Source organism: Akkermansia sp. UNK.MGS-1 (assembly GCF_000980515.1).
Lineage (GTDB): Bacteria > Verrucomicrobiota > Verrucomicrobiia > Verrucomicrobiales > Akkermansiaceae > Akkermansia > Akkermansia muciniphila.
Genome location: NZ_LBCB01000009.1, coordinates 30,760 through 87,313 on the forward strand (window position 1 = coordinate 30,760; position 56,554 = coordinate 87,313).

The 56,554-nt window shown below is 56.1% G+C and carries 52 protein-coding genes, 1 tRNA gene and 2 pseudogenes; 27 read left to right on the forward strand and 28 right to left on the reverse strand.

Going from position 1 to position 56,554, the window contains the following annotated elements; all coding sequences use genetic code 11:
- From WW58_RS05265 to WW58_RS05290, 7 genes and pseudogenes are all read left to right on the forward strand, one after another.
- Nucleotides 1-322, forward strand: a pseudogene (locus WW58_RS05265) (peptide ABC transporter substrate-binding protein); the annotation flags it as partial.
- A 5-nt stretch (nucleotides 323-327) separates the two neighbouring features.
- Nucleotides 328-1,242 (forward strand): ABC transporter permease, encoded by a 915-nt coding sequence (locus WW58_RS05270; protein WP_046435943.1) that lies wholly within the window; start codon nucleotides 328-330, stop codon nucleotides 1,240-1,242.
- Nucleotides 1,239-2,195 carry an ABC transporter permease gene (locus tag WW58_RS05275; RefSeq protein ID WP_046435945.1) on the forward strand — a complete coding sequence of 319 codons (957 nt, stop codon included), beginning with the start codon at nucleotides 1,239-1,241 and terminating at the stop codon, nucleotides 2,193-2,195. The genes WW58_RS05270 and WW58_RS05275 overlap by 4 nt, the downstream gene beginning before the upstream one ends.
- Nucleotides 2,196-2,210: 15 nt before the next feature.
- Nucleotides 2,211-2,576 carry a DMT family protein gene (locus tag WW58_RS05280; protein ID WP_425122549.1) on the forward strand — a complete coding sequence of 122 codons (366 nt, stop codon included), beginning with the start codon at nucleotides 2,211-2,213 and terminating at the stop codon, nucleotides 2,574-2,576.
- Between the two features lie 59 nt (nucleotides 2,577-2,635).
- Nucleotides 2,636-2,866: a hypothetical protein gene (locus WW58_RS13040; RefSeq protein ID WP_146018365.1), complete on the forward strand. Its 231-nt coding sequence runs from the start codon at nucleotides 2,636-2,638 to the stop codon at nucleotides 2,864-2,866.
- Nucleotides 2,867-3,115: 249 nt separating this feature from the next.
- Nucleotides 3,116-4,297, forward strand: coding sequence for a tyrosine--tRNA ligase (gene tyrS / locus WW58_RS05285; RefSeq protein WP_046435949.1), 1,182 nt, complete (start codon nucleotides 3,116-3,118; stop codon nucleotides 4,295-4,297).
- 36 nt (nucleotides 4,298-4,333) lie between these two features.
- On the forward strand, nucleotides 4,334-5,314 hold the full coding sequence (locus WW58_RS05290) for a bile acid:sodium symporter family protein (RefSeq protein ID WP_046435951.1): 981 nt from the start codon (nucleotides 4,334-4,336) through the stop codon (nucleotides 5,312-5,314).
- A 24-nt stretch (nucleotides 5,315-5,338) separates the two neighbouring features.
- On the opposite strand, the gene WW58_RS05295 is transcribed toward WW58_RS05290, so the two are convergent.
- Complete coding sequence (locus WW58_RS05295) at nucleotides 5,339-5,695, reverse strand: hypothetical protein (protein ID WP_046435953.1); 357 nt, start codon at nucleotides 5,693-5,695, stop codon at nucleotides 5,339-5,341.
- A 187-nt stretch (nucleotides 5,696-5,882) separates the two neighbouring features.
- Between WW58_RS05295 and WW58_RS05300 the strand changes: the two genes are divergently transcribed.
- A complete protein-coding gene (locus WW58_RS05300; RefSeq protein WP_146023947.1) occupies nucleotides 5,883-7,094 on the forward strand; it encodes a hypothetical protein in 1,212 nt (403 codons plus the stop codon).
- Between the two features lie 53 nt (nucleotides 7,095-7,147).
- Here the strand turns inward: WW58_RS05300 and WW58_RS05305 are convergent, their stop codons facing one another.
- The 4 genes from WW58_RS05305 to WW58_RS05320 are packed head-to-tail and all read right to left on the reverse strand — an operon-like array spanning nucleotide 7,148 to nucleotide 13,212.
- Nucleotides 7,148-9,346 carry a hypothetical protein gene (locus WW58_RS05305; protein WP_046435957.1) on the reverse strand — a complete coding sequence of 733 codons (2,199 nt, stop codon included), beginning with the start codon at nucleotides 9,344-9,346 and terminating at the stop codon, nucleotides 7,148-7,150.
- Nucleotides 9,343-11,325, reverse strand: coding sequence for a vWA domain-containing protein (locus WW58_RS05310; RefSeq protein ID WP_046435959.1), 1,983 nt, complete (start codon nucleotides 11,323-11,325; stop codon nucleotides 9,343-9,345). The genes WW58_RS05305 and WW58_RS05310 overlap by 4 nt, the downstream gene beginning before the upstream one ends.
- A 38-nt stretch (nucleotides 11,326-11,363) precedes the next feature.
- Entirely contained in the window at nucleotides 11,364-12,308 is a 945-nt protein-coding gene (locus WW58_RS05315) for a M28 family peptidase (protein ID WP_022198678.1), read from the reverse strand.
- Nucleotides 12,309-12,327: 19 nt separating this feature from the next.
- Complete coding sequence (locus WW58_RS05320) at nucleotides 12,328-13,212, reverse strand: ParB/RepB/Spo0J family partition protein (protein WP_022198677.1); 885 nt, start codon at nucleotides 13,210-13,212, stop codon at nucleotides 12,328-12,330.
- A 339-nt stretch (nucleotides 13,213-13,551) separates the two neighbouring features.
- Here WW58_RS05320 and WW58_RS05330 point away from each other — a divergent pair, with 339 nt between their 5' ends.
- Both WW58_RS05330 and WW58_RS05335 read left to right on the forward strand, forming a co-directional pair.
- Nucleotides 13,552-13,878, forward strand: a complete 327-nt coding sequence (locus WW58_RS05330; protein WP_046435964.1) for a hypothetical protein — start codon at nucleotides 13,552-13,554, stop codon at nucleotides 13,876-13,878.
- A gap of 118 nt (nucleotides 13,879-13,996) precedes the next feature.
- On the forward strand, nucleotides 13,997-14,380 hold the full coding sequence (locus WW58_RS05335; RefSeq protein ID WP_022198675.1) for a hypothetical protein: 384 nt from the start codon (nucleotides 13,997-13,999) through the stop codon (nucleotides 14,378-14,380).
- Between the two features lie 138 nt (nucleotides 14,381-14,518).
- On the opposite strand, the gene WW58_RS13045 is transcribed toward WW58_RS05335, so the two are convergent.
- The 4 genes from WW58_RS13045 to WW58_RS05360 all read right to left on the reverse strand — a co-directional run bounded on the left by WW58_RS13045 (nucleotide 14,519) and on the right by WW58_RS05360 (nucleotide 18,252).
- The gene (locus tag WW58_RS13045; RefSeq protein ID WP_233465502.1) at nucleotides 14,519-15,100 is read right to left on the reverse strand and encodes a putative peptidoglycan-binding domain-containing protein; all 582 of its coding nucleotides are present in this window, start codon (nucleotides 15,098-15,100) and stop codon (nucleotides 14,519-14,521) included.
- Between the two features lie 334 nt (nucleotides 15,101-15,434).
- A tRNA-Thr gene (locus tag WW58_RS05350) sits at nucleotides 15,435-15,509 on the reverse strand.
- 103 nt (nucleotides 15,510-15,612) lie between these two features.
- Nucleotides 15,613-17,754, reverse strand: a complete 2,142-nt coding sequence (locus WW58_RS05355) for a DNA gyrase/topoisomerase IV subunit A (protein WP_232051436.1) — start codon at nucleotides 17,752-17,754, stop codon at nucleotides 15,613-15,615.
- Nucleotides 17,755-17,871: 117 nt separating this feature from the next.
- A complete protein-coding gene (locus WW58_RS05360; RefSeq protein ID WP_022198672.1) occupies nucleotides 17,872-18,252 on the reverse strand; it encodes a hypothetical protein in 381 nt (126 codons plus the stop codon).
- Nucleotides 18,253-18,623: 371 nt separating this feature from the next.
- On the opposite strand from WW58_RS05360, the gene WW58_RS13050 reads away from it, so the two are divergent.
- Nucleotides 18,624-20,933, forward strand: a complete 2,310-nt coding sequence (locus tag WW58_RS13050; RefSeq protein ID WP_146023948.1) for a hypothetical protein — start codon at nucleotides 18,624-18,626, stop codon at nucleotides 20,931-20,933.
- Nucleotides 20,934-21,079: 146 nt separating this feature from the next.
- Here the strand turns inward: WW58_RS13050 and WW58_RS05370 are convergent, their stop codons facing one another.
- Entirely contained in the window at nucleotides 21,080-21,829 is a 750-nt protein-coding gene (locus tag WW58_RS05370; RefSeq protein ID WP_012419184.1) for a GDSL-type esterase/lipase family protein, read from the reverse strand.
- A gap of 255 nt (nucleotides 21,830-22,084) precedes the next feature.
- Between WW58_RS05370 and WW58_RS05375 the strand changes: the two genes are divergently transcribed.
- Nucleotides 22,085-23,380 (forward strand): sialate O-acetylesterase, encoded by a 1,296-nt coding sequence (locus WW58_RS05375; protein ID WP_143247044.1) that lies wholly within the window; start codon nucleotides 22,085-22,087, stop codon nucleotides 23,378-23,380.
- Between the two features lie 325 nt (nucleotides 23,381-23,705).
- Here WW58_RS05375 and WW58_RS05380 read toward each other — a convergent pair whose 3' ends face one another.
- The 5 genes from WW58_RS05380 to WW58_RS05400 all read right to left on the reverse strand — a co-directional run bounded on the left by WW58_RS05380 (nucleotide 23,706) and on the right by WW58_RS05400 (nucleotide 29,923).
- Nucleotides 23,706-24,956: a ferrous iron transporter B gene (locus WW58_RS05380; RefSeq protein ID WP_102758779.1), complete on the reverse strand. Its 1,251-nt coding sequence runs from the start codon at nucleotides 24,954-24,956 to the stop codon at nucleotides 23,706-23,708.
- Between the two features lie 153 nt (nucleotides 24,957-25,109).
- Nucleotides 25,110-25,598 (reverse strand): hypothetical protein, encoded by a 489-nt coding sequence (locus WW58_RS05385; protein WP_046435972.1) that lies wholly within the window; start codon nucleotides 25,596-25,598, stop codon nucleotides 25,110-25,112.
- Between the two features lie 19 nt (nucleotides 25,599-25,617).
- Nucleotides 25,618-27,198, reverse strand: coding sequence for a sulfatase family protein (locus WW58_RS05390; protein ID WP_046435974.1), 1,581 nt, complete (start codon nucleotides 27,196-27,198; stop codon nucleotides 25,618-25,620).
- 59 nt (nucleotides 27,199-27,257) lie between these two features.
- Nucleotides 27,258-28,568, reverse strand: a complete 1,311-nt coding sequence (locus tag WW58_RS05395) for an AI-2E family transporter (protein ID WP_046435976.1) — start codon at nucleotides 28,566-28,568, stop codon at nucleotides 27,258-27,260.
- A 35-nt stretch (nucleotides 28,569-28,603) separates the two neighbouring features.
- Nucleotides 28,604-29,923 carry a PDZ domain-containing protein gene (locus WW58_RS05400; protein WP_022198663.1) on the reverse strand — a complete coding sequence of 440 codons (1,320 nt, stop codon included), beginning with the start codon at nucleotides 29,921-29,923 and terminating at the stop codon, nucleotides 28,604-28,606.
- Nucleotides 29,924-30,254: 331 nt separating this feature from the next.
- Between WW58_RS05400 and WW58_RS05405 the strand changes: the two genes are divergently transcribed.
- The 9 genes from WW58_RS05405 (at nucleotide 30,255) to tsaA (ending at nucleotide 38,284) form a co-directional block, all read left to right on the forward strand.
- On the forward strand, nucleotides 30,255-30,650 hold the full coding sequence (locus WW58_RS05405; RefSeq protein WP_046435979.1) for a Minf_1886 family protein: 396 nt from the start codon (nucleotides 30,255-30,257) through the stop codon (nucleotides 30,648-30,650).
- Nucleotides 30,651-30,666: 16 nt separating this feature from the next.
- Nucleotides 30,667-31,722, forward strand: a complete 1,056-nt coding sequence (locus WW58_RS05410) for an agmatine deiminase family protein (RefSeq protein WP_046436151.1) — start codon at nucleotides 30,667-30,669, stop codon at nucleotides 31,720-31,722.
- Nucleotides 31,723-31,760: 38 nt separating this feature from the next.
- Nucleotides 31,761-33,311, forward strand: coding sequence for an NAD(P)/FAD-dependent oxidoreductase (locus WW58_RS05415; RefSeq protein ID WP_046436153.1), 1,551 nt, complete (start codon nucleotides 31,761-31,763; stop codon nucleotides 33,309-33,311).
- A gap of 240 nt (nucleotides 33,312-33,551) precedes the next feature.
- On the forward strand, nucleotides 33,552-34,166 hold the full coding sequence (locus WW58_RS05420; protein WP_046435981.1) for a hypothetical protein: 615 nt from the start codon (nucleotides 33,552-33,554) through the stop codon (nucleotides 34,164-34,166).
- A 162-nt stretch (nucleotides 34,167-34,328) separates the two neighbouring features.
- Nucleotides 34,329-34,739, forward strand: coding sequence for an AIR carboxylase family protein (locus WW58_RS05425; protein ID WP_012419174.1), 411 nt, complete (start codon nucleotides 34,329-34,331; stop codon nucleotides 34,737-34,739).
- A gap of 26 nt (nucleotides 34,740-34,765) precedes the next feature.
- Nucleotides 34,766-35,299, forward strand: coding sequence for a bifunctional pyr operon transcriptional regulator/uracil phosphoribosyltransferase PyrR (pyrR, locus tag WW58_RS05430; RefSeq protein WP_012419173.1), 534 nt, complete (start codon nucleotides 34,766-34,768; stop codon nucleotides 35,297-35,299).
- 28 nt (nucleotides 35,300-35,327) lie between these two features.
- A complete protein-coding gene (locus WW58_RS05435) occupies nucleotides 35,328-36,257 on the forward strand; it encodes an aspartate carbamoyltransferase catalytic subunit (RefSeq protein ID WP_012419172.1) in 930 nt (309 codons plus the stop codon).
- Nucleotides 36,258-36,263: 6 nt separating this feature from the next.
- The gene (locus WW58_RS05440; RefSeq protein ID WP_046436155.1) at nucleotides 36,264-37,538 is read left to right on the forward strand and encodes a dihydroorotase; all 1,275 of its coding nucleotides are present in this window, start codon (nucleotides 36,264-36,266) and stop codon (nucleotides 37,536-37,538) included.
- 56 nt (nucleotides 37,539-37,594) lie between these two features.
- Complete coding sequence (gene tsaA / locus WW58_RS05445) at nucleotides 37,595-38,284, forward strand: tRNA (N6-threonylcarbamoyladenosine(37)-N6)-methyltransferase TrmO (RefSeq protein WP_102758780.1); 690 nt, start codon at nucleotides 37,595-37,597, stop codon at nucleotides 38,282-38,284.
- 77 nt (nucleotides 38,285-38,361) lie between these two features.
- Here the strand turns inward: tsaA and WW58_RS05450 are convergent, their stop codons facing one another.
- A complete protein-coding gene (locus tag WW58_RS05450) occupies nucleotides 38,362-38,925 on the reverse strand; it encodes a hypothetical protein (protein ID WP_046435985.1) in 564 nt (187 codons plus the stop codon).
- Nucleotides 38,926-39,138: 213 nt separating this feature from the next.
- Here WW58_RS05450 and WW58_RS05455 point away from each other — a divergent pair.
- Nucleotides 39,139-40,061, forward strand: a pseudogene (locus WW58_RS05455) (IS1595 family transposase).
- Nucleotides 40,062-40,339: 278 nt separating this feature from the next.
- Here WW58_RS05455 and WW58_RS13055 read toward each other — a convergent pair.
- From WW58_RS13055 to WW58_RS13770, 3 genes are all read right to left on the reverse strand, one after another.
- On the reverse strand, nucleotides 40,340-40,723 hold the full coding sequence (locus WW58_RS13055) for a hypothetical protein (RefSeq protein ID WP_128153385.1): 384 nt from the start codon (nucleotides 40,721-40,723) through the stop codon (nucleotides 40,340-40,342).
- Nucleotides 40,720-41,028, reverse strand: a complete 309-nt coding sequence (locus WW58_RS05465; protein ID WP_046435989.1) for a hypothetical protein — start codon at nucleotides 41,026-41,028, stop codon at nucleotides 40,720-40,722. Before WW58_RS05465 ends, WW58_RS13055 begins: the two co-directional genes overlap by 4 nt.
- Before the next feature lie 80 nt (nucleotides 41,029-41,108).
- Nucleotides 41,109-41,342: a helix-turn-helix domain-containing protein gene (locus WW58_RS13770; RefSeq protein WP_046435991.1), complete on the reverse strand. Its 234-nt coding sequence runs from the start codon at nucleotides 41,340-41,342 to the stop codon at nucleotides 41,109-41,111.
- Between the two features lie 126 nt (nucleotides 41,343-41,468).
- On the opposite strand from WW58_RS13770, the gene WW58_RS05475 reads away from it, so the two are divergent.
- From WW58_RS05475 to WW58_RS05500, 5 genes are all read left to right on the forward strand, one after another.
- Nucleotides 41,469-41,912 (forward strand): hypothetical protein, encoded by a 444-nt coding sequence (locus WW58_RS05475; protein WP_128153384.1) that lies wholly within the window; start codon nucleotides 41,469-41,471, stop codon nucleotides 41,910-41,912.
- A gap of 446 nt (nucleotides 41,913-42,358) precedes the next feature.
- Nucleotides 42,359-42,754: a MarR family winged helix-turn-helix transcriptional regulator gene (locus WW58_RS05480; RefSeq protein ID WP_022198657.1), complete on the forward strand. Its 396-nt coding sequence runs from the start codon at nucleotides 42,359-42,361 to the stop codon at nucleotides 42,752-42,754.
- A 79-nt stretch (nucleotides 42,755-42,833) separates the two neighbouring features.
- Nucleotides 42,834-44,174 carry an efflux RND transporter periplasmic adaptor subunit gene (locus WW58_RS13060; RefSeq protein ID WP_215833583.1) on the forward strand — a complete coding sequence of 447 codons (1,341 nt, stop codon included), beginning with the start codon at nucleotides 42,834-42,836 and terminating at the stop codon, nucleotides 44,172-44,174.
- Between the two features lie 3 nt (nucleotides 44,175-44,177).
- Entirely contained in the window at nucleotides 44,178-47,354 is a 3,177-nt protein-coding gene (locus tag WW58_RS05490; RefSeq protein ID WP_046435995.1) for an efflux RND transporter permease subunit, read from the forward strand.
- 124 nt (nucleotides 47,355-47,478) lie between these two features.
- Nucleotides 47,479-48,615 (forward strand): serine hydrolase domain-containing protein, encoded by a 1,137-nt coding sequence (locus WW58_RS05500; RefSeq protein ID WP_215833582.1) that lies wholly within the window; start codon nucleotides 47,479-47,481, stop codon nucleotides 48,613-48,615.
- A gap of 207 nt (nucleotides 48,616-48,822) precedes the next feature.
- On the opposite strand, the gene WW58_RS05505 is transcribed toward WW58_RS05500, so the two are convergent.
- The 9 genes from WW58_RS05505 to WW58_RS05540 all read right to left on the reverse strand — a co-directional run.
- On the reverse strand, nucleotides 48,823-50,196 hold the full coding sequence (locus WW58_RS05505; RefSeq protein WP_215833581.1) for an efflux transporter outer membrane subunit: 1,374 nt from the start codon (nucleotides 50,194-50,196) through the stop codon (nucleotides 48,823-48,825).
- A 21-nt stretch (nucleotides 50,197-50,217) separates the two neighbouring features.
- Entirely contained in the window at nucleotides 50,218-51,582 is a 1,365-nt protein-coding gene (locus tag WW58_RS05510) for an ABC transporter permease (protein ID WP_012419164.1), read from the reverse strand.
- Complete coding sequence (locus WW58_RS05515; RefSeq protein WP_046436001.1) at nucleotides 51,579-52,283, reverse strand: ABC transporter ATP-binding protein; 705 nt, start codon at nucleotides 52,281-52,283, stop codon at nucleotides 51,579-51,581. Before WW58_RS05515 ends, WW58_RS05510 begins: the two co-directional genes overlap by 4 nt.
- A 67-nt stretch (nucleotides 52,284-52,350) precedes the next feature.
- On the reverse strand, nucleotides 52,351-53,748 hold the full coding sequence (locus WW58_RS05520; protein ID WP_102733918.1) for an efflux RND transporter periplasmic adaptor subunit: 1,398 nt from the start codon (nucleotides 53,746-53,748) through the stop codon (nucleotides 52,351-52,353).
- A 503-nt stretch (nucleotides 53,749-54,251) separates the two neighbouring features.
- Complete coding sequence (locus WW58_RS13065) at nucleotides 54,252-54,395, reverse strand: hypothetical protein (RefSeq protein ID WP_012419161.1); 144 nt, start codon at nucleotides 54,393-54,395, stop codon at nucleotides 54,252-54,254.
- A gap of 99 nt (nucleotides 54,396-54,494) precedes the next feature.
- Nucleotides 54,495-54,851 carry an NUDIX domain-containing protein gene (locus WW58_RS05525; RefSeq protein ID WP_102758782.1) on the reverse strand — a complete coding sequence of 119 codons (357 nt, stop codon included), beginning with the start codon at nucleotides 54,849-54,851 and terminating at the stop codon, nucleotides 54,495-54,497.
- Nucleotides 54,848-55,357 carry a metallophosphoesterase family protein gene (locus WW58_RS13070; protein ID WP_012419159.1) on the reverse strand — a complete coding sequence of 170 codons (510 nt, stop codon included), beginning with the start codon at nucleotides 55,355-55,357 and terminating at the stop codon, nucleotides 54,848-54,850. Before WW58_RS13070 ends, WW58_RS05525 begins: the two co-directional genes overlap by 4 nt.
- 6 nt (nucleotides 55,358-55,363) lie before the next feature.
- Nucleotides 55,364-56,332, reverse strand: coding sequence for an RsmB/NOP family class I SAM-dependent RNA methyltransferase (locus WW58_RS05535; RefSeq protein WP_146023949.1), 969 nt, complete (start codon nucleotides 56,330-56,332; stop codon nucleotides 55,364-55,366).
- A gap of 4 nt (nucleotides 56,333-56,336) precedes the next feature.
- On the reverse strand, nucleotides 56,337-56,554 hold a 218-nt coding region (locus WW58_RS05540; protein WP_046436003.1), incomplete at its 5' end, for an ROK family protein.

The following is a 56,554-nucleotide window of genomic DNA, read 5'->3' on the forward strand; positions in this document are numbered from 1 at the left end:
TTATCTGGATCCTTCCAGTTTTCTGGATTTGTGGGGTTCCGCCTCCGGGAACAATAATACGGGCTGGTTTCATCCGGAGTATGAACGCCTGCTGGCGGAGAGCCGCGCCACGGGAGACCAGGAGAAGCGCATGGCCCTGCTGGCCCGTGCGGAAGCGCTGATGCTTTCCGAATCCCCGGTGATTCCCCTGTATTGGGCCAAACGGTCCTATTTGAAGAGGCCGGAAGTGCGGGGATGGCATCCCCTGCTTCTGGACAACCATTTGTTTGAGGATATCAGCCTGGACGACGCCCGGGAACATGGGAAGGAGGCCGCGCCTTGACCAGGATGATTCTGAAACGCCTGGGGCAGGGGCTTCTGGTCCTGCTGGTGCTGGAAACTGTGACGTTTTTCCTGATACGCCTGTTGCCGGGGCACCCCTTCATGGGAGAAAAGAAACTTCCGGAGCATGTCCTCCAGCAGCTCCAGGCCAGTTACGGGCTGGATCAGGCTCCCCTGATCCAGTACGGGCGTTACTGGTGGAACATGCTGGTTCATGGCGACCTGGGACCGTCTTTGGTGAAGGAAGGCGTCAGCGTGGCGGATATGATCGGCCAGTCATTCCCTGTTTCCCTCCAACTTGGAGTCATAGGCATGGCTATTTCCATTCTGGCGGGGGTTCCCGCCGGAATTGTGGCGGCACTGTACAAGAACCGGTGGATGGACTGGTGGGTGATGCTGGTTTCCATGGCCGGCATCTGCATTCCCGCCTTTGTCGTGGCTCCGGTGCTGGGCGTAGCTCTGGGCATGCATGTGCCCGGCTTGAGCGTGGCCGGATGGGATTCTCCCGGTTGCGTGGTGCTTCCGGCGCTGACGCTGGGGCTGGTGAATGCCGCGTATCTGGCGCGCCTGACGCGCGGCGGCATGCTTGAAGTGCTGGGGCAGGATTTCATCCGGACGGCTCGAGCCAAGGGGGCAGGGCCTTTCCGTACGGTTTGGAAGCACGCTTTGCGAGGCGGCCTGATTCCGGCCCTTTCCTATCTGGGGCCTGCTTTTGCCGCCATGATTACCGGTTCTTTTGTGGTGGAGACCTGTTTCCATGTTCCCGGCATGGGCCAACATTTCGTGAACGCAACCACGGACCGGGATTATTTCCTCATCCAGGGGCTTGTCCTGTTTTACGGCATTCTGATCGTCGCAGCCAACCTGGGTGTAGACCTGGTGCAAATGGCCGTCAACCCGAGATTGAGAAAGGAATCATGAGAAAAAGAGGATGGAACAGGACGGAGGAACAGGGTTCCTCCCTGTGGAAGGACGCTTTTCTGCGTCTTTCCCGCAACCGGGCAGCCATGTTTTCCCTGCTGGCGCTGGCGCTGATTGCGGCGGCCTGTTTTCTGGGGCCCCTGCTGCCGTGGCTGCCTCATCCTAATGTGCAGGATTTGTCCCGGATTGCGGAAAGCCCTTCCTGGGACCATTGGTTCGGCACGGACCAGCTTGGGAGGGACCTGCTGGCGCGTGTCCTGTACGGCGGCCGCATTTCCCTGCTGGTGGGCGTGGTCGCCACGGGCGTTTCCCTGGTGATTGGCGTGGCGTACGGACTGGTTTCCGGTTATGCCGGAGGCAGGCTGGATGCCCTGATGATGCGCCTGGTGGATGTGCTTTTTGCCCTGCCGTTCATTGTGCTGGTGATTATTTTTTCCCTGTCCGTGGAGGAGCCGGCCCGGAGGCTGACGCAGTGGGTTTCCGGCATGACGGGCTGGTCTGTGGAAATGGTGAGCCCCATGACCGGGCTGATTCCCCTGTTCATCGCCATCGGCGCTTTGGGCTGGCTGACGCTGGCGCGCATTGTCCGGACGCAGACGATGGAGCTGAAAGGGCAGGAGTTTGTGGAAGCCGCCCGCTCCCTGGGCATCGGTCACATGAAGATTCTGTTCCGCCATATTGCTCCGAATTTGTTCGGGGCCGTCATCGTGTACACGACTCTGGCCGTTCCCGGCATCATGTTGCTGGAAGCCGTCCTGTCCTTTCTGGGGCTGGGCGTGAAGGCTCCCAATTCTTCATGGGGAACGCTGATCAAGGAAGGGGCGGACCGCATGGAGGTAAGTCCGGAATTGCTTTTGTTCCCGGCGCTCCTGTTTTCGGCTACCCTGCTGGCGCTGAATTTCCTGGGGGACGGACTGCGGGACGCCCTGGATCCCAAGTCCTCCAAGGACTGATGTTTTTAAGTAAAAATCATGAAGATTGCGTTAACGATTTCCATGCTGGTGGTCTCCAACGTTTTTATGACGTGGGCGTGGTACGGCCATCTGAAGAAGGGTTCCGGGGCGGATGGCAAGCCCCTGCTGATGATTATCCTGATGAGCTGGGGATTGGCGTTTTTTGAATATTGCTTCATGATTCCCGCCAACCGCCTGGGCAGTGCGGGCGGGCTTAACGTGGCCCAGCTCAAGATTATTCAGGAGGTGATTACCCTGTGCGTGTTTATTCCTTTCGCCCTGTTCTACATCGGAGAAAAATGGAAGTGGGATTACCTGTGGGCGTTTTTATGTGTATTGGGAGCCGTTTTCTTCGTCAACAGGGAGCGTTTGTTCGGGTGACAGACTTTTTCCGTTCGCATTCCTCCCTCCGGACTGTCTTACCCTGAAGAAAGATGAAGATGAACATAATTCCTGTTTTTGCCGCAGCAGCCTCAATCGTTCTGGCCGCAGGCTGCCATCATCGCCACCATGATCGTGATTATTACCGTTCCGGGCCGCCGCGCCATGATCATTATCATCATGACCGTGACGGCTGGGAGCAAAGGCGGACAAAGCCGGTCCCCAAGCCGCGCCCGCATTACATAACCGCCAATCATGCTTCCTATCCCCGCCTGTACCAGCTCCTGTAGATTCGCGGGGACATTTCTCTGCATCCGGAAGGGAGCAGGGCAGGTCCGTGACATGGAACAGGAGGAAGGGCCATGCGGGGAAAATGCCAGCACCGGCGTGCCGTTTATTCCGCTTTTCGGAATGGATTCCGTGCCTGTTCCCTCACGTCGGGACCGGTGGCGGGGGACTCTTGGCCGCGTTCGATGAGCCGCGCACAGGATATAGGCTTGAAAAGGCGCGGTGCCCCCGGCACTCTATGCGCCAGATCAATGACTATAGATGAGCAATTAGACATATTGATGGGCGGTACCGCCGTCGTGATCAGCCGCGAAGAGCTGAAGGAGCGTCTCAAGCTGGGCCGCCCCCTGCGCGTGAAGCTGGGCGTGGACCCTACTGCGCCGGACATCCACCTGGGCCATACCGTGGCTATTGAGAAATTGCGCCAGTTCCAGGAACTTGGCCACCAGGCTGTTTTGCTCATCGGGGATTTCACCGCCACGATTGGCGACCCTTCCGGCCGTTCCGTGACCCGCCCCCCCCTTTCCCGTGAACAGGTGCTGGAGAATGCGGAGACATATACCAAGCAGGCATTCAAGATTTTGGACCGAGACAAGACGGAGATCGTGTATAATGGGGACTGGTTCCGCAAGATGACGTATGAGGAGGTGCTGAAGCTTAATTCCCGCGTGACCATGCAGCAGATGCTGGCCCGGGAGGATTTCAAGGCCCGTGTGGAGGGAGGTAAAGAGGTGCGCCTACATGAGATGCAGTATCCGATTATGCAGGGCTGGGATTCCGTGGAAATCCGTGCGGACGTGGAGCTGGGCGGGACGGACCAGCTTTTCAACATCCTGGTGGGCCGCGACCTTCAGAAGGAGGAAGGCATGCTGCCGCAGATCGCCATGACGATGCCTCTTCTGGAAGGTCTGGACGGCGTGCGGAAGATGTCCAAGTCCTACGGGAATTACGTGGGCGTGGATGAGGCTCCGGAGATGATGTTCGGCAAGATGATGAGCGCCAGCGACGAACTGATGGACCGCTATTACCTGGTGCTGCTGGGTGAGAAGCGGGACATGGGATTGCATCCGATGGAAGCCAAAAAGCTCCTGGCCTGGAAAATCACGGCCCGCTATCATGATTCCGCCGCTGCGGATGCCGCGCGTTCTGACTGGGAAACCCGTTTTTCCAAGAGGGATTTGGCCGCCGCGGATTTGCCGGAAGTGGAGATTGCCTCCCTGCCTGCCGGCATGAATGCCCTGGCTCTGGTTTCCTTCCTGTTTGAGAATGTTTTCCAGGTGAAAAAATCCAATGGCGTTCTCCGCAAGGAGCATTTCACGCCCGGCGCCATCCAGTTGAATGATGTGAAAATGACAGACCCCTCCGCCGTTTTGGAACTGGCTCCGGGCAACGTCCTGCGCCTGAGCAAGAAGCATGCTGTGCGTTTCAAATAGAACGCCGGAGGCGGTATTTACCTTTTTTCCTTTTCCATGCCGGGATTCCTTGCCAAATTGGATCGCTTCACCATCGGCCTCATCGTCAGTGTGGGCGCGGGAATTCTGGTTCCCTGTTCCGGAGTATGGGATACAGTGTTCAGCCGCCTGAGCGATGCAGCCATCGTTCTGCTTTTTTTCCTGTACGGGGCCAAGCTTTCCCGCCGTTCCGTATGGGAAGGGGTGATGCACTGGCGCCTTCAGGGGCTGGTGGCTGCGAGCACCTTTGTTATTTTCCCCCTGCTGGGCATGGTCAGCATGCCCTTGTGGAATAGTGTGCTGGGGCCGGATTTGTGCATGGGAATGCTGTATGTGTGCATGCTGCCTTCCACCGTGCAGTCCAGCATAGCGTTCACTTCCATGGCGGGCGGCAATGTGGCCGCTGCCATTTGCTCTGCTTCCGTTTCCAGCCTGCTGGGGGTGTTCCTCACCCCCTTGCTGGTGGGGCTGGTGTGGTCCCGCGGAGGGGAAGGGGGCGTGGATTTTTCCACTTTCCTGAACATCTGCTATATTATTCTGGTGCCTTTTGTGGCCGGCCAGTTCGCCCAGCGCTGGATTGGCAAATGGGTAGTCACGCACCGGAACCTCACTTCCTGGACAGACCACAGCACCATCTGGCTGGTTATTTACACGGCATTCAGCCATGCGATGATTAACGGCGTATGGAAAAATCTGCCCTGGCTTTCCCTGGTGGAGGTGCTGGCTTTTTGCGGCCTTCTGCTGGCCGCGGCCCTGTGGCTGACGGCTTTCCTTTCACGCAGGCTCCGTTTTTCCCGAGAGGACCGTATTGCGATTATTTTCTGCGGCTCCAAAAAGAGCCTGGCTACCGGCATTCCGATGATGAACGTGATTTTTGCCGGAGCCCCCATCGGGCTGCTGGTGATTCCCATCATGGTGTTCCACCAGCTCCAGTTGATGGTTTGCTCCTTCCTGGCCCGAAAGTGGGCGAAGGACGTGGGAAAGGGAGAACAACTTTAAGAGGGCCTCTGTTTGCCCGCCCTCTCAATGTCCGGTCAGGCGCAGGACGCCGTCGTATTGCATGTCCCGGCCCGGAACAATGATGTGGCTGCCGCGGGAGGGAATTTTTGCAGTAACGGGTTTGTTGCGGAACTGGGTCAAAAACCGCTGGAAGGATTCCATATCTTCCGGGATGATTGTTACTTCCGTATAGGCGGGGTTGGTGGGCGCATGCGTGATTTCCACCCGGAAGGAGCCTGCGATGTTGCCGTCCGGCGCATAGAATTCCAGTGATTCTTCCGTAGAGGCGGGATGCATGAAGAACAGGAAAAACATGATGCCCAGGGCCGCCAGGGTGACGACAGTCAACGGAATATTTTTTCTGAGGGGACTGATATGCATACTTTCTTTTCCTTCCTTCCCTAAGATTATGGGTTTTGCCGGAGCGTGTCAACCCCTCCGGGGGACAGGCTGCGGAGGATTCCTTTCCCATATTCTTTTCAAGGAACAGGTTCCGGAAGAGAGGGGGATGGAAAAAGGGTTGCGTCTGCGGGACAATGTGATAGCTTGTGCGGGCAAAGGGAACCCTATGACCGTACCTGTAAAGATACTGTCCGTATTGGCGGGGCTGAGCCTGGCTGGAAGCGCCCGGGCGCGTATTTGGACGAATGACCGGGGCGCTACCGTCGTAGCCGTGCTGGTGGCCGTCCGTGATGCGGAGGTGGATTTGAAGCTTCAGGACGGGCGCGTGGTGGTTGTTCCCCGGAATATTTTTTCCGGAGCCGATCAGGAATATATTCTGGAATGGGCAAAGTCTGACGGGACGCTTCCGGATACGGATGCAGGGGCGGAGAACCCTCCTGCGCAGGGAGATTCCGGCAGCCGATACGTTCCTCTGGAGCCGAATTGGGATGTTCCCTGGCCGGAGAGGGTGGCCGTTCCCGGTTTCCTGCTGGTGAAAACCGTACAGGAGACGGAGGAATTGAGCGTGTATGAAACGGATCATTTCATTATAGAGTCTCCCGGAAAGCTGCCGGAAGCGGAGCGTATGGCCCTGGCCCGGCGCTTTGAAACCGTTCTGTCTGCCCTGGCGTCTGTTCCGTTGAATCTGGCGGTGGCCCGCCGGCCTTCCCGCAAGTATCTGGTGAGGGTATGTTTCCAGGAAGAGGATTTCAACAGGGCTCCGGGCCTGCGGAACGGGCATCTCAAGTTTTCCCCTACCAGTTTCACGGCTCTGCTGTTGCGGAATAAGAAGGGAAAGCTGCTGAAGCCGGAACTGGATCCGCGCTTTGCCGTCACGCACTGGGCGGCGCAGTCCATGGATTGGGAGCACTGGCTGGTGGACGGCTTTTCCGCGTACATGGCTTTTCTTCCCATGGAGAAGGAAGCGCCTGTATTCCGGAAGATTCCGGAAAGGCTGGCCGCAATGGTTCCGCGCGCCGTCCGCACGGGCAGAGAAACTCTGCCGGCCCTGGCGGACATGCTGTCCAGGGATTCAGCACATTCCGCCGCGGAGCATGGCGTTTCCTCCAGGGGAGGAACGCTTCAGTATTGGGCCGATTTGTTGTGGATGGTTTACTGGAGCCACCTGGAAGGGAACGGAAAGGCGGAGCGCCTCAGAAGCTATTTGAGGGTTCGTGATGCGGAGGGCGGCGGGAAGGCGCGTGCTGTTTTGCTGGATGGGAAGACTCCGGAGGATGTACAGGGGGAAATGGCCGCGGCCTGGAAAAAAATGGGATTGAGGCTGAGATTTTCTCAGCCGGCTTCTGCTGCCGCGGACGGGAAGTCCGCGGAAAAATAACGGGAAGGGAGGGAAGAAAAACTCCTGCCGGGGAGGTGTGGGAAACCTGCGTCTCAAATGGTGCCGTTGAGTTTTCTCCCTATCCAGAACAGGGTAAGCAGAAGGATGAGGATGGAGAGCGTATACGGGCTGCACCAGAGCAGGATGCGCGTTTCCATGGGCGGCGGCACCGGGAGATCCCTGATTTCCTTAATGAGCCGCTGTATTTCCTCAGCTTTTACCATGCGCCCGCGTGTGATGGAGGCCATTTCCTCCATGAGCGCGGTATTGACGGGGCTGCCGATTTTTTCCAGCGTTTCACTCATGGTGATGATGGGAAGCGTAACGGATTTATCCGGTTCCGCAGAGGATGAAGCTGTGAGCTTCCAGGTGCCGGGACGGTTGATTTTGACGGAGGCGGTAAAGGAGCCCCATGTATGGTTCATCGTGTCCATTTGCACGCGGCTGGAGCTTCCTTCCGGAGTTGTAATGTCCAGAAAAACCTCTCCATTCTGGAGAGGGGCCCCCAGTTTGTCGGAGACCATGGCGGTGACGGTCAGCGTGTCTCCCGGCCGGGGCCGTTCCGGGGTGGGAATCAGACGGATTCTTTCTCCTGCGGCCATGTTGCGCTGGTAACTCATCCAGCGGGCCACCTGGCTCCAGAAACGGTAATGGTATTTATCTTCTACTCCGCGCCTCCATCGCCAGGCGGAATCCGTTCCCATGAAGAGGACTTTCCCGTTGCCGCAGGACTGGGTGACAATAAGGGGAATGCGGCCATAGGCATTCTTATCCGCCGCATGCACGGCCAGGACAGTGCTTCCCGCTTTGGTCCGTTCCACGGGGGCGTACCAGTTGAAGCCCGGCAGATTGCGCCATACTTCTTCGTTTTCGCCCTCCGTATCCGCCAGCATGGTAAGCAGGGAGCCGCGGCCTTCCGGCGTCAGGATAAGGGGTGATGGGGAAGGTTGGGTTGTCCCCTCCGGTTTGGTGTTGAGAAATGTAACGGGCATCAGGTCCCCCAGTTCCGATTTCAGGAGTTCCATTTGCCTGCCCTGGTAGCCGGGGAGGAAGACGATGCCGCTGGCCTGGTTTTTTACCATGCCTTTGAGCAGGGAGGCCTGTTCTTCCGTCAGCCCTTTGGAGCCCAGCCCCACATCGCCGATGAAGATGACGTCATACCGGGCCAGGTCTTCCATTCTGTCCGGGAATTTGACCAGGTATCCGGGGCCTTCCCCCATTTCTTCCAGTTCCGGATGAAAGAGCAGGGTGTGCACGTTCACGCCGGGATCCCGGTACAGGGCGTTCCGGATGAAGCGGTATTCCCAGCGCGGCAGTGTATCGATGACCAGTGCTTTGATGGATTCCCTCCTGCCGGAGATGCTGAAGGAAGAGGCGTTATTATTGTGCATCCGTTCCTGGGGCTGGGCGGGGAGTTTGAGTTCCAGCGTTTCCGCCCCTTCTTTTTCTATTTTCCACAGAACGGCGTCGGATACCTCTCCCTGGGCCGGAATGGTGACCGTGCGGGTGACGGTTTTCCCTGTGTCCCTGGAAATCATGGTGAGCGTGGCGCGCGTTTCCTTGCCCAGCGTGCTTTTAATGGTAAAGGGTATTTGCACCGTTTCCCCGATGATGCCGTAAGTGGGGGCTTTCACGTCCTGAAGGGCCAGGTCCGGGAGGGGATACGGGCTGCCTGCGGAAATGATGAACAGGGGGATTCCCCTGGTGCGCATGCGCTGGGCCTGCGTCAGCACGGAGGATGAGGCGTTGTGGCTGCCGTCCGTGAACATGATGACCGCCCGGAGGTTGTCGGAGGATTGCATGGCATCCTCCAGCGGTTTGGCCAGGTCTGTGCCGGCCATGGCATAATCCGGAGAGTCCGGCGCAGGTGGCGCGCCGAAGGAGGCGTATTCCACTACATGCGTGTCTTTGAGGGATTCCGTACTGTTGCCCTTGAGCAGTTCCTGCACGTAGGCCGTGCGTGTGACGACATGCTGGGGGGAGATTTCCACATCCTGCGTTTCCATGGAGCCGGAGCGGTCCTCCAGAATGGAAACCTTGGGTTTTTCCTGCGGGGAGGAGGTGATGAGCCATTCCGGCTGGAAGAGCAGGAAGCAGATGAAGCCAAGGATTGCCAGGCGAAGAATTTCCAGTTTGAATGTCAGCGGCCGGCGGTTGCGCTTGCAGGCGATATAGCTCATCCAGATGCCGGCCGCCATAACCAGGACGGTCAGGATGACGCTTGACGCAGTAGGTTGAAGGCTCAGGTTCATGGACGGGTGGTGGGGGAGGGGAGTTTGGCCGTCTGGCCGGGCAGGCACAGGAGGGCTTCCATCAGCAGGCAGTCGAGGGCGAAGAACAGGAAGAGCTTCCATGCTTCCTGCACCAGGGTGGGGGCTTCCTCTGCACTCTGCATGGAACTGATGGAAGCTTCCGGCAGAAGGAGGTGGAGTTTTTCATCCGTAATCTGGTCAGGCATGTCTTCCGGCCAGGGACGGTTCACGGCGTAGGTCTGTCCTCCCAGTCGGTACACGCCCGCCGTATCAGCCGGAGAACCGGAGGGGTGGCTTCCCTGGGCATTATCCAGGCGCACGGGGGTATCCGTGGCGGATTGCGGCAGGGAGGCGTCATTCACCCGTAGGGAAATGGAGGTGGAAAAGCGTTCCGCCCCCCGGTCCGCCATACGCTGGAGCAGGGGGAGCAGCAGGTGGCCGTCCGCCAGGTTGGACCAGGAATATCTGGGCAGCGTTCCCAGGAACAGAGCGGACCCCGTTCCGGCCCTGACCTGGGCCAGGGCACAGGAACCGTCATCCCAGGAGGCCAGAGTGCGGTATTTGCCCAGCAGGGGTTTCCTGCGCACGGCGCGGAGACGGTTGGCGGGGATGGGTGTCTGATCGGAACCGTCGCGGAGGAATCCCCTTTGCCGGTCCCACGTTTCCAGACGGTAGTATTGTTCGGACGGAGCCGTCTCCGTTGCGCCCCAGGAAACGCCCAGGAAGGAATGCCGTGTTCCGTGTTCCGTGTCGTCAGGCAGGAAAAGGGCTATTCCTCCTTCTTCAATGTATGTCTGGAGTTTTTTCCCCATTTCCGCGCGCGGTGGCGGCCCGTACCAAACGACCATGGACTGGGAGGCCAGATTAGCCTGAGCTTCCCGCGTATTGCCGGGCATCGTGGCTTTCCTGCTGGCCAGGCCGGGAGGGGCGGACATCAGGGAAAGGGTTTTCCCCACTTCTCCCGAAGGACCGAAAATCAGGATGTTGGCGAGAGGCCTGGGGGCGAAGGTGAAGAAGGAAATGTCATCCCTGATGAAGTCGTCATGAGGAAGCGCAACGAAGCCGAAGCCGGATTCCTTGCCCTGCGGCAGGGGGATTTCTTTCCGGATGGAGGTGTTTTCCCCTGCCAGTTGCAGCGTGGCAGCGGTGGAGGCGTTATCCACGGAAAGCTGCACCGGCACGTCCTCCGGCTGGTTGGGATTGAACCCCTGCCGCAGCACTTCCATATCCAGCACCAGTTTCCCGTTATTTACCTGAGCCTGCCGGACTCTGATGCCGCGGTTGCTTTCCGGCCTGTCGCGGAGGGCCATGATGCGGATGGAAGGGGGCAGGGGAAGGGCGGCCAGCCTCTGGCGCACACCGGGCCAGAGAGGGGAGTCTGGCTTCCAGGAAGAGGCCTGCATGTCCGAGGCAATCCAGATTTCCGTCTTTCCTGCGCCGGATTCTTCCAGGTACGGGATGGCTTTTTGCAGAAGTGCCGGAATATCTGCGCCTCCATCCGTTGTCTTGCTTACAGTCAGGTCCGCCAGGGCTTCCGGAGCGGGAATCTGGGTAACGGTTCCAGTGGCGGAATCAAGCAGGGAAAGGCGGCAGTGGCCGAGCTGCGCGAAAGTGGATTCCACCAGAGGGGGGATGGCATCCCGAAGGGAGCTGGTTTTGTCCGGATGGGCATCCATGGAGGCGGAACGATCCAGAACCAGCAGGACTTCATTCAATCCGGAGCTTCCCCAGCCGAAGAAGCTTCCGAGCAGGGGCCGCGCAAAGGCCGTTACCAGTGCCGCCACGGCCATCACGCGCAGCGCCAGAATCAGATAGTGCAGCAGTTTTTTCGTTCCACGTGTTTCCCTGGCCGCACGGAGAAGGAATTCCATGGCCGCCCAGGGGACGGAACGGTGCCGCCACCGGTTGACCAGGTGGATGATGATGGGAACGGAGGCTGCAAAGAGAGCCCACAGCAGCCAGGGAGAGTTGAAGGACATGGCGGGACAGGGATAATTGGAGGGTCAGAGCTGCCTGGTCAGGTGGAGGGCGGTCCGGGCAGCAGTTGCCGGAGGATATGAAGGGTCATTTCTCCGGTTTGCTGGAAGGATTTTTCGCCCAGAATGCCGATGTTATCCTTGGAGGTGTGCCACCAGTTGCCGTCCTGGAAGTCGTCAATCAGGTTCAGCGTGTCCACGCCGCGCTCCATGAAAGGAACGTGGTCATCCAGGATGGCATAGCCGGATACTCCCCATTCTTCCGGGGAATAACCCAGTTCACGGATAGCGCGGGAATAAACCCGGTACATGGATTGGGGCGTCATGGCCGGGATGCGTATCTTTTTACCCTGCCGCCCCACCATGTCCAGATTGATTATCCATTTGGGGAGCGGTTGTTGCATGGAGGATGCGTAATGCCTGGAGCCGTACAGGCCGTCGTCGCTGTCCATATGTTCCGCAAAACTTTCTTCCCCGTCAAAAAACACAAGCTCCAAATTTCTGGCGCGTGCGGGGTCTCCGGACAGAATGCGGGCTGTCTCCAGAATGGCCGCAGCTCCCGATGCTCCGTCATTGGCTCCGGTGAATCCGTCAATGCCCCGCTTGGTGTCAATATGGCAGGTCAGCAGGCCTCGAACCGGATCCAGGAAATTTGGAGCCTTGCCAAAACGAGCCCTCAGGTTGACGAAACGGACGGGGCCCTGGGGCGTTTCCTTTTCAAAATCCTGTTCCCGGCAGGTCCAGCCGTATTTGGTCAGTTCCTCCTTCAGGTAGTCCATCTGCCTGCGGTAACCGGGAGTGCCTGAAGCGCGGTTCCCCATTTCCGTTATCCGCGCGGCGTGGAACAGAGCGTTTCCTCCATTGAAACAGTCCGTCTGCCGGATTTGCGCGGGAACGGTTTCCACACCGGGCAGGGGCGTTTCCACGGGGTTTTCGCACTGCATCAGCAGGGCCGTGAACAGGAGAAGTCCGATGCGGGGCGTCATGGAAAAGGGGGGAGGAAGTTTACTTGGAATCGGGCCATTCATCCTGGCCCAGAAGCTCAAGGATGCGGATGAATTCCGCTTTGCTGGAGAAGGTGATTTCGATGGAGCCCCGGCTTCCCTGGCCGGAGATGTTCACCGGAGTTCCGAATTGTTTGGCGAGGATGCCGGAAATTTTCTTGTACTGAGGGGAGGACGGCTTTTTAGCGGGAGCCGGATCCGGCGGGTTGAGCATCTTCTGAATGGCCTTTTCCGTCTGGCGGACGGTGTAGCCCTTGTTGACGATGTCGCGCCCGAGCTGGATTTGCTGGTCCTTGTTTTTGAGGGAGAGAAGTACCTTGGCATGCCCTACGCTGATAAAGGTATTGCCCAGCATGTCCTGAACCGGCTGCGGCAGGTCGAGCAGCCGCATGCTGTTGGCTACGGCGGCGCGGGATTTGCCTACGCGCTTGGCGATGTCTCCCTGTTTCATGCGGAACTCCGTTTTCAGGCGCATATAGCCGGCGGCTTCTTCCAGCGGGCTGAGGTTTTCCCGCTGGAGGTTTTCAATCAGGGCCAATTCCAGCACGTCCTTGTCGGAAGCTTCCCGGATGATGGCGGGCACGGTGGACAGCCCCAGGATGCCGGAGGCTCTCCAGCGCCTTTCCCCGGCAATCAGTTCATATTTGCCGTTTTGCGTTTCACGGACGATTAAAGGCTGGATGATGCCGTGTTCCTTGATGGAATCTACAAGTTCCGCCAGTTGTTCCGGCGTGAAAATGGCGCGCGGCTGCAGGGAGCTGGGAATAATGGCGGCATGGGATAGCTGATGCACAACGTCTCCCGCCTGGGGAGCCGCCAAGGATTCACGAGACAAATTTTGATTGATAAGGGCGTCAAAGCCTTTCCCCAGAGCCGGTTTTGCCATAGCAGGGAAGAGACTAGCATGAACCGGTTCCGTTTTCAACAGGGTATTTGTTATCCGCGGCGGAAATTCCGGCGTTTGTCTCTGGCGGAATATTCCTTGTTCCCGGACGTATCAGGCGTGTTGCTCCCGCCCCAAGGGCAGGGCAAGGATGTCTGTGTCCGGGAGCGGTCTGATGTCACCGCCGGTTCCATGCCGGCAAAGGCCGTTTCCGGGCAATGAACAAAAAAAGAACAAAATGAATAGCAATAAACAGTCCTGCCGCAGCGCCAGTTTTCCCCGCGGAACCGTTGCGGCACAACATGCGCGAGAATTCCTGAAACCACTCACCCCCTCTCTCAAATGGACTTCAATTTGACAGAAGAACAAAAGAAAGCGGCTCTGGAGGCAGGAAAACAGGGCATGAAAAACGCTTATGAAAAAAGCGGAACACGACCCGGATTGACCTGGTGGGAACGTCTCTTGTGGGTGGTTCTGGCCGGAGCGGCTTATGCGGCGTCCTCCCTCCTCTCCGGCTGCGGGCATACCGTAGACGTGACTGCAGAGCGGGCGGAGATATGCAGGGACGATTCCTGCCTGGTGCTGGAACCGGGGCATTTGTCCTACTCCCAGAAACAGCCGAAAACGGAGATGCCTCCGGTTATCCGGAAAATCCGGCAGGGTAAATGACTGGGCGCCGTCCGATCTTTTGCCCCGGCGGTTTCAGGAAAAACGGCTCTTCAGGAGCCGTTCCGATGGGGATTGTCCGGTGAGCCAGCGGTTGGGGCGGCATAAGAAAAAACTGGGTATGAACGCTTTATCTGCCGCCTTTTCCTATTATCTGGCTGCAGGCCGGAGGGTGGAAGAAATGGAGGAAGACGGCCGCCTCCAGGATGTCTATATCCGTACTCCGGAGCTTGTCCTGATGGCGCGCAGGGTGGATTCCGCCGCACCTTTCGGAAAGGTTGTCGATGTCCGCTTCCGTTTTGAGCCGGGACGGTGTGATGCCTGGCATCTCCATTTTCTGGCGGGAGATGTACGGGAATTGCTGGCTTATAAACGGGAGATTCTTTCCCTGCCCTGGATTCTGACCCAGCATGGCAAGCGGGGGGACGGGAGATTGGTAAAATTACCTGCTTCCCGGTTTTGCCGTCTGCTGGGAGCATTTGTGGGGGACGAAGCGTTTTCCTGATCCTGTTAATGAAAGAGCTTCCGTGCGGATGTTTGCACGGAGGCTCTTTCATGGCATCCGGCGCATGGAAACAGGTTGCTGCAACGATGGTTAAATTTTCCTGTACTCCTTTTCCGGGAGTTTTTTGCAGGAACTTCCCTAAATCAGGGATTGTGCGAACCGGTATGCCTCATTGCTGCGGTTCAGCCATCCTTTGCCGAACACGGGGAACTGTTTGCAAGAATGGTAAAATGATTTGCGCCGTTCGTTCAGAGTGGAGAGAAATTCGGACTCTCCCGTTTGGGCGAGAACGGTTTGCAACATCTGCCGGGTTTGTTTTCCCGGGATGCCGTCCACCACAAGCCCGGCGCCGTGAATGTTCAGCGCGCGCTGCAAAATCTTCCCGGTATTCCTGCTCCCGGAATTGAAAAAATGGTCGCGCAGGATGAATTCAACGCCAGGATAAGCGTCGGAACCCAGCCAGGAACGCACGGCGGCGGTATTATCCAGGACATACTGGAGACAACCTTCCCAGGCCTCTTCACGTCTTCCGGCATCCAGCAGGGCCTTCAATCTGTTAAACACGGTCGGTTCAATACCGTCGCAAATGCCGCAAATCTCCCACTTGCCGCCCTTGTCGGCGGCAGGAAGGCGAGAAACGCGCAGGGAATCCGGCCCGGTAACGCGGCTGTCTTCAAACCGGAGGATAGCCGCGGCCATCTTTTTTTCTGTAGTATCCATTGGCTTGAATCATGGTTCCCTTGGTCGAAATGGCAATGGAGGCGTATTCAAGGGGGGAAACGGCTTGCTGAGGCGGCGTTATCGCCAACGGAACCTTCTTCCCGCTCCGGGAATGGCCCTTCGCTGCCGGAAGTTGACGGGGATGCCTGTGGGTGGAATGGCCTCTTGCCAGATGTTGCGTCCCGCTTTGCTTCCTGCGGCTGCCGCATTCCGCCGGAGATATGAATGGATGATGAATGTTCAAAAGCGGCACGCCGGAAATTCATGGGAACGAGTAATGGCGCACGCCTCATAAAAGCAACCCGCTCAAGGATTGACCTTGAGCGGGTTATGATGGAGCCGCTTGTCAGATTTGAACTGACGACCGTCCGCTTACAAGGCGGGTGCTCTACCACTGAGCTAAAGCGGCATGGTAATGAGGTGGTCCATATCTACAGAAGATGGCCCGTTGTGGCAAGCCGAAAATGGATAGTCAGGCATGGATATTTCCATTTTAAGAGATTGAAAACGTTTCAGGAGTCAAACAGGGAGCCCTGTTCCAGCGGCGGATCGGCAGGCGGTTCCTCCAAATGTGGGGCTGTTTCAGGATGCAGCGTTTCCGCGGAGGGGGCGGGTGAGCCTTCCGTCCGTTCCGCTGTTGCGGAAGGAGCGGTTGTTGGCCCTTCCGTTTCCTCATTTCCGGACTTGGCCGGAGGCATGATGCGGGAGACGCGTTCCACAGGATGCCTGGTAATGATATTTCCTTGGGCACCGCGGTTTTTGATTCTCAGGTCCGCGAAGTGGAAGGGCCTGATCAGGTTACGGAGTTTCAGAACGGCTTTCAGATAAACGTTTACGCTTATCTGGGAACTGTTTTCCTCCGTTTCATGCACGGAGAAGTGGAAGATGCGCGTTCCCTTTGCGCCTCGGGTAAGCGGATATTCCTTGTCCCTGGTGAACCCTCCTATGCGGAAACGCTTGGCGTACACGGGGCCGTCTTTTCCGTCCCGGTAAATCAGGTTGAACACGGGGTCGTCCCCTTTTTTGATGACGGAAATATAAAGGGGGTTTTTACCAGCGAAAAATTTGTCCTGAATCCGCACGATTTTGAGCACGCCTGCATTGTCAATGATCAACACGTCATCCAGCGTGGAGCATTTGCAGACAGGGTTTCCCTTCTTGACGCCGTAACCGGCAAAGCCTTCGTCATCAATATACAATGTTTCATTGGCAACAGCCACCTGCGCGCGGTTTACGGAGCCGAAGGAGGAAATTTCCGTTTTCCGCGGATAGGCGGCGCCGTATTTTTTACGCAGGGCTTCAAACCAGCGGATAGTGAATTTGGTAAGCTGGTTGAGGTTCTTCTGCGTTTGTTCGATGTCCTCTTCAAGCTGGCGGATGTGCTGGTCCGCCTTGAAAGCGTCAAATTTGGAAATCCGCTTGATTTTGATTTCCGTCAGCCTTACCAGGTCGTCCCTGGTAATGGGGGCGCGCAGCCGGGATGCAAACGGCTGCAATTCCCGGTCAATGGTGCCGAGCACTTCTTCCCACGTTTCGGAATCTTCTATGGAGAGGTAGATGCGGTTTTCAATGAATATTTTTTCCAGGCTTGCCTGGTGCCACGCCTCGTTCAGTTCCTTGAGTCGGATTTCCTGCTCCTGGCGCAGGATTTCCTTGGTGGAGTCCGTATTGTAGCGCAGGATGTCGCTGACACACATGAACCTGGGTTTTTCCTCCACAATGACGCAGGCATTCGGGGAGATGCTGACTTCACAAGCGGAGAAGGCGAACAGGGCTTTCCTCGTCTGCTCCGGATCCGCTCCGGCCGGGAGATGGACCAGGATGTCCACATGCTGGGCCGTATTGTCCTCAATGCGGGCGATTTTAATTTTTCCCTTTTCCGCAGCGGAGACAATGGAATCAATTAAGATTTCCGTGGTGACGCCGAACGGGATTTCCGTGATGCGGAGAAGTTTCTTCGATTCCGTGAGGATGCGCGCCCTGATGCGGACGCGGCCCGTTCCTCGTTCTCCGTCACGGTAGTTGGTGGCATCCATCACGCCTCCGGTCGGAAAGTCCGGCAGAAGCTGGAAGGGCTGGCCGCGTAAGTAGGCGATGGAGGCTTCAATCAACTCATTGAAGTTGTGGGGAAGAATTTTACTGGAAAGCCCCACGGCGATGCCTTCCGCTCCCTGAGCGAGAAGAAGGGGGAATTTGACGGGAAGGCTGACCGGTTCCTTGTTCCTGCCGTCATAGGAGAGCTGCCATTCCGTGACTTTGGGGCTGAATACTACGTCACGCGCAAAGGAGGTGAAGCGGGCTTCAATATAGCGGGAAGCCGCTGCGGGGTCGCCTGTCAGAATATTGCCCCAGTTCCCCTGCGTGTCGATAAGCAGCCCTTTTTGTCCCAGCCCCACCAGCGCGTCTGCAATGGAACGGTCGCCGTGCGGATGGAATTTCATCGTGTCTCCCACGATATTAGCCACTTTATTATAACGCCCGTCGTCCAGGCGGTCCATGGCGTGCAGAATACGGCGCTGCACAGGTTTAAACCCGTCATTGATCTTGGGTACGGCCCGTTCCAGAATGACATACGAGGCGTAATCCAGAAAGTAGTCGGCATACATGCCTTCCACAGACTGACTCGCGGGAGCAATGTGGGCGGGTTGAGTCACGACGGCGGATATTAAAGGAATTGTTCCGGGGGGGCAAGCGCGATCTCCGTAAAGAAAATAACCGGCTTCCCTTGTCAGGGGAAGCCGGTTTTCCGGAAAAGGAAGGAATAAAAGCAATCAGGCCTGCTTGGCAGTCAGCCTGTTCTTGAGTTCCTCCGCTTCAGTGCGCAGGGTGTCGAGTTTGGCTGTCTGGGCTTCAAGGTCGGCGATTTCTTCCAGAACGGCCGCCAGGCGGCGCAGGTCGGCGGGTTGGGCGGCTGCGAGAGGCTGTGTTTTGGGAGCAGTTGTATTTTTGGTGCCGGGCTTGCGGCCGCGCTTGGCCTTGGATGCCTTCATCCAGCTTGAGATGGTCACCGTGCTGATGCCGAAGCGTTCGGCGGCTTCTTTCTGGGCACCCCTTTTGTTTTGGGTTTTCCGTTCAGCAATGAAATCAAGAACGGATTGTTTTTCTTCAGGCGTGTAGCGCCTCTTATTTTTGGTACTGTCGTTGGAGTTCATGATGTTGACGAGTGGTTATTTATTTAACTAATCATCCTTGGTCTGGCAAGAAAAAAGTATATGTGTTATAACATTTTTTAAGAGGATTCTTAAATGACTGGTACGTATTCTTGAAGTTCTATTACGGGCGCTTTACTTTATTCATGATTGTTGTTGTTAACATATTGTGTTTTTTATGATTTTGCGGGAGAATACGCGGGATATTTAAACGCTTTTCCATGTTATATCTCGGGTGAAGCCTTTTTTCGCAATCTGCCTGTTGAACCACGCACGGCGGCTGTTCCCCGCCCGTTTTCCAGACGGTATTTTGAGGTTGCAGGGGACCGCGGAATCGTATAAAATCACTCCAATTTCCCAGCCATTTTATCACGATGACCGATCAGACAGGAACCCCTTCTTCGCCGGAACCTCCCAAATTGCGACGCCGTTTGGTAACGGCAGCCCCTGCGGCCGCACCCAAGGTAAAGTTTGTTTCTCCCGCCGCGGAAGGCGTGGAGGTTGTCAAGCCGCGTTTTCTCACTCCTGAGTTGCAGGCCAAGCTGGCTCAGGAGCAGGAGGAAGCCGCCCGCCGCGCAGCGGAACAGGCGGAGGCGGACAGGATTGCTGCGGAAAAGGCGGCTGCCGAGCAGGAAGCTGCCCGTATTGCTGCCGAAAAGGAGGCGGCGAGAATAGCTGCCGAGCAGGAAGCCGCAAGAATCAAGGCGGAGCAGGAGGCTGCCGAAGCCGCGCGCATTGCCGCAGAAAAGGAGGCCGCCCGTGTAGCTGCCGAAGAGGAAAGAGCACGCCTTGCGGCGGAGCTGGAGAAAAAGGAAGCCGCTTCCGCTCCGCAGCCCGAGCCCTCCGTGGATGCCCAGATTCAGGATGCCCTTGCCAAGGTAGCGGAGGCCCAGAAAGCCCTGGCGGAGGCTCAGGCCGCTGCACTGGCCCAGGCCGCAGGGGTAGCGCCTGCGGCTGTGCAGACCCCGGAACCGTCTGTTCCGGAGCCTGCTCCTGCGGTGGGGGCTCCCAAATTGAAAGTTTTCAAGACGGACGCGGCTCCCGCTGCGGCGGAGAAATCCCCGGCCGCCGCTCCGGAAAGCGCCGTTCCCAAGCTGAAAGTATTAAAATCCCCCGTGGGGGCAGCACCAGCTTCTCCCATGGCTCCCGCTGCGGTTCCCCAGCCTGTGGCTGCCGCGGGAGCTTCCCCTGCCTCTGGCGCTCCTCCGGCGGGCGACGGCGGTATTCAGCCTCCCGCCGGAACGGAATCCGCCCGGGATATGGCCGCTTCCGTGGATAAATCCAAATCCCTGCTGCGGGGTGTCCTTTATGGGGTATGCGCCCTGGTTGTCATCGCTGCCGGCGTAGGGATTTATGCATGGAGCACCAGCAGCAAGAAAGAAAAGGTGGAAGGTGAGAACGCCCGCCTGAATGCGCTGGTCGTGGAAGGCGGGAAACTGGGCCGCAGCCGTCTGTTTGACTCCAAGAATCTCAGCCGTGTTCCGGATGTGAAAGTCGTTCCCGATGCGGAGGATGCCGCTCTGCTGCTCGCCAATGTGAGGGGAGTCAAGGGCAACAGGGAAAACTGGCCCGGCGCCGCCCACCTGGTTTCCATCATGGCCCAGATGGATGACAACATTGCCCGCCAGGTGGTGGAAGACATGAAAAAAAATGTCGGCAGGTACAGTAAGGAAAAATATTCCATGATGGTGACCCTTTTGGCCAAGTCTTCCAGCCCCGCCATGCGCGACATGCTGAAAGACCTGTACGCTTCCATCAGCGAAAGCAAGAATAAGAAGATCCAGGACAAGCAGGCCGTGGTGCTCAAGTACATGCGTTTTGCCATGAAGCTGGACGACCTTGACGACGTGATGAAGATCCTCCAGAAGAAGGATGCTTCCCCGGATTTGATTTCCTCCGCTTTCCGTACGGCGCGCTACCTGATTGACGAAGCTCCTCCAGCCAAGCGCAAGGCGCTTTCCTCCAAACTGCTCCAGTATCAGAAAAACATGCCGGAGGAAAACGTCAAAATGCTCTACAAGCTGCTGGCCCGCACCGGTGATCCCAAGGTGCTGGACATGATGGAAAAGAGCTATAAGGAGGATACCAAAAAGGCGCTTGCCATCATTACCGCCTGGGGGGACTGGAATACGGATGACGCCGTTCCGTACCTGTTCAAGGCCTGGAAAGACGAATCCCTGCATGAACGCGTGCGTTCCCAGGCCCATGATTCGATTCTCCGCGTACTCTCCGTGGACCGTGACCGGGATGACAACGCCACGCTCAAGTTGTTTGACCCCCTTATTGCGGATGCCAAAACCAGCGAACGCCGCCAGTTTCTGGTTTCCGCATTCAAGAGACTCAGCAACCGCCCGTATGTGATTCGCCTGCTGGGCCGCATCAAGCAGACTGCGGAAGACCAGAGAAACGCGGTGGAACCAAAGTTCCAGGCTGCGGAGGAGGCCTTGTTCAAGGCGGAGGACAAGTTCAAGGCCAATCCCGGCGATGCGGCAGCCAAGGCCGATTATGAGGCCAAGGAAAAGATTTATAATGAGTTGTCCAGTCAGAAGACCGGGGAAGACAAGGTGATTGCGGCGGTGGACAAGGCTCTGGAAAAGGTCAGGAAGACGCCTGTTCCCACCAGGAAGGCCGCTTCTGCCGAGGACAGGGATGATGACGACTCTTCCGTGATTAAGACAATTTAAACGGTTTTAACGGCCGTATCCGAAAACCGGAGGGAAAATAATCCCTCCGGTTTTTTATGTGCGGGAGTGACAACCATGATTGGCTGGCCGCTTCTGCGCAGATGAGGCCGAATTGGCCGTTGGCCGGGCGGAAGGGGGTAGCGGACTTACTTCATGTATTTTTTGATTTCCGGCAGCAGTGCGTCCGCCCAGAGACGGTAGCCTTTTTCTGTAAGGTGGACGAGGTCCCCGGTAATTCCCGGCAGGAAAGTGCCGTCCTTGTCCAGGAATGCGGAATTAATGTTGACGACATGGACTCTCGGCATATTTGTTTTGTCCAGCTCCCTGTTGATCATTTCATTTTGGATGCGCAGGGGGTCTTCCGCCGTTTTCCCCCGGGGAAAGATGTGCAGAAGAATAATTTCAGTGGCGGGGTGGAGCCGATGGACCCGGGAAGCTATTTCCCGGATACCCTCCGCCGTTTCCTGCGGGGTCTGCCTGCCTTTGTATTGCCCTGTGTTATTGGTGCCCACCATGATAACGCATACTTGGGGGGAATGAGGCGTTTTAAGGGCAGAATCGTCAATGCGCCACAATACATGTTCCGTCCTGTCGCCTCCTATCCCGAAATTGACAGGAGCATAGGGGGAAAAATATTGGGACCATATTTTTTTGCCGTCGGTTTCCCAGCGGTGGGTGATGGAATCGCCGATAAACAGCAGTTGGCATGGTGTTTCCGCCAGGGTCTGCTTTAACAGGGCGTGCCTCTGGCTCCACCAGTCAGCTTTTGTTTTGGAAATGTGGGCGGCATCGGGTTTTCCTTTTTCCGGCTGTTGGGAGAAAACAGGCAGGGCGAGTCCGCATCCCAGAAGGCAGATGGAGGCGGATATGGCGTTGATAGACGGGAAATGGTTCATGTTGTTTATTCAATACGGAGAATGTTTCTGCCGCCTTTCTTTTGGAGGATAAAAAATCCCGTTGGTATATTGAATGCGTTTTCCTGCCGGTACGGCATGGTACCGAAACATGGCGTGGACCCGGCTGGAACGGCAATTCCGTATTTCCTGGCGTAATGGTACTGCAGCAATGGATGGACAGCTTTGTGTTCAGGAATTGATAAAAAGAGGGAACGGCTAACGTATGTTCACGGACAGAGTCCGTTGAATTATCTGATGAATATTCCTGTTACCTTGATTTTGCTTGCTTTCCACATGGCTGCGGCGGCTTCCGCATCCATCTGTGCTTCCCGGAAAACAGAGTGGGCGGATTGGAATTATTTAACTTCTTACGGTCAATCCCTTTCTGTGGGCTGGACGGCTAAGCCCGTTGTAACGGAAAAGCAGGAGAAAGGGGGCTTGTATATGTTCAGGGGAGGGGTGAGAGCGTATGAGAACGGCAGTGACCGCAAGATGCTGGTTCCTCTGGAGGAAGGAGTGAACGGTCCGCGCGGCGAAACTCCCGTATCCGGGGCTGCCTGTCGTTTGTTCCGCCTGATGCAGCATTATTCTCCCGTTACGGCTTCCCGTATCCGGTTGATTTGTTCTGCGACGGGAGTGGGTGGGGCGAGCCTTGGTTCCCTGGGCAGGGGAACTGGAGCCTACAACCGCATTTTGGATGATTTGAAGGCCGCCAAAATACTGGCTGACCGGGAAGGGAAGACCCTTTCCATGCCTGCGTTTATCTGGACCCAGGGAGAGACGGATCACCAGGACAGAAAGACGAGGGAATGGTACCGGGAAAAAATGGAAAAGCTGATCAGGGACATAAATCATGACGCCAGGGCCGTGACCGGGCAGAAAAACGATGTGGTCTGTTTCGGCTATCAGGTTGGTTCCCATTTGAATTATTATCAGTTTAATCCTACGGATTATCCGGCTATTGCCCTGGAACAGCTGGAGATGGCTTTGGAGAAGGACAGCCGGTATGTGATGACGACCCCGATGTATCATTTCGAGTATAGCGACGGAGTCCATTTGACGGCGCCCATGTCCCGCCTTTATGGGGAGTATGTGGGCTATGTCATGAAGAAAGTCCTGTTGGATGGGGCGGACTGGAAACCCGTGCATCCCCTGACCCATAAAATCAGGAAGTCCGGAAAGGGTTGGACGGTGGAAGTGGCATTTTATGCTCCCTGCCCCCCTTTGGTTCTGGACACGAAGACGGTTGACGATCCTGGCAATTATGGTTTTTCCCTTGTGGGGGCTGAGGGAGAGGATATTGCCATCAAGTCTGTCCGGCTGGTGGGGAAAAATGCGGTACAGCTGTTGACGGAGAAGGACCCGGGGAAAGGGCGTCTACGCTATGGGATGACGATTAATGAACACCGTCCTTCCGGTCCGCGGACGGGGGCGCGGGGCTGTCTGAGGGATTCCCAGGGAGATGAGGTTAAGGCCCATATCCAGGGCAAAGATTACCGAATGGATAATTGGTGCCCCTTTTTTGATTACTCCCTGTCAAAAGGGCATTGATTTTCCGGAAATGGCTGCATGATCTTTTTTGCCGCAGGTTGTCCCCCCCTCTGCAAACGGAAAAGGATACCCGGACGGCTTGAAAAAACAGGAAAGGCTTCAGCGGTGCATACTGATTCCGGATTGTTGCGGAGGGGAGGCTTGCACGGCCATGCATGGTGTTATGCTGCGGCTTTCGTGGCCGGATGATGGCGATGTTGTGATCATTTGACCGTAGAGCAGGAGAACTTGCGGAAGTTCATCGTAAACGCCTCTTTTTTCACGAGGTTCATTTTTTCTTCTTCCGGGGGATATTTCCTGCTTCCGGTTTCTTTATGGCTGGCCTTTACAGAAGGAGCCCTGCCTGGTAGATCAGCGTAGCCGTTGCAAAACCCAGGAGGGTCAATCCGCCGAATTGAGCCAGAGCGAACCACCAGGTGCCCGCTTCCCTCTTGGCGACGGTGACGGTGCCGATGCAGGGCAGGGCGATCAGGCAGAATATCATGATGCTGATGCCCTGGAGTGGGGTGTAGCTGGCTTTAAGACGGGCGTTCAATGTCTGCTGGGCCGCCGGGGCCGAATTTCCGTCTTCCACCGCATAAAGGATACCCATCTGGGTGACGAAAATTTCCTTGGCGGCAAAGGCTCCTACCAGGGCGGAATTGATTTTCCAGTCAAATCCGGCCACTTGCGTGACGGGTTCCATCCAATGGCCTATTTGTCCGGCGTAGGAATGTTCCATGGCCGCTGCGTTTGTCGGCGCCGTGTCTTCTTCCGGCCTGGGGTAGGTGTTCAGAAACCACAGGATGATGGAGGCCCCAAGAATGAAAGTGCCTGCTTTCCGGACGTACATGAAGGCCCGCGACCACATCAGGATGCCCACCTTCCGCAGGGAGGGGAGGCGCAGGCGCTTCATGTGGTGGAGGGAATCCCTCTGGGGCGCCTTGAAAAGCGTGTTTTTCAGAAGCCGGGCGCAGCACAGCGCCAGCAGGACGCCGCTGGCATAAATCCCGAACAGCACGGGGGCCTGCAGGCGGGAAGGAAACAGGGCGGAGACGAACATCATGTAGATCGGCAGGCGGCCCGCACAGCTCATCATGGGCAGCACGGCGATGGTGACCAGGCGGTCGCTGCGCGTTTCAATTCTCCTGGTGGACAGGATGGCGGGAACCGAACAGCCGAATCCCAGCAGGAGGGGGGCAAAGCTGCTGCCGTTCAGCCCCATGATTTTCATGATGCGGCTCATCAGGCGGGAAACCCTCATCATGTATCCGCTGTTTTCCAGGACGGTAATGGCCCCGAAGAGGAGAACCACGTTGGGCAGAAAGGCCAGTACGCCGCCCACGCCTCCTACCACGCCTTCCCCCAGCAGGGATTGCAGGCGGGGCCACGGTTCCAGCATGCGGCTGGCCCAGACGCTGAACAGCTGGGTGCCCGTCTGGATGAGCCTGACCAGAGGATCCCCGATAGCGAAGCTCAGGAAGAAAATAATATAAACGATGCCCAGGAAGATAAGAGAACCCCATATCCTGTGCATCAGGACGGCATCCAGTCTGGCCCTCCACAGGTTATCCTTCGCCTCTGCCTCCCGTTCCATAACGTTTACCGGGACGTAACTTAAAATCTGTTCATTTGACAGGCAAGCCTAAAAGCCCGGTTCCGCGGAAAGGGGCATGGAAACCAGGCATTCCGGCCGTTTTTGGGACGGGGCTGCCGCATGGGCCCCGGATGGGGCCGCAGACTTTGTTTTTTAGCGGCGCAAAGCCGCCAGGCCCTGGATGAAAAGGATGGCCGCAGTACAGCCGAATACCATGGAGGGCAGGCACTGAAGCATGTACAGCGGATCTGTGGAACCGTTTCCGTAGGAGGGGAAAATAAAGGCCAGAATCAACGCTATCAGGGACAGCCCCCATGCCAGCCATGATGTAGCGGGAATCCGGCGGCCGGATGCTGCGGCTGGCAGCTGCGGCAGGTTTTCCTGCCGGATGCCGCGTTCGTCAGTATCGCGTCCGGAGAAAGCCGGCCGCTTTTTCCTGACGGGAGGCAGGGCGGCCTGCGTTTTCATGGCGTTTTCCGGTTTGCGGCCGGATGGCGAAGAGGAGGCTTCCCCGAAGGGAAGCCCCGTTGTAACATGAATCAAAACGCCGCACGCCGGGCAGCGCATGCCGGTTTTGGCGTCCAGTCCGGCCGGGTAGGTGTACCCGTGGCCGCATTGGGAGCATGTGGCGGATTCTCTCATGATCTGGCCCGAATGGATGTTAGTCGTCCAAGGGAAGCAGGTCCTCCTGGTCAGCCTTGGTTTCGGGCCTCTGGCGGATTTCCTCAAGCTTGGCTTTCATCTGTTCACAAATGTCCGGATGCTGGGAGGCTACGTTGTCAAGTTCCTTCGGGTCTTTTTCCAGGTCAAAGAGGCTTCCTCCTTCCGGGGACTTGCTCATTTTTGCGGAGGCTCCGTTGATGCCGTCGCGAATGGCCACGCCGGCGGGAATGAATTTCCATTTGCCGTGGCGAATCGCCAACGCCTTGCCAGTGCTGTTGATGACATGGTAGTCACGCCCTTTGGCGGATTTGCCCAGAAGGGCGGGCAGCACGTTTTCAGAGTCACGGAAGGAATTGGCCTTGCCGGGGGCCAGCAGTTGTTCCAGGGAGGCTCCCAGATCCATCTGGTTGAGCAGGGCTTTGCTCGTGGTTCCGGGGTTGATCACGCCGGGCCATTTGACGATGAACGGAATGCGGGAACCTCCTTCCAGAATGCTGTATTTGCCTGCCCGGAAGGGGCCGGCGGGGGAATGGGTGGCGTTGTCCCGGACGGCGAAATCCCTGTAGCCGTCATCCAGCACGGGGCCGTTGTCGCTGGAGAAGATCACCAGGGCGTCTTTTTCCAGACCGGCCTGTTGCAGAGCCTCTGTAATGCGGCGCACACAGTCATCCAGTTCCACGGTCACGTCACCGCGCACGCCGTGCCGGCTCTTGCCCACAAAGCGTTTTTCCGGGCAGCGCGGCACGTGGATGTCATGCGTGGCGAACATCAGGAAAAACGGTTCCTTGGCTTTGGCGCTCTTTTGAATGTATTCAATGGCCTTATCCGTAATGACATCGGCGTTTTCCTCATCCTTCCACAAGGCGCTTTTGCCGCCCTTCATGAATCCGATGCGTCCGATTCCGTTGATAATGGCCTGGTTGTGTCCGTGGCTCCACATGAGTTTGAGCTGGTCCTTATTGTCCTTGCCATTGGGAAGCCCGGGGAAGTTGTGCCTGTAGGATACTTCAATGGGGTCGTTCGGGTCCAGGTTGCGGACATTGCCGTTTTCCAGAATCACACAGGGAACGCGGTCGCCCGTAGCGGCGAAGATAAAGCTCTCGTCAAATCCGATTTCGTTCGGGCTGGGGGAGATATGTTTGTTCCAGTCAATTTTCTTCCCCTTTTCCCCCAGGCCCAGGTGCCATTTGCCTATCATGTAGGTTTTGTAGCCGTGGGATTGGAGCATCTTGGGCAGGGTGGGCTTCTTGGTATCGATAATGAGGGCGGCGTCTCCCGGCAGGATGCCCGTGCCTTCCTTGCGCCACGGATATTCTCCTGTGAACAGGGCATAGCGGGAAGGGGTGCAGACGGATGTGGTGGAATAGGCGTCCGTGAAGCGGCAGCCCTGCTCGGCAAGCTTGTCGATGGAGGGGGTGGGAATTCCCTTGGCTCCATAGCAGCCTACGTCTCCATAGCCGAGGTCGTCAGCGTAAATCATGACGATGGCCTTGGGGGGCTTGACCGTTGGCGTGACTGCGGCCGGGCAGGCCGCTGCCGCCGCCAGGGCAAGCATCAGGTGTAATGCGGATTTATTCATGTTGTCAGGTGTGTGTGATTATAATTTTCCGGAAAGGGCGGTCGGAAGGATGCCGCTGTTTAAGCGTGGGCCGAACCTTCGGGGGTGTCCGGAGGCTGTTCGCCGGGATGTTCCGGCGGAAGCACGGGTTCCGTCATGGGGCGCATGCTGGCATTCTGCCAGATGTACCGCTTGTAAAGGACCTTGATGGCGGCTGTCAGGGGGACAGCCAGCAGGGCACCGATTAAGCCGCCCAGGATGAGTGTCCAGATCAGCACGGAAAACATGACCGTGAGCGGGTGGAGTTCCACGGAATCCCCCACGATTTTCGGCTGGATGATCCATCCGTCAAATTGGTTGACGGCCAGGAAGATGCTCGAAACAATCAGCACGTGCTGGAAATCCCCCCATGTGAACCAGGCCAGCAACACCGCAGGGATAAATGCGGTGATGATACCCAGGTAGGGAATGATGCCCAGCACGCAGACCGCGGCGCCAATGGTAATGGCGTACGGCAGGCCGATCAGCTTCAGGCAGATGGCAATCAGAATGCCTTCAATGATGCTTACCAGCATTTGGCCGCGGAAGAAGGAAATCAGGTAGCCGTTGATTTCCTCCATGGTGTCCACCACGTCTTTTCTGAATTTGGAGACTTTCAGGGGCAGGATGCTGGGCCATTTCTCTTTGATTTTATCCGCCTCCAGCAGAAAATAAAAAGCGAAAATGGGCGTAATCAGGATGCTGACCATGATTCCTATGGTGCTGTACAGGGCTCGCCCTCCGGAAGTGAGCCAGCTCATCAGCCTGTCCTGGTAAAAGGAGGAATTGATGGTCATGTAGGCTCCCAGCTTTTCCCGGGCGGTCCGGGCGTTTCTCAGGTCATGGATTTCCGCCTCCGTATAATGGCTGGCATTCAGTTCCCGCAGACTGGTTCTGTAAACACTGTCAATGGTGCGGGAAATGAAAGGTATTTCAATGGTGGAGTCAATCAGTTCGGAGGTTTTGTTCCATAGCTCCATCCGGTTGTCGATCAATTCGTCCGTTTGCCTGATCAGGGGAGGAAGAATCGTGGCTCCAAAGCCTACCAGGACAGCCAGAGCCGCAAACATGACCGTGACTACGGCCCAGGGGCGGGAGAATTTGAGACGCACCAGCCAGGAAACGATGGGTTCCAGCAAATACGCCACGACGGCGGCAATCAGGATGGGCAGGAGCACCGGTTCCAGAAACCCCAGAAGTTCCACCACTTCAAAAATGACGAAGGCCGCAATGCCCAGCATCACCAGAATGGAGGCGCCTGTCAGGGCATGCCAGCAGGTTTTTTTCTGGAAAGGGGAGGGAATGGCGAGGGCGGCGGAAGTTTGGGTATTCTGATGTTGTTCGTTGTTCATGCCGGTGTAGAGAGATGGCTGGTTGCTGGCCCGGCTCAGGCAGCGGAGGCCTTGTCCGTTTTCCCGTCAGCTGCGGGAGAGGCTTCATCCGGAGTTTCTCCGGCCGTAGCCGGAGGCTGCTGGCCGTCTGCGGAGGGCTGGGTCTGTTCTTTTTTTTCCTGCTGCCTGACGTGGTTTTCGAATTCCTGTTCCGTAATGGCCTGGGGCGTGGGGTAATAATCCCCGGCAGGGGGCGCGGCCGGAACTTCCCATTGGATGCGCACCAGCCTGTTCCTGCGCTGGACCACCACGCTGGCCTGAGCCCCCCGCTGGGTGGTAACATATTCTACGAGGTCCGGATAGGGATTCTTTCTTCCATTGATGGAAATAAGAACATCTCCCGTTCTGAGGCCGGCGTCCCATGCGGGCGACCACTCTGCCACGTAAGCTTTCATGGGGCCGTTCCCGTTGCTGTCCTGGATAAAGGTGCCTCCCATCAGGTTGAAGGAGGCGGGGGCGGGCATCCGGTGGCTGGTGGAGCTGAAATAAAGGGCGTTCCCCGGGCCGTCCAGCCAGAACTGGCGTGCGGCCAGAGCGCCGTAGCCCAGGATGATGTCGATGTCATCGGGGATGCCCATCACTTCCGGGTTGGCGAAGCTTTCACAGAGCAGGATATTTTTTAATTCCAGTGGACCGAGCTGGAAGGAGCTTACATGCATGCATTCGTGGGCGTAAAAGCCGCCTGCGGCGGGGCTGTAGCCGGAATAGACGCTGACGAACGCATCCGGGTAGGCCTGCTTAATGGCATTCCAGCGTTTTTTGGAGATGTAAACGGCGTGGGGGGCTCCCGTGTCCAGAATGATGCGCCTTCCGTGCTTGTCCGCGATTTGCGGATAGTCGGACCCGGGAATCAGGGAAAGCTTGTTCCAGCTTTTTATTCTGGAGGGAAGTTTATTGAAAAAACGGTGGGAGCGTTTGGGATAGTTGATGTTCCACACATATTTCCGGATGCATTCCCAGCCCAGCAAACCGTCATACGGGGCCTGGTCTGCCATTACTACGTCCTGTTTCCGGGAAATGGGTTCCCCGTCATCCTTCAGGGAAACGGGCACGTTGGCCGTGCGCATGGCGCCCCTGCCGCGCAGGCGTGCGCCGATGGATTCCACTGCCGGGGAGAAAAGCAGGGATGTCTGGACTGCTCCCGTGTCTACGCCCATCATTAATTGCGTTCCGGAGCTCCACGCCAGCGCCACGGGGGTGCCGTCCAGGGGATTGGCCGCGTCAATGGGCGGGGAGCTGCTGTCCTGGATAGGCCGGTGCGATACGCAGGAAACGCACAGCATGGTTGCCAGAAGCATGATGGAGGAACGGAACATAAAGTATTCCGTTCATAACAAACAGACCATAGGCTGGCAAGGTTTCCTTCCTGCTTACAGGGCTTTTTGACGGCATCAGAACGTAAAAACCGCTGCTTGCCGGAGGGTAGCTCATGCAGAAGCATGATATTCAAAATGCGGGCGCGTGCGTTTTTTGAGGCTCTATATCATGGACGGGAATTTTGCCGTCTGCCGCGTCCGGCGTTCCGTTCCAGCGAGGGGGCGGCTGCCTTCATTTTCCCCATGCTGTCCCCAAGGGAGGGCTGAAGCTGGAGCGCTCCCAAAAATCTTGATTTTCACAAGGAGCCGTATAGGGTAGCGGTGAGCCGCTATGACCACCCCTACGTTTGAAGATGCCGTGAGCCGTATCGTACGGAAGGATCCCCGTTTTGCGGAACGGGCATATTCTTTTCTGAAAGATGCGCTGGATTTTACCATGCAGCGCGTTGAAGAAAGGGAAAACGGCTCTCAGAGGCATGTCAGCGGGCAGGAACTGCTGGAAGGGGTCCGGGATTACGCCCTCGCCCAGTTCGGGCCCATGGCTTCCACCGTGATGAAGGAATGGGGGCTTAGGAACGGGAAGAATGTGGGGGAGATGGTTTTTTTACTGATTGAGGAAGACGTTTTTTCCAAACAGCCGGAGGATTCCCTGGATGATTTCAAGGGCTTCATGAGCTTCCGCAAGGCTTTTGAAGAACCTTATGAATTTCAGGACCAGCCCAGTTGAACCGCCCGATACCGCCATGAACAAGGAACCCGATGTACGCTGGCCCGCTGAATGGGAGCCTCAGGATGCTGTCTGGCTGTCCTGGCCCCACCGCAGGGATTTATGGCAAGGGGGGCTGGACGAGTTGCAGCAGACTTATGGGAGCGTGGCCGCTGCCATTGCTCCGCATGCCCTTGTATGCGTGAATGCCGCAGCTCCCCTTCATCCCGGCGTCAGGCAGGCGATGCTGGCCGCCGGAATGAGTGAGGAGCAATTCCGCCTGTTCAACCACCCGACCAACGACGTATGGTGCCGGGACCACGGCCCCGTTTTCGTCCAGGATGTGAAGGACGGTTCTCTGATGCTGGCGGATTGGCAATTTAATGCGTGGGGCGGCAAATTTGCCCCGTGGGACCTGGACAACGGCGTTCCCGCCCTGATTGGGGCGGCGCTGGGGCTTCCCGTGCGCAGTTCTTCCCTGATTCTGGAAGGGGGGGCGATTGAGGGCAATGGGGACGGCTTGCTGGTGACGACGGAGTCCGTGCTGCTGAATCCCAACCGCAATCCGGATTGGAGCCGGGCCATGATTGAGGAGGAATTGAAGCGCATGCTGGGCGTCAGAGCCGTTTTCTGGCTCGGTTCCGGCATTGAAGGGGATGATACGGACGGCCATATTGACGACATGGTGCGTTTTGTGTGCCGGGATGCCGTAGTCTCCATCGTGGAAACGGATTCTTCCTCTCCCCATTACCGCGCTCTGGCGGAGAATAATGAACGCCTTCAGGATTTGAGATGCGTGGACGGTTCCGGGGTGGAGGTGATTCCCCTGCCGATGCCGGATCCCCTCCATGCGGAGGACTGGCGCCTGGATCAGCTCCCTGCCAGTTACGCCAATTTCCTCATTGTTAATGAGGCCGTCATTGTTCCCGTATTCAACCAGCCCCGGAATGACGATCGCGCCCTGGGCATTTTGCGTGAATGTTTCAGCGGAAAACAGGTAATAGGGGTGGATGCCCGCAAGCTGGTGCTGGAAGGCGGCGCCATCCACTGCATCACCCAGCAGCAGCCCCGGCCGGGGAAGGAGGGACTGTGAGCGGAGGGGAAGGAATAACGGTGGATGTGATTCTGCCGATGGAAAAGGCCGGCAGCGAGCGCGTGCGCCGCGCTGCCGTGGCGCGGAAGCTGGGTATTTCCCCCTCCCGTATCAAAGATGTGCGGCTGGTGAAGGAGTCCATTGACTCCCGGCAGAAAAAAATTCTCTTCCAGCTTCGGCTGCTGGTCGGGGTGGATAGCCCGCTGCCGCCGGAACGTCTTCCCTCCCGGGATTATCCGTCCGTCCGTCCCGGCTCCCCCGTGGCGCTGATCGTTGGATTCGGACCGGCCGGGATGTTCGCCGCGCTCCGCTGTTTGGAACTGGGTATGAAGCCTGTGGTTCTGGAACGGGGGAAGGATGTTTCCTCCCGCCGGTTTGACCTGGCTCCCATCCTGCGCCGCGGCACGGTGATGGAGGATTCCAATTACTGTTTTGGAGAGGGAGGGGCAGGCACGTTTTCCGACGGGAAGCTGTTTACGCGCGCGACCAAGAGAGGCCCCGTCCGGGAGGTTTACGAGATTTTTGTAGCCCACGGAGCGCCCAGGGAAATTTTAACGGACGCCCACCCGCATATTGGCTCCAATCTGTTGCCCAATGTCGTCAAAGCCATCAGGGAATCCATCCTTCGCGCGGGCGGGGAAATTCATTTCAATGCCCGTGTGGAGCATCTGCTCCGTTCTGCGGACGGCCGCCGCATACGCGGCGTGGCCTGCGCGGATGGCCGGGAATTTGCGGCGGATTCCGTTTTGCTGGCTACCGGGCACAGTGCCCGGGACGTGTACCGCATGATGCTGGCGGAGGGGCTGGCTCTGGAACAGAAATCCTTTGCCGTGGGTGTGCGCATTGAGCATCCCCAGGCGTTTGTTGATGCGCGCCAGTACCACCTGAATCCGGAGCAGAGGCGCCCGGAGCAGCTTCCGGCAGCCCGTTATTCCGTGACGACCACCATCCAGGACCGCGGCGTCCATTCCTTCTGCATGTGTCCCGGCGGCTTCATCGTGCCCGCCGCCACGGAGAACGATGAGGTAGTGGTCAACGGCATGTCTCTGGCCCGGAGGGATTCTCCATTTGCCAATGCCGGTTTTGTAGTCAGCGTGCATCCGGAAGATACGGAACCGTTTTGCAGGGAACACGGGGTGCTGGCGGGCGTGGCGTACCAGAAAGCGCTGGAGACGGCTTCCTGCCGTGCCGGAGGAGGCATGCAGAAAGCCCCGGCCCAGAAGGTGGAGGATTTTCTGAAAGGGCGCGTTTCTTCTTCCCTGCTGCCTACCAGCTATCATCCCGGCATCGTATCCCATCCCCTTCATGAATTGCTCCCGGAAGGGATTGTCTGGCGCATGCGGGAGGGGCTGCGGCAGTTTGACCGTAAATGGCGGGGATTTGCCGGAGCGGACGCCCAGCTCATTGGCTGTGAGACGCGCACCAGCTCCCCCGTGCGCATTCCAAGGGACCCCGCCACGCTGGAGCATCCCGGTCTGGAGGGCCTGTACCCATGCGGCGAAGGGGCGGGTTACGCCGGCGGCATTGTTTCCGCCGCCCTGGACGGACGCCGTTGTGCGGAGGCCATGGCGCAGCAGGCGACCCGCTAGGTTTTTTCAAGCGTCCGGCCGCCGGAGCGATGCAGCTTTTCTGCGTTTCTGGATGAAGATACGCCCCTGTGAGCCTTGTTATGCCGGAACCGGATGCCATCAAGCCGGGAATGGGGGCAGGCTTGTTTTTTCCGGGAAGGAAAGACAGTCCGCCGTGGCGGCGGCCGTCAATGCTGCGGGATGCGGCGGAAGGGAAGAATATTGTTGACCCTGCGCAAAAGATTCCTGTAACGTGATTTCATGTCAAATCTGTTCCGGTGGGGAATTCTCCCTGCGTTTTTGATGACTTTTTCCGGCATGTCCCAGGATATAGCGGCGCCCTCCATGGCTAATGTGGATTTGGAAATGGAGGATGAAAAGAAAATAGCGGCGTACAGGGAGGCCATGGCCAGGCACTTGCAGCTGGGCATTATTTGGACGTGCATTGTGGAGTTGGAGGAAAAGGATAATCGTGCGGTGCTGGTGGCCACGCTGAAATATATTCAATCTCCCGAATGGGCTGGGATTCTGGATAAATGCCCTTCCGATTACCGCGCCATGCATCTGAAGATGATTAGGGAGTCCGGGAAATTGCTGGAACGGGTGGAAAGAGAGAAGATGACTGCCGATGAAATTCAGAACGCTTACGGAAAGTACGGAGGCCAATACATGAAAATGGGGGGGAGCATTCTGGAAAAATATCGGCTGGAGAATTGTTCCGTACAGTTTTCTTTATTCCTGATGCGGGAAACGGAAGGATTGGATGATAAGGAAAGGTTGAAGGCTCTTTACCGTATCAGGAAGGATATCCTCTCCGGAAAACTGAAGGTTCCCGGAGAGGGCGGAGGGATGGGCGAATCTGGGTTGGAGGAATGACCGGGATGCCGGGCCAATTTCCCGGAACGGTTCCGGAACTCCTGTGTTTCCTTTCTCCCGTTGTTCATTTCCACCCGGGGCCTTCCTTTTTTTGCAGGTTAAGTCTTGCCAGGGCAGGGGGCTTGGGGGCATAATCTGCAAGTTTCACAACCGCACACAGCCATGAAAGTCATCGTCATCTACGGCAGCCCGAATGATAAGCCCTTTATGGAACCGGCCCGCGAGTATTTTGCTCAGGAGAATGTTCCTTATGAAGAAACCGTTCTGTCCGCCCACCGCGACCTTCCGGAGCTGATCAGGTTCCTGGGGGATTTGGAAGCCAGCGGAGAAAAAGCGGTTATCCTGGCTGTGGCCGGCCTGTCTGCCGCCCTTCCCGGCGTGGTGGTGATGAGCTGTTCCCTCCCGGTTATCGGCGTGCCGGTCCCCGGAGGCCCCCTGAACGGTATTGACGCCCTGCTGGCGATTGCCCAGTGTCCCGGCGGCGTGCCCTGCACTACGGTTGGCTTGCATAAGAAGACCCCCGTCAATGCCGCCATGGCCGCCCACCGCATTTTAAAACTGGCGGGGCTGTAACGTGAACTTTTTCCCCCATCCGGCAAATGACTCCTCCTTCACAGGAAATCGTATTGGACGGTCCGGGAATTTCCCGTGCGCTTGAGCGCATGGCCCACGGCATTGTGGCCCGTTTCCCCGGAGAACCTCTCGCCATCGTCGGCCTGCTCAGCCAGGGGGATGTGATTGCCCGGCGTCTGGTGGACAAGGTAAAGGAGCTGGGAGTGGAAGCCCAGTACGGCTCTATTGATATTTCCCTGTACCGGGATGACATCTTCAAGCTGGAAGCCCGGCCTTCCCTCCGTTCCTCCAATTTGCCGTTTTCCACGGATGACATGAGGGTCGTGCTGGTGGACGACGTCCTTTATACGGGGCGCACCATACGTGCGGCCCTGAACGCCCTTTTCGACTACGGCCGTCCGGCCCGTATTGAACTGGCGTGCCTGATTGACCGCGGCGGGCGGGAAGTTCCCATCCAGCCGGATTATACGGGGCACGTGCTGGACCATGCCGGAGCCAAGGTCATCGTAAGCATGAAGGAGGCTGACGGCGAGGACAGCGTGGTCATTCCTTCCCACTGAAAATTTTCCAATCCATTCTCCGTTTCCCATGAATCATCCCCGCAAGGATCTTCTTAATATCTCCTCATTGACTGACGAGGAAATTCACACGCTGCTGGATTCGGCCGGCCCGATGAAGGAGCTTTTTACCAAAAGCGTCAAAAAGGTGCCCGCCCTGAAAGGCAAGTCCGTTCTGACGCTTTTTTATGAACCCAGCACCCGCACCCGTTCCTCTTTTGAGGTAGCGGCGGAACGTCTGTCTGCGGACGTGACCAATTTCACGGTGTCCACCTCTTCCGTGGTGAAAGGGGAATCCGTACAGGACACGATCGCCACGCTCCAGGCCATGAAAGTGGATTATGTAATCGTGCGCCATTACAACAGCGGCTTGCCGAACGTGATTGCGCGCCATACCTGCGCCAGTGTGGTGAACGCCGGGGACGGAGCCCACGCCCATCCCTCTCAGGCGCTGCTGGATTCCTTTACCATCCGGGAGGTGTTTCCGGATGTGAGGGGAAAGCGTGTTCTGATTGTGGGGGACATCCTGCATTCCCGCGTGGCCCGTTCCACCTCCCTGCTGATGAAGAGGCTGGGGATGGAGGTCGCCTTCCTGGGGCCGGGTTCCCTGGTGCCGCGCACCGAACATTCCGGCATTCCCCGTTTTTCCGATTTCAATGAGGCGTTTGCCTGGAAGCCGGACGTAATTTACCTGCTGCGCGTTCAAAAAGAGCGGCAGGACGCCCCTTTCTTCCCCAGCGCCCGGGAGTACAACAAGATTTACGGCGTCACGGAAGAACGCCTGAAGCGCATTTCCGGTGAAGGCCTGTACATCATGCATCCGGGGCCGGTCAACCGCGGCGTGGAAATCTGTGACCTGGCGATGGACTATGAGCGCTGCCTGATCAACCGCCAGGTGGAAAACGGCATCGCCTGCCGCATGTCCATCCTTTACCATCTCACTCCGCAAACCCAGCACTGATTGTTCATGAAAACTTCCGTACTTATTCGCAACGCCCGGCTGACGGACGGTTCCGCCCCGGCGGACCTTCTGGTTTCCGGGGGGGTGATTACAACGAAAGCTCCTGCCGGAACGCTTTTGGAGAGCGCCGCGGAAAAGGCGCTGGATGCTTCCGGGAAACTTGTTCTGCCCGGCCTGTTCGACATCCATGCCCATTTGTGCCAGCCCGGCCGGGAGGACAAGGAACGTGTGGCTACGGCTACCGCCGCCGCCCTGCATGGAGGAGTGACCGGACTGATGGCGATGCCGGATACCGAACCCGTGATGGACAATGCCGCCCAGATTACCACGTTCATGGAAATATGCCGGACGGATGCTCTGGTGGAGGTTATCCCCTCCGGTTGCCTGACCAAGGGGGACGGCGGGGAAGAGCAGGCCTCCTACGACTCCCTGCGCGCCAAGGGCGTCCGTTTCATCACGGACGGGGACCGTGCGCCGGACAACATGCTGCTGCTGTACCGCGCCATGCAGTACGCCAGCAATTTGAACCTTACTTTCGCCCTGCGCGGAGACGTGCCGTCCCTGACGGCCAGGGCGGCCATGCACCCGGGCACTACTTCCTACCGTCTGGGGTTGATGGGCTCCCCCTCCTGTGCGGAGGAAATAGGGCTGGAAACCATCATCCGCCTTTCCGTGGATACGGGCAACTCCCTGCATGTGCAGACCGTCTCTACGGCCGGCAGCGTGGATATCCTGCGCCGCTGCAAGCGGAAAACCGCCGGGTTGAGCGCGGAAGCGGCGCTTCACCATCTCCTGTTCACGCATGAGGACGTGGGCCGGTACGATACCTGCTACAAGACGCTGCCGCCCCTGCGCGACCAGTCGGATGTGGATGCCCTGATTGCCGCCGTGAATGACGGCACCATTGACTGCATTGTTTCCGATCACACGCCCTGCACGCCGTTTTCCAAACTTCAGGATTTCGTTGTCGCCCCGCAGGGCATGATTGCGCTGGATACGTTCCTGCCCGCTATTTACCAGTATCTGGTGGAACCTGGAAAAATGTCCTGGCAGACGGTGGTGCGCGCCTGCAGCGACGCTCCCCGCAGGCTGATGGGGCTGGCCCCCGTCTCCCTGGAAGAAGGGGCTCCGGTCAATCTGGTGGTGTTTGACCCGGAAGGAGAAACGCCCGTCACGGATGAAACGCTCCGCAGCCGCGCCCGCAACACCCCATTCCTGGGCAAGACCTTGAAGGGAAAAGTGGATGCCGTGGTGTTCGGAGAACAGCTCCACCGCTTCTGATGAAAGCGTCACGGAGAAAGGCCGGCAGCTATTAATTATTAACTATCAGTCTCCGCTTGCAGCCCGTCGCCCGCGTCAGCACGTGTTATCCGGACAAATTCGGTGCGCCGCGCCAGAGCGGCCTGGTTCCGGATGCGCGGGCGCGGCTGGTATTTGAGCCGCCGTTCCGTCATCCGGATGCCGTTCGTGGTCTGGAAGGGTTTTCCCATCTGTGGCTGGTCTGGGTGTTCAGTGAAAACGTGGATAAGGGGTGGAGCCCTACGGTCCGGCCTCCGCGGCTGGGGGGCAATGTGCGCATGGGGGTGTTCGCCACGCGTGCGCCGTTCCGTCCCAATCCCATCGGGTTGTCTGCCGTCAGGCTGGAACGGGTGGAATTGCATCCTCTGGACGGCCCGGTATTGCATCTTTCCGGCGTGGATTTGGTGGATGGCACCCCCATTCTGGATATCAAGCCCTATGTTCCTCTGGCGGACTGCATTCCGGAGGCGTCGGAAGGGTTTACGGCTGTCCCCTATGAACGGCTGGATGTGGAAATTCCCGAATCTTTTGGCGGTTCCATGTCTCCGGAAGAGAGGAGTGCGCTGGAAGATACGCTGTCCCTGGATCCCCGTCCCCAGTATCAGGATGATCCGGAACGGGTTTACGGCCTTTCGTTCTCTGGCTGGGAGGTGAAATTCAAGGTAAAGGACAAGCGGCTGCGCGTATTGTCCCTGGAAAGAAGGCGAAGCGGTCCCGGCCTTTTTTGATATGCGGGTCATTCCTTAGGTATTTTTTGGAATCTACATACTTGACTAATCAGGAGCTTAGTTTTTATACCTTATTATCACTGCCACACCTCTATGTACTCATCCGAGTATACAAATCTAGGGTATTTTTCTTTCAATAGAGAAATTGTTTCAGAAAATATTTCATAATAGGATTTCATTTTTTCTTTCGGAAACCAAAAATGAAAATCGGGTGTTGCACATGTATACTTCATCCCTTCTTTATAATGTGCAAATCTATTACGATCATCGTATAATTTTTTCAGTATTGATATTTTATGAGGTGGTATAACTTTCAAATAATTTATTTTATCAATTATATTAAACGATGTGATAAGTTTTTTCACTAATATATTTTGTTCACGACCTATTGTTTTTTCTAATTGCTGCTTAAAAACAGAGTTGGTGAAGGCTTCAATACTAAGCCCCCAAAAAATTATTGCACAAATAGCATTCTTTATTCCCTCAGGACAAATAACTGTTTCAAATTCCGAAATTTCATCACCTTCGCTGATAGGAACTCTTGTGTGTATATGCTCAATGTCATTTAGATATTTGTTATAGGCATCGGCGGCAAGGTCTTGGAAGATTCTTTCTGCGTTAATTCTATATCCTTCTGACATAAGGACATCATACTGTTATATCGCTACATTGTCAAAAATTAGCTCCATCTAACTCTTCGCCTAAGATTTATAAGGACAATTTTCTACTCGCCCTATATGGGTAAGAAAATTGTATACCAAATAAACTATCAAAATAATCTTCAATACGCTGAAAATAAACGCGTACGAACTAATCAAAACACGACAAAATTTCTATATCAACCAAGCAATGATATGGGACAAACTAAGCTCAAATACACTTCCTTATATGAGTTCTTCTTCGAATTTCCTAATGAGGAATCTGCCCGGAAGTATTTTGAGAAGAAGCGTTGGAATGGTCGTGTCCGTTGTCCTCATTGTGGTTCTGACCATATCACCGAATGTAAGGATCACTCTCCAATGCCTTACAGATGTAGGAAATGCAGAAAATTTTTCAGAGTCAGATTTGGTACAATTTTAGAGGAATCCAAATTGCCTCTTCACAAATGGTTGATGTGTATGTACCTGTTGGCAACATCTCGTAAAGGTATTTCCTCCATTCAAGTTTCAAAAGAACTCGGAATTACTCAGAAGAGTGCCTGGTTCCTCTGTCAAAGAATCAGGGAATTTTGGATGAAGGATAAAAAAGAGAAGTTGGATGGTATTGTAGAAGTAGATGAAAACTTCATTGGAGGTAAGGAATCCAACAAACACTTTTCCAAGAAGCTGAACAAGGGAAGAGGTTCAGTAGGTAAATTGATTGTCATCGGGGCCAAACAGAGGAACGGAAAGGTGATCGTCAAACATATCGACGATACTTCCGCTTACAATTTACAAGGATTCATCGGAAGACATGTAGAGAGGAATTCCAATGTGTTTACGGATGAGTTCAAGTCTTACAAGGGACTTGTCGGATTTATCCATGAGTTATCAACCATAAAGGGAAACAATACGTCAATGGTAATGTTCATACCAATTCCATTGAGAGCTTCTGGTCTCTACTGAAGAGAGGTTACTATGGCGTTTACCATTACATGTCCCCTAAGCATTTGAAGAGGTACATTCATGAATTTGCCTATAGGCATAATACCTCCAAGATTGAAGTAATGGAATGTATAGGAGATACGATTACCAAAATGGTTGGTAAGAGAATGATGTATTGTGAATTGGTGAAGTGACTTTTAAAAATAAAGGATAAGTAATTTTATGGAAAAAAGATTACATTATTATAACAAAGAAAGAGATCGATGGATTTCAGAAAATGGATTTTTTGTTACTGATCCAATATTAATTGAAATAGAACAAATGAGTTACAATCCATTATGGAAAATAAAATTCCTATTTTTTATCTCAAAATTATTAAATATAAAAATAATTATAGACAAAAAGGAAAAATGGAGACACAAAAGTATCATTTATGACACTGTAAATGGCAAATATATTAAAAAAGATGATATTAATCTAGACAATTTATCCCCGGTCCATCACTAATATCATTACCTTCGTCCATTCTCATAGAATGAACTACCATATTTGAGGAATCAATTTTTAATAAAATAAATGAATCTTCAAATTCAGAACGATATTTTTCAAAAAAATTTTTCACAGAATCAATTAGATCAGGAATTTCTTCAATACATTGTATTGATATTTCTCCTAAATCTGGTTCATCTTCGTGAATTATATATGTTGAAGTAGAAGAATTATTATCGGTTTCTAGCGGAAATTTTTTAGGAGCATAAGACGCTAATAGATCATCAAATTCTTTTCTCCGTTGTTGATAGGAATTAGAAGAACCATCTCTTGTTGTAATCCTAAATGTTATCAAATATGTGGTCATTTCTTCTGAGAGATAATTTGTTTTATAGCTTCTTTTATAATAGAATCATTCTCTTCTCCACTTTTCCCAAGAAGCCAAACCAATAGAGGAAGTGCAACATTGTTTTCTACAATAAACCATTTGGGATGACCGAACGCGCTTGGATAGCCAATACCATTGTATGCTTCATTCCATCTCATTCCGACACGTGAATTGCTTTCATCGTCGTCCCAATTCCCTATCGCTATAGAAAAATCTTTATTATTGTATAAGACTCTATGATTTGTGAAATCTCTAGGATGTACATTTTCTGGTTCCATTTGCATATAATTGAATAATTTTCTTGAGAAGTCAAGAGTCAACTTGTAGTCTTCTAAGAAATTTGGGGAAAACCAATTCCCAAAAGTTAAGACTCTAGTTCCTTGATCAAATCAAATATATTAATATTGAGCAATTTACAAAGAGATAACACTTCCAAAAAGGTCAAATACCGTTCTCCTGTCTCATATTTGGAAACGAATGACTGAGGAAGATTACACATCTCGGAAAGTTCTACTTGAGACAATCCCATTTTTTTACGCTTCATCCTAAGGAATAAACGCAATTTTTCTTCTTGGACATTGTCCCTCTTTCTGAGCATTTAAGCAGGATAACCTAGAAGCCAAAATAACCCGAATCGGGATATTTTTAGGTTTACAATCAGCTTATATCTCGTACTATGCGGATGAGTTCCCAAATCTGGGAATCCTCAAAACGAGATAGAACTATGAAGACATTATTACTTGGAACAGTCTTGGCATCCCTGGCTTTGCTTACCTCATGCAGCAATTCATCATCCAATGGAGATGGAAGCAATTCAGAAGCTCCATTGACACTGGAAGGAAAAACTCTTACGGGAGGCATGTATGTAGACTATCAAGAAGGTGATGGTTGGGAATTGGAGGCAAAGGATTTTGTTTTCAGTACTGGAACCGTTACGTTTGGCGCAGTCGAATATGATGCCAATGACCATGAGACAACCAGAACAATTACAGGAAGTTATGTTTTTGAAAAAACTGGAACTAATGTAGGAACCCTGCAAATTGAGTCAAATTGGGTAGGGTTTCATCTTAATTTGACGTTTAATGGTAGTAATGTTGCTGCTGAAGGAACGATGAAAGAGAATATGGGAAAGGAATTACCTGCAAAGGGTACATTTGATAAGAGGTAATTTATTTATTACAAATATATTATGAAAAACGCTGACTAGAATACCTAGTCAGCGTTTTTGTCTAAGTTATTCACCTTCAGATGATAAGGGGATGACGAAAATATTTTAAAATAATATGGTTAGTCAAGTATGTAGGTCCCTATTTTTTTTCTTTATCCCTGCGCGGAGCATTGGTTTCCTGTGGCTGGAAGGGGTATGTTTGCCGGGAAACGCCGGATGATGCGGAAAAGAAATGCGAAGGTATTCGGATTATTGATGATTTGTTTTTTCAATTTATTGATAAAGAACGGATTTGATTTATTTTTACTGGTGAGGTCAACGTGTTTTTCCCGCGCTCTGTCATTCTGATTCCGCTTGACTTGCGTCCGGATAAAGAGTACCTATCGGTACATTTTTGAAGCATGCTTCATTGTTTTATGGCCGACCCATTTACGATTTCGTTTTTGATGAAAATGATTACGGACCGCGTGGATATGATGCTTACGCGCGGTTTGACTCTGGAGCGTGTTACGGCCTCCCAGGGCCGGGTGCTGGCTTACCTGATGTCCCGTGACGGAGAAAACGTCTCCCAGAGGGACATAGAGCGGCATTTGGGGGTCTCCCATACCACGGCCAAGGGAATTGTTCAGAGGCTGGAACAGAAGGGCTGGGTAACCACGGCTTTTGACAGTGAAGACGGACGGCTGAAGAATGTGTACCTGACGGATATGAGCCGGGGCGTTCATGAGGCCATTTGCCAGCAGATAGGAGTGATTGAAAATACGCTGCTGGACGGGGTGCCGGAGGAAAGCCGCAGCATGCTGAGGGATTTGCTCCGGCGCATGTACGACAATCTCAAATAATAAAGTCCCGTGCGTTTTTTTCGGTAAACAGGTTTTGAAAAATATGAAGCATGCTTCAATAATATTGTTAACCAACAACATGAAAGCACACTATATACTGATAGCGGCCCTGTGCGGGCTGACAGGGTGCCGGGAAGACAACGGCGCCGCGGATGCTGCAGACCGGAGGGAAATGCCTCCGCTCAAGATTTCCGTGATGAATATGGAGCAGAGAACGGTGGAGTTGAAATCTTCCTGGTTCGGCCATTTGCGCGGGGTGGAGCAGGCGGACATCAGGCCGCAAGTTTCCGGAACGCTGATACGCCAGGTTTACTGGGACGGCTCCATTTGCGACAAGGGAGAACTGCTTTTTGAAATTGACCCGGCTACCTATCAGGCCGCCGTGGACAGGGAGGCGGCCAACCTGGCTACGGCTCGTGCCGTCAAACTTCAGGCGGAAGCTTCTCTGAACAGGGTGCAGAAGGATTTGGACCGCTATGACAAACTGATCAGGACGGGGGCTATTTCCGTCAAGAACCTGACGGACGCGCAACAGAACCTTAAGGAGATGCAGGCTGCTCTGGAACAGGCGGAAGCGGGCATCAAGCAGGCGGAAGCCTCCCTGGAAAACGCCCGGATCAATCTGGACCGCACCAAAGTACGCGCGCCGTTCCGGGGACTGGCTTCCAAGGCGACGGCCAGCGTGGGGGAACTGATTTCCGCCAGCGGCTCGCCGCTCACGACCATGTCTTCCATCGACCCCATCCGGGTGGATTTTTCCGTGACGGGAAAACAGGTTCTCAGCCGTCTGATGGATGGAACCGTGAATGTGAAAACCGGGCGCATGGGAGACATGCCGGATTTTGAACTGATTCTGGAAGACGGCTCCGTCTTTGAAAAGAAGGGGAAGGTGGTTTCCGTGGACAGCGAGGTGAGCCGTTCGACGGGCACCGTCAATTTCATCGGCCATATTCCCAATCCGGATTTGAAATTGCGTTCCGGAATGGCGGTGCGCGTGCGCGCCGTGACGGGTACGGAGAAGGATGCCTCGCTGGTTCCCGCCCGCGCCCTGCTTTCTTCCATGAACCACCGCAACATCATGGTGGTGGCTCCGGACGGGACGCCGCGCCGCATTGACGTGCAGCCGGGGGAAACCGTAGTCCTTGACATGCCTGACGGCAAGGGCGGCACGGCCCCCATGCTGATGCAGATAGTGACGGGAACGGTCAAGCCCATTCCGGAATCTCTGAAGGAAATAGGATACGGAAAGCCGGCGGATGCTCCCGTCATTGTGGAAGGCGGCATGATGGCCGCCCAGTATTCCAAGGCGAACAGCCTGATGCGGGAACATGGTGCCACGGAAGGGTTCGGGACGGTTGTCCCCGTTCCCTTCATCTATACCGCCCCTGTTTCCACCACTCCTTCCGTAACTGCCAAATAAGCCATGAGTGCGTTTTTCATCAAGCATCCCGCAATCGCAGCCGTGATTGCCATTGTGACCACGCTGCTGGGGCTGGTCTGCATGTTCAACCTGCCTATTTCCCAGTATCCGGAAATCACGCCGCGCACCATCCAGCTTCAGGCCATGTTTCCGGGGGCCAGCGCGCAGGCGGTGGCGGATTCCGTGGGCACTCCCCTGGAACGCCAGATTTCCGGCGTGCAGGGCATGGACTACATGACGTCCGTTTCCTCCAACAACGGCGTGTATAACCTTTCCGTCATTTTTGAACCGGGTTCTGATACGGATATTGACCAGGTGCTGACCAATATGCGCTATGGGCAGGCCTCCTCCCAGCTTCCGCAGGAAGTTCAGAGCACGGGCGTGACCATCAAGCAGCAGCCGGGGCTTCCGCTGATGATTTATTCCCTGACATCCCCGGACGGCAGTTATAATTCCGTGGATTTGGCGAACTATGCCCAGGTGAAGCTGGTGGATGAACTCAAGCGCGTGGAGGGCGTGGGGGAAGTTCAGGTGTACGGCGCGGGGCGTTATGCCATCCGCATCTGGCTGGATACGTCCAAAATGACCCATTACGGCGTTTCCGTCAATGAAGTGCGGGGCGCCATCTCCGCCCAGAACACCACCAACCCCGGCGGCAAGATTGGGGCGGACCCCGTGCCGGACGGCCAGGAGCAGACCATTACCGTGCGCACTCAGGGGCGTCTTTCGGAGCCCCATGAATTTGAAGACATCATCATTCGCCAGAATGGGGATGAAATCCTGTACCTGAAAGATATTGCCAAGGTGGAACTGGGAGCTGAAGACTATTCCGCCACCGGCCGCCTGAACGGAGAAGTTTCCGCGGCTATCGTTATCTTCCAGTCTCCGGGTTCCAACGCCATCGCTACGGCGGACCGCGTGGAAAAACTGCTGGAAGCCAAGGCTCCGCTGATGCCGGAAGGAATTACCGGGCGCGTTTCCCTGGATACGACTACGGCGGTGCGCTATTCCATTGATGAAATCAAGCACACGTTCATGGAAGCCGTCATCCTGGTGGCCCTGGTCGTGTATGTTTTCCTTCAAAACTGGCGCGCCACCCTCATTCCGCTCATCGCCGTTCCGGTTTCCCTTATTTCCACGTTCTGCCTCTTTCCCGTCCTGGGGTTTTCTCTGAACACCATTTCCCTTCTTGGCATGGTGCTGGCCATCGGCCTGGTTGTGGATGACGCCATTGTGGTGGTGGAAGCCGTGCAGGAGCACATAGACAAGGGGCTCAATCCGCGCATGGCTTCCTTCGCCGCCATGCAGGAGGTATCCGGCCCCGTCATTGCCATTGCCCTGGTACTGGCGGCGGTGTTCCTGCCTTCCCTGCTGCTGGAGGGCATCACGGGAACGCTGTTCAAGCAGTTCGCCGTGACCATCGCCATTTCCATGCTCATTTCCGCCTTTAATGCGCTGACGCTTTCCCCTGCCTTGTGCGCCCTGTTGCTGAAACCCCGGAATGCGGGCAGGAAGAGCCTCTTTTCCCCATTTCACCGTTTGTTCAACCGGTGTTACGGACGTGTCTCCAACGGCTATACCCGCATGTGCGGAAGCCTGGCCCGCAAGCTGGCGATTTCCATCCCCCTCCTGTTGTTATTCTGGGGGGCGGTAGCTCCTGTGGCGGAGCGCGTTCCCGGCGGCTTTCTTCCGGATGAAGACCAGGGCTTTCTGCTGGCCTGCCTGATCCTGAAGCCGAATACCTCCCTGCAGGTTGCCTATGAACAGGACAAAAAATTTGAGGCGGCCCTCCAGGATCCCGCCGTGAAGAACCTTACTACCGTGGTGGGGCTCAACATCCTCAACAGCGTGCAGACTCCCGGCGCCTGCATTGCCTACATTGAGCTCAAGGACTGGAGCGAACGGCCGGAAACCTCCGCGGAGCTGGCCGGAAAGCTTCAGGTAAAGCTGGCCCAGGCCGGCCTGGACGGCATGGCGATGGTGCTGGAACCTCCCGCCATACCCGGTGTGGGAACCGCCAACGGGGTTACGATGGTACTGGAGGATCTGGAAGGGCAGGGCGTGGCTTATCTGCATGAACAGGTGCAACGGTTCCAGGAAGCGGCTTCCCGGCGTCCGGAAATAGCCTTGTGCATGGACATGATGATGGCGGACATGCCGCAGAAGTACGTGAACCTGGACAAGGAAAAATGCAAATTCCACAAGGTGGATATTGACGTGGCCAACGGCATTCTGGCCTCCTACAACGGTTCCTCCTTCATCAATTACTTCAATGCCTTCGGCCAGCAGTGGCAGGTGTATATCCAGGCACAGGGCGAAGACCGCGCCAGCCTGGAAAAGATGGACGGCTTCTTTGTCACGAACGCGGACGGAGCCCGCGTGCCTCTCTCCGCCCTGGTGAACATCAGGGAGATAGAGGATACGGAATTCGTAATGCACCATAACATCTACAACGCCGCCAAATTGAACGTGATGCCCCGGCCCGGTCACTCCACCCAGCAGGTGATGGATGCGCTGGAGGAAGTGTTCCGTCAGACGATGGACCCCACGAAGGTTGGCTTCGACTACCAGGACATGAGCTTCCAGGAAAATAAAGTGCGCAACAGCATTGGGCTGGGGGCCATCTTCACCATGTCCGCCGTTTTCGCCTTCCTTATCCTGGTGGCGCTTTATGAGAAATGGTCTCTTCCCCTGGCGGTTTTCCTCACGGTTCCCATTGCCGTGCTGGGGGCTTATGCCGGGTTGTTCTGGCAGGGCATGGAGCTGACGCTCTACGCGCAGATCGGTCTGGTGATGCTGGTGGGGCTGGCGGCCAAGAACGCCATCCTCATCGTGGAATTCGCCAATCTGGAAATGCAACGCGGCAAGGGCTTGATGGAGGCTGCTCTAGCTGCCGCGCGTCTGCGCCTGCGTCCCATTCTGATGACTTCGCTGGCATTTGTTCTGGGATGTATCCCCCTGATGCTCTCCTCCGGTTCCGGAGCCTTGGCGCGCAACGCTATCGGTACGGTTGTGGTGATTGGCATGGGCGTGGCGACGCTGGTGGGAGCTTTTCTGATTCCATGTTCTTATGTGTTCATTATGAGATTATTCCGTATTCAATTCTCCCTGAATGATCTGAAGGAGGATCCGGATGAAGTGGGAGCCAGGAAATACCTGGCTGCCCATACGAAGGACTGATATTTTACAGCTTGTCCTGTTCCGGCGCTGACCATTCAGGGCAGCGCCGGAACTTGCTTTCGGAGCTGGAGGGGAGTATTCTCCTGTCCGGACGCCGGGAGTAACGCCGGGCCATTTTAAGGGAATGAATGAGTACCGGCAGATAACTGAAGCTTTTCAGGAAAATTTCCGTAACTACGGAGAATTGGGCGCCTCCGTTTCTGTCTGGAAGGAGGGAAGGGAGATCGTTTCCCTGCATTCCGGGTTTGCCGCAGCGGATGAAACGCATCCATGGACGGAACATTCGCTGGTGCCCGTTTACTCCGCCACCAAGGGAGCCGCATCCGCCGCCCTTCTGCTGGCCCTGCACCAGCAGGGAGCCTCTCCGCAGATGAGCATGGGGGAACTGTGGCCTGAATTCCCGCTGCCCTATGCATCCATCGCGCAGATGATGTCCCATCAATGCGGTTTGGCGGCTTTTTCCCGGACGGCAAGCGTGTTTGACCATGAGGATTGCGTGCGCGCCCTGGAGGAAACCGTTCCGGCGTGGCAGCCGCCGGAACACGGCTACCATCCGCATACTTACGGGGTGATGCTTGATGAGCTCATGCTGCGGCTGACCGGGGAACGCCTGTGGCGTTACTGGGAGGAATGCATCCGCAAACCGTTGAATCTGGACTTTTACATCAGGTTGCCGGAATCCGAATGGAACCGCGTGGCGACGCTGTATCCCGGCAAGATGGACATGTCCAACATGGGGACGCCGTTTTATCTGGAATACATGAACAAGGGCACGCCCGTACACCGTGCGTTCAACACTCTGATAGGGTTGAACAGTGTGCGGCAGATGAACACGCCGGAAGCGTGGTCGTCCGGAGCGCCGGCCTTTGGCGGCGTGGCTTCCGCCCGCGGCATGGCGCAATTCTACCAGGCCTGCCTGGGGCTGGATGATCTCCGGGTGTTCCCGTCCGCCGTACGCGGCTGGATGCGGAACGTCGTCATTGACGGGCCGGACCTGACGCTGAAAACGCCCACCGCCTTCTCCTGCGGCTTCATGCATGATCCCGCAGACCCCTCCACGGGCCGCAAGATGCGCCATCTGTTCGGCTCCGGCGGCTTCGGGCATGCCGGAGCGGGCGGTTCCCATGCCTTTGCGGATCCGGCCCACGGCCTTTCCTTCGGCTACGCGATGAACCGCATGGACCTGAACGTGCTGCCCGGCGTGAAAACCCGGAACCTTATTGACGCAGTAATGAAAGAAGTGGCTGAAGAGTGTTCTTAACCTGAGCCCTGGCTATCTGTTCAATCCCATCGGAAGTTTCCGGATAGTTTTATTAGTTCCTATTCTTGCGGGCCTTTTTTAATCTGAACGTGGGGGCGCAAAAGAATGATTCTTCAGTCATTCCCTTGCTGCCCTGTTCCCTGTTGAAAAATCAGGGTTCCGTTTGCCGAGGATAGTGAACCCGGCCTTTTGGAGTGGTCCGTTTGATTACCATCCCCCGCCCAGCGCACGCGCGAGCTGCACTACGGCCTTGCGGATGTTCTGCTTCATGGTGACCAGGGACTCTTCCGAGCTGAGCCAGGAACGCTGCGCGGTGATCACGTTCAGGAAGTCCGTCTCGCCGTTGATGTACAGGGTGCGGGAGAGCTGGAACGCTTCTTTGTTGGCGTTGTTTTCCTTGTGCAGGTATTGCATCTGGGAGGTATAGTTGCCATAGGCGATCAGGGCGTCCTCTACCTCGGAAACAGCGGTAATGAGTGTTTTGCGGTAGGTTTCCGCTGCTTGTTCCGCCACGGCTTTTTGAGCGCGTACCGTGGCTCTCAGGGCTCCGCCCTGGAACAGGGTCTGAAGCAGGTTCCCTCCCAGGGACCACGCGTTGTTGTTTTCCCTGAAGAGCTGGCCGAAATCTCCGCCGCGGCTGGAAAGGGAACCCGTCAGGCTGAAGCGCGGGTACAGATCCGCTACGGCTACGCCCACGTTGGCCACGGCCGCGTGCAGGTCCGCCTCAGCGGCGATAACGTCGGGCCTGCGCCGCAGGAGTTCGGAGGGGAGGCCTACCGGAACGACGGGCGTTTTCTCAAAAACGGAAGCTTTGGGCAGCGTCAGTTCTACACGGGAATTATAGGTGCCCAGCAGCACGGCGAGCTGGTTTTTAGAGGAGGCCACCTGTGCTTCCAGTTGCGGGATGCGGCTTTCCGTGGAGGCGACGGTGGAGGTGGCTTGCTCCACATCCAGACGGGGGGCGAATTCCGTTTTGTAGCGTTTTTCCGCAATGGTGAGGGTGCTGCGTTGGATTTCCAGTTGTTCCCTGGCGATGCGGAGCTGTTCGCAGGCGGTAATCCAGTCAAAGTAGGCCGTAGCGACGTCCGCCAGCAGGGCTGTGCGCACGGCTCCTGCGGAAGCTTCCGTGGACATGAGGGAGGCGCGGGAGGCCTCGATGGAACGCCGGTTGCCGCCAAAGAGGTCCAGCTCCCAGGAGGTGGACGCTCCCAGGGAGAAGTTCTGGGAAGTGGAGCTGCGAAAACCTCTGTCCGGGGACAGGCTCCACCCGGTGCTGGCGTCTGCGGAGGGAAGCAGGGATGCCTGGGAGACGCGGAGTTTTTCCCTGGCCTCCCGGATGCGGAGCAAAGCCACCTTCATGTCCGGATTGTTGTTGAGGGAGGTGGAGACCAGGCGGTTGAGCTGGGGGTCTCCAAAGATATTCCACCAGGAACGCAAATCTTTGTCCGAACTGTGGGGGGGCCTGTTCGCCTCCCACGTGGCGGGGAGGTCATTGGCCGGCGTCCGGAAATCCGGGCCTACCATGCAGGAGCCAAGGAAACAGGCGGCCAGAAGGGGGAGATGTTTGAACGTGGATGACATGGAAAAATAAAAAGTAAGGTGTTATTCGTGGCGAAGGGCATCAATGGGGTCCATCTTGGACGCCTTCCAGGAGGGGTACCATCCGAAGGCCAGGCCGATGAATACGGAGACGCCTACAGCCAGAGCCATGGCTTCCGGGGAGGAGGCTGTGGCCCAGTTCATGGTGCGGCTGACGATGATGGAGATCGCCTTGCCGAGCATGATGCCCAGCGCGCCGCCCACCACGCAGAGCAGCACCGCTTCCAGCAGGAACTGGCGCATAATATCCTGCGGACGGGCGCCCACCGCCATGCGCAGGCCAATTTCCTTGGTCCGTTCCGTGACGGAAACGAGCATGATATTCATGATGCCGACGCCGCCGACGACCAGAGAGATCATGGCCACGATCATCAGCAGATTGGTCATCACTTCCGTGGTGCTGCTCATGGCGCGGGACATTTCCGCCATGTCCCATACCCGGAAATCGTCCAGCTGGCCGTCCTTGAGGTTGTGTTTGGCGCGGATCACTTCCGTAATCTGGTCAATGGCCTCGGAGGAACGTTCCGGGTCTGAAATCTGAGCCATGATGGAATCAATATTGTTGAAGCGCCGCGGATGGGGAGCGTCCGTATAGGGCTGGTCCGTAGTTTCCGTGTAGTAATCCACGGAACTGGCGGTGTATTTATCCGCCCGGTTGAAGGTGGTGGTGCTGTTGCCGGTGGAAGTGGTGGTGGAACCGCCGCCCAGCCCTTGGAGGCGGTAGCGGATGCTTGTCCACGGGAGGATGATGGAGTCGTCCTGGTCGCGTCCCATCATGTTAGCCCCTTTTTTCTGAAGGATGCCGATGACTTTGAACATGACATTCTTGATGCGGATATCCTTGCCCAGCGGGTCTTCGTCCCCGAAGAGTTCTTTGGCCACCGTCTGGCCGATGACGCACACGCGCCTGGCCTGCTCCACATCTTCCTCGGAGAAGGGCTGGCCTCGCGCCATGTCATACCAGCTTTTGATTTTCAGGTATTCCACGGAACCGCCCTCTACGGTTTCCGGGCTCCAGTTCTTGTTGCCGTAAATAACCTGGCCGCTGGCGCGCACCACGGGGGTAGCCCGCAGCACCATGGGGCAGTCCTTCGCGATGGCTTCGCAGTCCGCGTTGGTCAGGGAGGCCCGTCCGCCCGCGCCGGTATTGACGCCGCTTTTGGAGATGGCTCCGGGGCGGATATTCAGTGTGTCCGCTCCCATGGAGGCAATGGTATTTTTAATTTGAAGCGTAGATCCCTGGCCGATTTCCACCATGGCGATTACTGCGGCAATGCCGATGATGATGCCCAGGATGGTGAGGGCCGCGCGCATGGGATTGCGCACCAGGGCCCTGATGCAGGTTTTAAGGAGAGGAAGGAATTTCATACGTCGTCCTTGCTAAGCATATCGGAAATCCCTTCGCAGATAAGGCCGTCCGCCATGTTGATGGCCCTGTCCGTGAAGGCGGCTATTTTGGGGTCGTGCGTCACCAGGATGACTGTGATTCCCTGTTGGCGGTTCAGGTCCTTGAACATGTGCAGCACTTCCTTGGAGGTGGTGGAGTCCAGGTTTCCCGTTGGTTCGTCCGCCAGCAGGATGCTGGGGTTATTGATGAGGGAGCGGGCAATGGCTACGCGCTGCTGCTGCCCGCCGGAAAGCTGGGCCGGGGTGTGGTCCATGCGGTCGGAAAGCCCAACCAAATTCAGCAATTCCACGGAACGTTCGCGCATGGCTTTCATGCTGAGGGCAGGGTGGGCATATACGGCAGGCATCATCACGTTTTCCAGGGCCGTGGTACGGGAGAGCAGGTTAAAGTTCTGGAAGACGAATCCGATGCGCTTGTTCCGGAGCGTGGCTCGTTCTGCGGCGTTGAATTTGGCAACATCTTCCCCGGCAATATAGTAATGGCCTGAGGTAGGGCGGTCCAGACAGCCCAGGATATTCATCAGGGTGGATTTTCCTGAACCGGAAGCTCCTGTGAGGGAGACGAATTCCCCCCCGTTGATATCCAGGGTGATGCCCTTGAGCACTTGAAGGTCTATTTCTCCCAAGTGGTACACCTTGGTTATGTCACGTAAGCGGATCACGTTTGTTGGAATGCTTGATGCGGTGAAAAAGAGTAATTAAGAGGTCGAATGATGGCGGTTCCCCGGGTCAGGGAGGCGGGGGAGGGCCGTCATTTCCAGCCGAGGCTGGCGTTTTTGTATTGCCTGTGCTAGGCTTGCGGCGTGGGGGCATTTTGGGCGCGAACGGGTTTTCCCCGCCGGCGGAGGCGGAAGAACCGTCCCCCGAACTGTCGGAGCGGTTCAGTATCTGGGCCGTAGAGACGATTTCCATTCCTTCCCGGAGCGTTTCTCCCGCAATGGCTGTCAGCATGCCGTTGCTTTCCCCTTTGGTGACCAGGTGGGGATAAAGAAGATTGTCCCGCAATTCCCAGACCACGGCTTTTTTCTTTTGTCCGTCCCGGACGGGGGCGGCCAGCTCCGGCTGCATCCGGTCAAAGGCCGCTTTTTGTTCAGCGCTGACCAGTTCTGTTTCCGGGCGGAAGCGGAGGGCCGCATTGGAAACGAGGAAGGCGTTTCGTATGTCCTCTACCACGAATTGGACATTTGCCGTCAGATAGGGGATAAGAAGCTTGTCCGGATTGGGTACATCAATGTCCACGATGTAAGTGACCACATTGGACGTCATGGTTGCGTCCAGCCGTATCTTGTCCACCGTTCCCTTGAATTTGCGGCCGGCGAAAGCGTCCACGGTGAACAGCACCTCCTGCCCCTTGCGGATGCTGCCGATGTCCGCCTCGTTCACAGCGGCCCAAATTTTCAGCTTGGAAAGGTCTGTGGCGATGTAAAACAGGCTGGAGGCGCTCATGCTGGAAACCACTGTTTGGCCTATGTTGACCAGGCGTTTGACCACGACGCCGTCCACGGGGGACTTGATGGTAGTGTATTCCAGATTGCGCATTTCCTTTTTCAGCGCGGCTTCCGCCTGTTTCAGGGATGCTTCCGCTTCCTGCAGGGAGGCTTCCGCCACGGCTACGTTGGCGCGGGCGGTTTCTTCATCCGCAATATACTGGTCGTAGCTGGATTTGGACAGGGCATCCCCCGGCCCCAGCTTTTCCGCGCGTTCCCGGTCCAGTCTGGCCTGCTGGTGCTTGGCTTTGGCCTGCTGGATGTCCGCCTTGGAGCGGGCGATTCCGGCAATGGCCTGCGCTTTGGAGGCTTCCGCCCTCTGAACGTCCAGTTGCACGGGAAGCTTGTCGATTTCCGCGAGCATCTGACCGGCTTTTACAGGGCTGGAATAATCCACTACCTTGCCGTTCATGTCCTTGCCGAACTCCATGATGATTCCGCTGACCTGGGCGCCTACATCTACCAGTTCATCAGGCTCCGTGACGCCGGTTGCTTCGATGGTGATCATCAGGTCTCCTTTTTCAAGAGGTTCTGTCTGGTAGTCCACCTGGATGGCTTCATTTCCTTTCCACTGTTCCCAGGCAAACCAGATGCCTCCGAGAACGGCAATGACGATGATGAGTTTGATGAATCCCTTCACGACTATATTATACTTCGCAATAATGAAAAAGTTGCACGGATGTTAAAAACTTTTCCGCAACGGAGCGTGATCCTATCATGATTTCCGGAAATGTCTAAGGGATTATTATGTTTATTAACAGTTGCTGTTTATTAACTAATAATATTTCCTTTCTTCCTTTTCGCCCAGTGACGGAAGGAGCGGGAATGGAGGGCCACGAAATATCTGAAGGTGCTCCCATTCGATCTTTTGGGGAATTGGCTTCTCCGTGTTTGTAAGTGATGCGGGGGTGGGAAGAACAGGGAAAGGCGGTGAATCCCGACAGGAGTAATGTTGCCCAAGAGGGGAATCCCGGCTTACCTGCGGGCTCAAGGAGGGGAGAAACGTTGAAAGAACGAGCTTTCTGGATTCAGGTGATGGAAAAAAGACACCGCTGCACCGTCTCTGGCTGTGAGCCACGTTCCCGTGCCTCAATAGAGCGGGGACTTCCGCCGCTGTTTTGACTTTTCCGGTATAGGACGTAGTCAGCCCTGCGTCGGGGCTGCCCCCATTAGGTTGTAATATCGGTCCGGGCCACTTTGCCAGGCGATGACGAGTGCAGCAGCCACCACCTTATATACCTCATGGTAGGGAATGTTCCAAGGTGTTTTTGCAATCTTTTCAGACATGGAGGGAACTTTCCCGTGGAGCGATTGATTTTGAAAGGGATGCTGCTTTCAGCGGTGTTCTTCCAGCCATTCCTTTAACACAAGGCGGTCCGCAGGTGCTCAGGGCAGTTCTTCCAGCGTACGGCGGGAGAAGAACCCCAGGTTTTCATGTTCCAGAGGCCGGGGCAGGGCGCAAAGTTCCAGACGGCACAGAAAGGGGATAAGGCGGATAATGCGTTCAGGCTCCCGGTGCCGTACGGGGGTGAGCATGCGGACGGGGAAGACGGTGCATCCCAGCTCTTCCCGTATTTCCCGTATGACGGCGTGCCGGGCATTCTCCCCTGGTTCCACTTTTCCGCCGGGGAATTCGTAAAGAAGCCCGTTGGACTGCCCCGTTTTCTTTTTGGCGCCCAGAAGAAGAGGGCCCCGTGCGGCGGGCAGTTCAATCAGGGCACAGCAGACGTCCAGCGTGTTCATGGGGCGTAAAAGTCCAGGTTATGCAGGTTGATGATGCGGGTGTCCGTATCCAGGACGCCGAAACCGATGCGTCCGGTCCTGCCCTGGAGTTCTCCGGGATTGGCCAGCAGGCAGCCGCCGCATCTTTCGCTGACGGCCTGGTGGGTATGGCCGTACAGGGCGGCGTCTGCGTTTCCGCTGCGCGCTTCCCGCAAGGCGTATTTTGGGTAATGGGAGAGGGAAAGTTTCATGCCGTACCGGGTGATAAGGGCATGTTCCGGATGCAGGCGCGCCGCTGGGGAACTGGCGGCCATCCGCCGCATGGTTTCCACATCATAGTCATTGTTGCCCGGAACGGCATCCAGAGGAAAGTCCTCCGTCAGTTCAATCAGGCGCCGGAAACTCTCCGGCGTGGTGCAGTCGCCCAGGAAGATGAAATGTCCGCAACCCAGCAGGCGCATCCGGTGCATGGCTGGCTCCAGATGGTCTGTGCGGTTGTGCAAGTCGGAAAAAATGCCTATCTTCATCTTTTTTCAGCAATTCATGGCATGAATGGGCCATGCCTTCAATTCATCCGGCAGGGAAAGTGGGAGCGGATGGCCTCCCTCCTTGCGCAGCAGACAGGTGAAACCGCCCGCTCCTGCTCCGTGAAAGGGCATGAGCCGGTAGCAGGCTTCCTGCGTCAGGGAGGAACGGAAATGCTCCAGCTCCGGCACGGTTACGGTGTGCAGGTCCGGATGGCGCTTCAGCAGGTACAGGACATTGCGTTCATTTTCCTCCGGAGCGTAGGTGCATGTAGTGTACAGCAGGAAGCCGCCGGGAGCCAGACACCGGAGGGCGGCCAGCAAAATGCCCCGCTGCCGCTTGGCGTTGCCTCCGGTGACGGAGGAATTGAAACAGCCGGGGTTGGGAATGCCTTTAGCCAGCAGGGACTGCCCGCTGCACGGGGCATCCGCCAGAATGAGGTCAAAACACCCTGGGGCCAGTTCCGCCCACTGGTCCGGGCGCAGGCGCTGGGTGTACAGATTGGTGAAGCCGCAGCGAAGCAGGTTGTGGCGTAGAATGCCCAGGCGCTTCGGATGCACCTCATTGGAAACATGCTCCTGAGGAGATACCCGCGTTTGCGCCAGAATGCTTTTTCCTCCCGGCGCCGCGCACATGTCCAGGCAGCGTCCCGGACGAAACGGAAGATGCGCCAGAGGGGCCGTTTCCCAGACGGACGAGAGATCCAGCGGATAGTAATAGCCGCATTCGTAATCCGGCAGGGAGCCGGGTTTGGTTTCTGTCTCTCCCGGCGGGAGCTCCAGAATGAAGGAATGCCCCCACTCCTGCGGCGTGTTTTTTGCCGGCAGGGGCGGCTGGTAGCCTTCCGGAGCCTTCGGTGTAATGACCAGCGCGCTTCTGGAACGGTTCCCGGCCTGCATGGCGTCCAGAAAATCCCGTTCCTGTTCCGCCGTCAATTCCAGTTTGCGGGAGAGTCTGAGTATTTGGGATGAAGACACGAGATCAGGCCCGGAATGTTTCTCCGAAGTGGGTGTTGAGGGCCAGATGGGCGGCCCCCAGGATACCCGCCTCCGTACCGAACTGGGCGGGAAGGATTTCAAGGTATTCCACCAGAGGGGCGGCGAGCTGGGCTTTCATGATTTCCTGCAGGGGCTGGAAAAGCAGGGTTTTGGCCTTGGCCACGCCCCCGCCGATGATGATGGCTTCCGGGTTCAGGAGAT

Bases quoted from the DNA above. Each gene is read 5' to 3' on its own strand.
- WW58_RS05465 (WP_046435989.1), bottom strand. From the start codon at position 41,028: ATGCAAATGGAACCAGAAAATGTACATCCTAGAGATTTCACAAATCAT.
- WW58_RS05290 (WP_046435951.1), top strand. From the start codon at position 4,334: ATGCCGGGATTCCTTGCCAAATTGGATCGCTTCACCATCGGCCTCATC.
- WW58_RS05300 (WP_146023947.1), top strand. From the start codon at position 5,883: ATGACCGTACCTGTAAAGATACTGTCCGTATTGGCGGGGCTGAGCCTG.
- WW58_RS05475 (WP_128153384.1), top strand. From the start codon at position 41,469: ATGAAGACATTATTACTTGGAACAGTCTTGGCATCCCTGGCTTTGCTT.
- WW58_RS05390 (WP_046435974.1), bottom strand. From the start codon at position 27,198: ATGAATAAATCCGCATTACACCTGATGCTTGCCCTGGCGGCGGCAGCG.
- WW58_RS13045 (WP_233465502.1), bottom strand. From the start codon at position 15,100: ATGGATACTACAGAAAAAAAGATGGCCGCGGCTATCCTCCGGTTTGAA.
- WW58_RS05440 (WP_046436155.1), top strand. From the start codon at position 36,264: ATGAAAACTTCCGTACTTATTCGCAACGCCCGGCTGACGGACGGTTCC.
- WW58_RS05525 (WP_102758782.1), bottom strand. From the start codon at position 54,851: ATGAACACGCTGGACGTCTGCTGTGCCCTGATTGAACTGCCCGCCGCA.
- WW58_RS05270 (WP_046435943.1), top strand. From the start codon at position 328: ATGATTCTGAAACGCCTGGGGCAGGGGCTTCTGGTCCTGCTGGTGCTG.
- WW58_RS05405 (WP_046435979.1), top strand. From the start codon at position 30,255: ATGACCACCCCTACGTTTGAAGATGCCGTGAGCCGTATCGTACGGAAG.
- WW58_RS05490 (WP_046435995.1), top strand. From the start codon at position 44,178: ATGAGTGCGTTTTTCATCAAGCATCCCGCAATCGCAGCCGTGATTGCC.
- WW58_RS13065 (WP_012419161.1), bottom strand. From the start codon at position 54,395: ATGTCTGAAAAGATTGCAAAAACACCTTGGAACATTCCCTACCATGAG.
- WW58_RS05315 (WP_022198678.1), bottom strand. From the start codon at position 12,308: ATGACGCCCCGCATCGGACTTCTCCTGTTCACGGCCCTGCTGATGCAG.
- WW58_RS05435 (WP_012419172.1), top strand. From the start codon at position 35,328: ATGAATCATCCCCGCAAGGATCTTCTTAATATCTCCTCATTGACTGAC.
- WW58_RS05400 (WP_022198663.1), bottom strand. From the start codon at position 29,923: ATGTTCCGTTCCTCCATCATGCTTCTGGCAACCATGCTGTGCGTTTCC.
- WW58_RS05500 (WP_215833582.1), top strand. From the start codon at position 47,479: ATGAATGAGTACCGGCAGATAACTGAAGCTTTTCAGGAAAATTTCCGT.
- WW58_RS05370 (WP_012419184.1), bottom strand. From the start codon at position 21,829: ATGAACCATTTCCCGTCTATCAACGCCATATCCGCCTCCATCTGCCTT.
- WW58_RS05375 (WP_143247044.1), top strand. From the start codon at position 22,085: ATGAATATTCCTGTTACCTTGATTTTGCTTGCTTTCCACATGGCTGCG.
- WW58_RS05480 (WP_022198657.1), top strand. From the start codon at position 42,359: ATGAAAATGATTACGGACCGCGTGGATATGATGCTTACGCGCGGTTTG.
- WW58_RS05330 (WP_046435964.1), top strand. From the start codon at position 13,552: ATGGACTTCAATTTGACAGAAGAACAAAAGAAAGCGGCTCTGGAGGCA.
- WW58_RS05395 (WP_046435976.1), bottom strand. From the start codon at position 28,568: ATGAACAACGAACAACATCAGAATACCCAAACTTCCGCCGCCCTCGCC.
- WW58_RS05505 (WP_215833581.1), bottom strand. From the start codon at position 50,196: ATGTCATCCACGTTCAAACATCTCCCCCTTCTGGCCGCCTGTTTCCTT.
- WW58_RS13040 (WP_146018365.1), top strand. From the start codon at position 2,636: ATGAACATAATTCCTGTTTTTGCCGCAGCAGCCTCAATCGTTCTGGCC.
- WW58_RS05335 (WP_022198675.1), top strand. From the start codon at position 13,997: ATGAACGCTTTATCTGCCGCCTTTTCCTATTATCTGGCTGCAGGCCGG.
- WW58_RS05510 (WP_012419164.1), bottom strand. From the start codon at position 51,582: ATGAAATTCCTTCCTCTCCTTAAAACCTGCATCAGGGCCCTGGTGCGC.
- WW58_RS05320 (WP_022198677.1), bottom strand. From the start codon at position 13,212: ATGGCAAAACCGGCTCTGGGGAAAGGCTTTGACGCCCTTATCAATCAA.
- WW58_RS13770 (WP_046435991.1), bottom strand. From the start codon at position 41,342: ATGCTCAGAAAGAGGGACAATGTCCAAGAAGAAAAATTGCGTTTATTC.
- WW58_RS05410 (WP_046436151.1), top strand. From the start codon at position 30,667: ATGAACAAGGAACCCGATGTACGCTGGCCCGCTGAATGGGAGCCTCAG.
- WW58_RS05305 (WP_046435957.1), bottom strand. From the start codon at position 9,346: ATGAACCTGAGCCTTCAACCTACTGCGTCAAGCGTCATCCTGACCGTC.
- WW58_RS05360 (WP_022198672.1), bottom strand. From the start codon at position 18,252: ATGAACTCCAACGACAGTACCAAAAATAAGAGGCGCTACACGCCTGAA.
- WW58_RS05295 (WP_046435953.1), bottom strand. From the start codon at position 5,695: ATGCATATCAGTCCCCTCAGAAAAAATATTCCGTTGACTGTCGTCACC.
- WW58_RS13055 (WP_128153385.1), bottom strand. From the start codon at position 40,723: ATGACCACATATTTGATAACATTTAGGATTACAACAAGAGATGGTTCT.
- WW58_RS05420 (WP_046435981.1), top strand. From the start codon at position 33,552: ATGTCAAATCTGTTCCGGTGGGGAATTCTCCCTGCGTTTTTGATGACT.
- WW58_RS05425 (WP_012419174.1), top strand. From the start codon at position 34,329: ATGAAAGTCATCGTCATCTACGGCAGCCCGAATGATAAGCCCTTTATG.
- WW58_RS05450 (WP_046435985.1), bottom strand. From the start codon at position 38,925: ATGTCAGAAGGATATAGAATTAACGCAGAAAGAATCTTCCAAGACCTT.
- pyrR (WP_012419173.1), top strand. From the start codon at position 34,766: ATGACTCCTCCTTCACAGGAAATCGTATTGGACGGTCCGGGAATTTCC.
- WW58_RS05310 (WP_046435959.1), bottom strand. From the start codon at position 11,325: ATGTCCTTCAACTCTCCCTGGCTGCTGTGGGCTCTCTTTGCAGCCTCC.
- tyrS (WP_046435949.1), top strand. From the start codon at position 3,116: ATGACTATAGATGAGCAATTAGACATATTGATGGGCGGTACCGCCGTC.
- WW58_RS05275 (WP_046435945.1), top strand. From the start codon at position 1,239: ATGAGAAAAAGAGGATGGAACAGGACGGAGGAACAGGGTTCCTCCCTG.
- WW58_RS05380 (WP_102758779.1), bottom strand. From the start codon at position 24,956: ATGGAACGGGAGGCAGAGGCGAAGGATAACCTGTGGAGGGCCAGACTG.
- WW58_RS13070 (WP_012419159.1), bottom strand. From the start codon at position 55,357: ATGAAGATAGGCATTTTTTCCGACTTGCACAACCGCACAGACCATCTG.
- WW58_RS05415 (WP_046436153.1), top strand. From the start codon at position 31,761: ATGGAAAAGGCCGGCAGCGAGCGCGTGCGCCGCGCTGCCGTGGCGCGG.
- WW58_RS13060 (WP_215833583.1), top strand. From the start codon at position 42,834: ATGAAAGCACACTATATACTGATAGCGGCCCTGTGCGGGCTGACAGGG.
- WW58_RS13050 (WP_146023948.1), top strand. From the start codon at position 18,624: ATGACCGATCAGACAGGAACCCCTTCTTCGCCGGAACCTCCCAAATTG.
- WW58_RS05385 (WP_046435972.1), bottom strand. From the start codon at position 25,598: ATGAGAGAATCCGCCACATGCTCCCAATGCGGCCACGGGTACACCTAC.